The following is a 56,830-nucleotide window of genomic DNA, read 5'->3' as shown; positions in this document are numbered from 1 at the left end:
CACACCGTCAGAGCCGCGACCTTTTCGTTCGCTTCCCTGTCCGGGGCAGTTCCTCTAGCTTACCAGATTCTTTCGGCCGATCAAATTCGCTTCCGTTTCTCAGAACTGGAAGGAATTGCAACCTGCTTGCCGAATATGGCGACCCACTCGATTCCGGGGAACACAAAGTTCCTCGATCCTGCGATGTGGGTTTCAACCCCGGCGCGGCCACTCGGTTCGTTTCCTACCCGGTGTCCGTCTGCCCGTCGGGCTGACCTGGAGAACATTACACACGATCCCGCGTACACGCCAACTCGGGCGCAGTGGCCTGCGGCACACCATGTTTCCGCAGGTCAGGACGTATTTGAATAGCCCATGAGCAAACATCGGACAGCGCTTGTGACCGGGGCCACGCACCTGAGGCACAAGCCCCTGGCCCGCACACCTCGACGTGCCGTCCGTTGCCGCTCCCGCACGATCATTTTCCGCTCCCCGTGCCTCGTCCGCACGTCGAGGCCGCGTACCGAGGCCGCGTACTACGTTCGTGTCGTGACACCTGAGCACTCACCGGCGCCGTCCGCCGGGAACCTGACCGACCGGCGCACCGCCCCGGGAGCGCGCCCCGGCGGCGTCCGCCGGGCGGGCATCGACGACGCGGCCGAGACCGCCTGGCTCGCCGCCCTCACCTTTCCCCTGGCCTGCCCGCCCGGCACGCCGCCGTCCGACATGGCCACACACATCGCGCACAAGCTGACGCCCGGCCACTTCCGGGAGTGGGCCACCAGCGCGGAGCACGCACTGCTCGTCCACGACGACGGAACGCGCCTGCTCGGCTACGCGCTCCTCGTCCTGGGCCGGCCCGAGGGCGCGGCCGAGGCCGAGGCCGTCCTGGCGGCCACCGGGCGCGAGGCGCCCTACGTCGAGCTGTCCAAGATCTACGTGCACCCCGACGTCCTGGGCGGCGGGGTGGCCGGCGCGCTCATGCGGAGCGCCGTCGACGCCGCGGCCCAGCTCGGTCCCGGGCTGCCGTTCTGGCTCGGCACCAACGCGCGCAACGAGCGCGCCCAGGCCTTCTACGGCAAGAGCGGCTTCGAGGTGGTCGGCAGGCGCACCAAGCGGGTGGGCGACCTGGATCACGACGACCTCGTGCTGCTGCGCGCGCAGGCGTAGTCCGCCGGCAGAAAGGTGTGGCCGGCGCCCTCCGGCGTCGGCCACACCTCACTCACCCTGCTGCGAGCCCTGCTGCGAGCCCTCTTGCGCGCGCCGGATCAGCAGCGCTCGGCCCGCAGCGAGCGGATCTCGACGTACGACCGCTCGGCGTTGCCGAACGAGTCGACCGGGTAGCCGGGTGCGGCCACCGAGGCGGCGTTGTCCTGCTCCCAGATGCCGTGCCGCCGGCCCGAGCCCGCGAGCGCCGACAGGAACTCGGTGTACGGCAGGTCGCCGGCCCCGAACTCCACGATGTCGTAGCCACCGGTGTTCGCCGGGTTCGCGTCGCCGTCCTTGAGGTGCAGGAGCGGGTAGCGGTGCGGGTTGCGCTTGACGTAGTCCACCGGCTCGAAGCCCGGGTAGCGGTGCTGCCCCACGAACGCCCAGTAGACGTCCATCTCGAGGAAGACCTTCCGGGGGTCGGTGTTGTCGTAGAAGACGTCGTAGAGCCGCACGTCGGGGTTGTCGGTGGCGAAGCCGAACTCCCCGTCGTGGTTGTGCTGGTAGAACTTCAGGCCGCGGGCGCGCGCCGCCGCGCCGAAGCCGTTGAACTGCTCGGCGGCGGCGAGGTAGCCGGCCACCGTGCGGTTGCTGGTGGGCGCCTGCGCGGTGCCCACGTGCTCCATGCCGAGGGTCTCGGCGATGTCGAGCTCCTGCTCCATGTTGTTGGCGAAGTCCGAGATCCCGCGGTGGGAGCCCACGGCCCTCAGGCCGTTGTCGTCGAGCAGCTGCCGGATCTCCTGGGGCGTGATCGCCCCGACCTGGCCCTGCGTGTACCCGGCGAACTCGACCTCGGCGTAGCCCATGTCGGCCAGCCGCTCGAAGACGGTGCGGAAGCCGAGCGAGGAGACCTTGTCCCTGATCGAGTACAGCTGGATGCCGATGTGGCCGGCGGGCACGAGCACGCGGCCCCCGCCCCGGCCGGCGGCCGCTGCCCCGGTCGCCGCCGTCGCCGGGGCGAGCGTCGCCGCGGCGGCGCTGCCCGCGAGACCGGCACCGGCCAGCGTCGCCGCACCCACGGCCACGGTGCCGCCGGCCAGCCTCAGAAAGTTCCTGCGGTTGACGTCAGTGCGTGATTCCATCACTGCTCTCCTTCGGTCCGAGCGGCCCCGGACGGGCCGGTCGAGTTCTGTTCGGCAGCGGGGGGCGTACCGACGCCCTCGCCGACCATCGTCAGGGCGTCCACGTCGAGGGTGCCCGTCGCCGTGACGTAGAGCGTCCCCGTCTGGTCGCGGTCGCGGAACGACAGGTCGACGTCCTTCCACGTGCGCGCGTTCACCTTCGCGCTCGCGAACGGCCTGGCCGTGGGCGAGCCCCAGCGGAGCTGGAGCTGCCCCTTGCCGCGCACCGTCGCGGTCACGCTGTCGATCCCGGACAGGCTCACCCGCTCCAGGGCGAGCGAGTCCTTCTTGCCGAGGCCGGTCACGTACGCGCCGGCCGAGGCCGTCTCGTCCTGGACCACCTCGACGCCCTTCAGGGTCGCGTGCTCCGCCTGCTGCAGCTTGGGGTTCAGGCGCAGCGTCGCCTCGCCGGCGGCGGGCGGCAGGCCGTTGGCCCCGTTGTCGGTGTAGGTGATGACGACGGCGCCGTACAGGTGCGCGCCGGCGCCGTGCTCCGGGGAGTTGGGGTCGGTCGGGAAGACGCCGGTGCAGCCGGTGCCCGACACCTCGGGGTGCGCGTGCTCGTCGTGGCCGAGGCCGTACGACCAGGCGACCCGCTCGCAGACGGTCTCGGTGCCGTCCTCGGCGTCGTTCGTGGTCACCTGGAAGGCGACCTCGTCGCCCCAGTCGAAGAAACCGCCGTCGGCCGGGAAGTCGACGGTGATCTCGGGCGCCTCGTTGCCGACGCTGATCGACGTCGAGGTGAGCGTGCGCTTGCCGCTGCCGTCGGTGACGCGCAGGCGGGCCGTGTAGACGCCGAGCTCGGTATAGGTGTGCGTGACCTCCGGGCCGGTCAGGTCGAAGGTGCCGTCACCGTCGACGTCCCACTCGTAGGTGAGCGTGTCGCCGTCCGGGTCGCTGGAGCCCGACGCGTCGAACGCGACCTCCACCGGCGCGGACGGGGACGACTCCGGCGTGGCCGTGAACTGCGCCTGCGGCGCCTTGTTGCCCTCGGCGTGATCGATGCGGTAGAGCCCGGAGTCCGGGTTCTGCCGGAAGAACCCGTCGCCGTACTCCAGGACGTACAGCGAGCCGTCCGGGCCGAACTCGAGGTCGATCGGGTTGTCGTTGATCGGCATGCCGGCGGCGGTGAGCGCCGAGTTGGGGAAGAAGTCCTCGATCTCGCCGACCTCGAACGTGGACCAGTCCACGCTGAACGCGGCGTAGTAGTCCTGGGAGAACTCGCCGAAGAACGCCTTGCCGTCCCAGTACTCGGGGAACTTCCCCGGGGCCGTGCTGTCGGCGTCGTAGTGGTAGACCGGGCCGCCCATCGGCGCCTGGCCGCTGCCCGAGCCGAAGCTCACGAGCTCGTCCCGGGGCTGCTGGCCCGCCTGGTCGCCGTAGTACAGGGTGGCCGCCCGCGACGGGGGCAGGTTGGTCAGGCCCGTGTTCCAGCGGGAGTTGTTGACCGGCGCCGCGCAGTCGAAGAACTCGCGCGGCGTGGCGGTCTCGAAGTTCCACTCGTTGTAGGCCGCGTTCGGGCCGTGGCAGTACGGCCAGCCGGAGTTGTGCGGGTCGTCGAGGCCCACGGCGTTCCACTCCACGTAGCCCATCGGCCCGCGGTCCGCGTTCGCGGCGCCGGCGTCGGGCCCGTAGTCGCCCCAGGTCAGGGAGTTGGTCTGGGGGTCCACCTCGATGCGGAACGGGTTGCGCACGCCCATCACGAAGATCTCGGGGCGCGTACCCTCCGTGCCGGGGGCGAACAGGTTGCCCGCGGGGACGTCGTAGGTGCTGCCCTCGCCCGGCGCCGTGCCGGCGGGGATCTCGTCCTTCACGTCGATCCGCAGGATCTTGCCCCGCAGGTCGTTGGTGTTTCCCGCCCCGCGCCGCGAGTCGAAGCCCGGGTTCATGTTCGGGGCGTCGTTGTTCGGGGCGTAGCCGTTGGCGCCCGGCGTGCCGGCCGGGGTGTTGTCGCCGGTCGAGAGGTAGAGGTTCCCCTCGCCGTCGAAGTCGATGTCGGCGCCGACGTGGCAGCACTGGCCGCGCTGCACCTCGATGTCGAGGATCGCCTGCTCCGAGTCGAGGTCGAGCCCGTCGCCGGTCCAGGTGTAGCGGGCCAGGCGGTTCACGCCCACCCACTGGTCCCAGTAGCTCTCGTCCTCGCCCGCGGGCAGCGTGTTGGGCGCGTTGCCCGCCGGTGTGTCCGTCACGCCGTCGCCGTCCGCGTCCCGCGGCGCGTACACGAGGTAGACCTGGTTGCTCTCCGCGAAGTCGGGCGCCAGGGCGATGCCCTGCAGGCCGTCCTCCGAGTTGGCGTACACGTCCAGGGTGTTGACGACGCGGGTGACGCCCGTGGCCGGGTCGGTCAGCCGGACGTCGCCGTTGCGGGCGGTGTGGAGCACCCGCTGGTCGGGCAGGACCGCCATGTCGATCGGTTCGCCCACGTCCTTGGTGAGCAGAATCTTCTCGTAGTTGCCCCAGTCGGTGTCCGCGGCGGCCGCCGCGTCCGCGGGGCCGGCGGCGTCGTGGCCGTCGTGCGCGAACGCCGTCGGCGCGGCCACGAGTGCCGTCCCGACCAGCGCGGCGGCCGCGAGCGCCGCCAGCGTTCTCTTCTGGCGCGCGTGAACGCGCGTCTCGATAGTCTTCATCTCGTGATGCAGCTCCTCGTCGAGTTGGTCACGCCGGCCGGGCCTCGTGCGCATCCCATTCGTCCGGGGCCCGGTCTTCCTGCGGGTCCGGTGCCGTACGGCGACACCGGTGTGGTGCGGGTGGCTCGGTGACGTACCTCCTGGTCAGCGGGTGCGGGTCAGCGGGTCGAGAACGCGGCGTCGAACGCGGAGTCCGGCGCGTCGTACGCGTGGGAACGCACGAACTGGAGGGCTTCCGGCGCGCCCACGAGGCGGTCCATGCCGGCGTCCTCCCACTCCACGGAGATCGGGCCGTCGTAGCCGATCGTGTTGAGCATCCGGAACGCGTCCTCCCAGGGGACGTCGCCGTGCCCGGTCGACACGAAGTCCCAGCCGCGACGCGGGTCGGCCCACGGCAGGTGCGACGACAGGCGGCCGTTCCGGCCGTTCGTCATGCGCTTCTTCGTGTCCTTGCAGTCCACGTGGTAGATCCGGTCCTTGAAGTCCCAGAGGAAGCTGACCGGGTCCAGGTCCTGCCACACCATGTGGCTGGGGTCCCAGTTGAGGCCGAACGCCTCGCGGTGGCCGATCGCCTCGAGCGTGCGGACGGTGGTCCAGTAGTCGTAGGCGATCTCGCTGGGGTGCACCTCGTGGGCGAACTTGACCCCCACCTCGTCGAACACGTCGAGGATGGGGTTCCAGCGGTCGGCGAAGTCCTGGTAGCCGGCCTCGATCGCCGCGTCGGAGACCGGCGGGAACATCGCCACGTACTTCCAGATCGCGGAACCGGTGAACCCGATCACGGTCTTGACGCCGAGCTTCGCGGCCAGCCGCGCGGTGTTCTTCATCTCCTCCGCTGCGCGCTGCCGCACGCCCTCGGGGTCACCGTCGCCCCACACCCGGTCGGAGACGATGTCGCGGTGGCGCTGGTCGATCGGGTCGTCGCAGACGGCCTGGCCCTTGAGGTGGTTGGAGATCGCCCACACCTTGAGGCCGTACCGCTCCAGCAGCTCGAGGCGTCCGGCGACGTACTCGTCGTCGTCCCAGCGCCACGGGTCCAGGTGGTCGCCCCAGCAGGCGAGCTCCAGCCCGTCGTAGCCCCACTCCGACGCGAGGCGTGCCACCTCCTCGAGCGGCAGATCGGCCCACTGGCCGGTGAAGAGGGTGATCGGTCGTGCCATGGTTTCCTCCTGTGCGTGACGATCCGGCTTCGCCGGTCGTGCCCATCGGTGTTCGGTCAGGGAGTACGCCTGCGCCGGAGAACGGCCGTCGCCGCTCCCGCGACGACGAGCGCGCCCAGCACCCAGCCGGTCCAGCCCGGCAGACCGCTCGACGCCGATGCGACGTCGTCCGTCCGTGCTGCCGTGCCTGCCCCGTCCGCCCCGGTGGTGGTCTCGGCCGGCTGCGAGCTGCTCGCCCCGGCCTCTGCCTGCTCGGGCTCTGCCTGCTCGGCGGCGGGCGGTGCCACCACGTCGACCTCGGTCTCGACCTTCGCCTTGGCCGGCTCCTTGACCCGCGCGGTCACCGTCCAGTGCCCCTCGTCGAGCACCGCGGGTTCCGAGCGGTACCAGCCGACGCCCTCGGACGCCGAGACAAGCGTGATCGGGCCCACCTCGTCACCGGCGTCGGAGACCGCCCGGACCTCCACCACGGCCGATTCCTCGACGGGGTGCTGGTCGCCTGCCCAGACCAGTGCGGCGGAGATGCCGCCGGCGCCGTCCGTGCCGAGCTCGATGTCGATCTTCCCGCCGTGCGCCGACGCCGGCGCCGCGGCGAGCGGCCCGACGGCGAGTCCGAGCCCCAGTGCCAGCGCCGCACCGAGGCGCGTGAACCTCTGCATGTCCGTCCCTCTCGATTCAGGGGCCGCCGGCCCGGGAGGACCCTCGGCACGGGGCGGGAGCGACTCCCTCCCGTGCCGAGGGTGGTGGCCGGTGGTCACCGGCCCTGCCGTCGAGGCCTCACACGGCCCCCTGGTTCGTCGCGCACCCGTCCTCGACGGTCACGACGACGAACGCCTTGCCGGAGGGGCTGAGCTGCCAGTCCCCCGCCACCGTCAGCTTCGTGCGGGGTTCCGGCGTGGCGATGACGCGGTAGTCACCGGCCGCGAGGTTCCCCAGGTCACGCGGCTTGCCGTCGGCCTTGCCGTCGACCCAGCGGTGCACGACGTAGCTGCGCACGCCCGGCAGCTCGACCGGATCGATCGAGCCCCCGGCATCGCAGGTCGCCGCCGTGACGACGACGTCCGGCGTGTTCGGGTCGGGGCACTCGGGCTCCTCGAGCGTCACGAAGAGCACGGCGAGCCCGTTGTCGCGTACCTTCCAGTCTCCCTCGGCGACGAGGACGTACCCGTCGGCAGGCCGGGCCGCGACCCGGTACCTACCGGGAGCGAGGTCGTCCAGGTCGGTCACGACGTCACCGGCCGCGCCGTCGACCCACTCCCGCACGACGTAGGACCGCACGCCCTCCACCTCGGCGGTGACCAGTGCACCGCCGGTGACGACCTCGTCTCCCGACCGGTCGTAGGAGCACGTCGGCTGGACGATCTCGACCGCCGGCGTCGCCTCGCTGACCTCGGGCTCCGCGATCGTGAACCGAAGGGTCTCGCCGACGACCGTGTCGCCGTCCGCCGACGCCCGCACCTGGACGGTGTGGGCGCCGGACGCCGAGATCTCCACCGGTGCCGTGTACTCGGTCCAGCCGCCGTCGTCGACGTTGACCTCCCGGTACACCGTGGCGCCGTCCGGACCGCCCGTGGCCTCCACGGTGACCGTGACCGGCCCGAGCCACTGCCCGTCCGGGCCGTCCGGCTCGGCCGGTGACACGGTGCCGCTCACCGCGAGCGGCTCGGCGGCACCGACCACCCGGAAGTGGTCGAACGACGCCGTGGCGACCGACTGCTGGGAGGCACCCAGCGCGTACAGGCCCACCCGGGCGTCCTGCAGCCCGTCATGGGTCACGGACTCGTCGAACGCGGTCCATTCCTCACCGTCGGCGCTGTAGGCCGCGGTGAAGGTCGAACCTTCCTTCGAGAGCCGCAGGTGCCACGTGCCCGAGGTGAGGCCGTTCACGTTCGGCTGCGGTTCCTGCACCACCGCGTCGACCTCGCTGCGCAGCTCGAGGCGCTGCGCGACGGGGCTGCCCACCGCGTTGTCGGTCACGAGGTCGAGCTTGACGTAGTTGTCGTCGTCGCCGTAGGCGATGAGCCCGCCCTGCTGGTACTGCTGGTCGAAGTCCGAGCCGTCCACCAGCGTCTCGACCGTCCAGTCATCCTCCGGCAGGTCCTGCACGACGATGTTCGGCGTGCCGGTGTTGGAGCCGGTGTAGATGTCCGTGGCGGTCGTGTCGATCTCCAGCGCGCCCCCGGTCACCCGGTATCCCGTCGGGTCGTCGCGGACGACGTCCCAGCGACAGGCGTCGAGCCCGTCCCCGTCGAACTCGTCGTCCGGGCCGGGGGCCGTGGCTGTGTCGTCCGGGGTGATGTGGAACCAGTCGAACCGCGCGTCCACGACCTCGGCCGCCGAACCGCTGCCGGCGAGCGCGAAGAGCCCGATCTGCGGGTCGTCGATGCCCGACAGCGACTTGGTCTGCGGCATGGCCGTGAAGTCCACCCCGTCGTCCGAGTACGCCGCCGTCAGGTCCTCGCCGTCGCTGCTGGACAGACGCACGTACACCGTGTCCGGGTACGCCTGGCCGAGGGCGGCGGTGTTGGAGTCACCGACCTCGTTCGGCACGCCGGCCTCCTCACGGATGTACTGGAAGATGCGCGTGGCCGGGTCGGCAGGTGCCGAACGCCCCTCGATCACCATCTTGGCGTAGTTGTCCGCGTCGCCGTAGATCAGCAGTCCGGCCTGCTGGTACTGCGCGTAGGCAGGGATCGTGACCTTGGCCGTGGCGGTGAAGGGGCCGTCCGGCAGGTCCTGCAGCACGAGGTTCGGCACGGTGGAGTTCCCCGTCCCGTAGAAGTCCGTGACGCTCGCCGGGATGGTGAGCACCCCGTCGGCGACCCGCAGGTCCTGGTTGCGGTCCAGCACGGTCCAGCGGTCCGGGTCGAGCTCGTCACCGAGGAAGTCGTCCGACCGCCCCGACAGGCACAGCGCGGGCTCCGTGACGATCCCGGTGACCTCCACCATGACGTACTCGACGGCGTAGGCGCCGCCCTCGTCGGTGACACGCACCTGGAGCCGGTAGGTCCCCGGCGTCTCGTAGGTGTGCTCGAACGCCGGCGTCCCGTCGACGAACCCGTCGCCGAGACCGGCGTCCCAGGCGTAGGTCAGGTCTCCGGTCCCGTCGGGGTCCGTGGCGGCGGCGGACGCGGTCACGGTGAGCGGGGCGTCACCCGCGACCGGGTCGACCGTCAGCTCGACCTCCGGCCGCTGGTTGTCGGTGACACCGCGGCCGTCGATCTCCATCCAGTTGGCGTTGATGCCTCCCGACAGCAGGACGAAGTGCAGCGAGCCCGAACCCGAGGGCACGTCGTGCAGCTCGGTCCCGACGTCGACGTACTGCTGCCAGCCGCCCGTGCCGGGCACCGTGATGCGGCCGATCTCCGGACCGTCCGGCGCGTCCCAGCGCAGCGACACCTCTCCGCCGCCGCCCTGCGAGGCGGCGCGCAACGAGATCGAGTCGACCTGGGCCAGGCTCACCGGCTCGTGCGCCCAGTAGTCACCGGGCTCGATGAAGCCGATGTTCTGGCCGCCACCGGCGGAGTCGCCCGTCTGCTCGATCTGGACGCCGGGGTCGCCCGCGCCGTCACCGATACCGCCCACGCGGCCCGTGCCGGTGAAGAACTCCGACTGGACCAGCTTGGGCTGCAGCACCTGCAGGTCGGTCGCCGTCAGGGGTGCGCCGGCGGCGCCTCCGTCGTCCGTGTAGAAGCCCTCGATCACCCAGAAGATGTTCGACTCGATGCCGTGGCCCTCGTCCCGGGCGGTCTGGATGACACCCGAGCAGCCGGTCAGCTCCTCGAACGGGTGCGCGTGGGAGTCGTGGCCGAGCGAGGTGAACAGCGTGACGTCGTCACAGCTCACCTCGCCGTCGGGATCGTCGACCTCGATCTCGTAGCGCACCTGGTCGCCCCACTCGAAGAACCCGCCGTTCTCCGGGAACGTGATCGACACCTCGGGAGCGATGTTGCCCACCACGATCGTCACGTTCGCCACGCCGGTCTGCCCGGCCGGGTCGGTGGCGACCAGCTGGGCGGTGTAGCGGCCGTTCTCGGTGTAGGTGTGGGTCGGGTTGGCCTCGGTGCTCGGCGCCGAGCCGTCGCCGAAGGTCCACTGCAGGCTGAGCGGCTCACCGGCAGGGTGCCGGGTGCCCTCCGAGGAGAACTGCACGGTCAGCGGTGCCAGGCCGTCGGTCACGTCGGCGGCCGCCCGGGCGATGGGTGCCGGATCGCCTTCCACGTAGTCGACCCGGTACACACCCGAGGTGTCGTTGTTGCCGCCGAAACCAGAACCCCAGTCCACGACGTACAGCGCACCGTCGGGGCCGAAGTCGAAGTCCATCGGCCGGTCGAACCCTGCGCTCGGGTCGAAGATCCCCGGCAGGGCCCGGTTGATGTCCACGAGGTCGTCCCGCTGTTCCCCCGCGAGCTGGAAGGAGTACATCCGCCCCTGGTTCCACTCGCCGAACAGCGCCTTGCCGTCCCAGTAGGCCGGCCACTTGGTGTCGGACTCCAGCTCGGGGTCATAGGTGTAGACCGGGCCGCCCATCGGCGCACCACCGCCCCCGATCTCCGGGAACAGCGGGTTGGTCCCGTAGCCGTACCAGACCTCGGCCTCCGCCGCGGGCGGCAGCTGGGTGATGCCGGTGTTGTTCGGCGAGTCGTTCACGGCGCCGCCGGCGCAGTCGTACGCCGCGCCCGACTGGCCCGTGGCGAAGTCGTAGGAACGGTAGGCGTTGTTGGCGCCCGTGCAGTACGGCCAGCCGTAGAACCCCGGCTCGCTCACGACGTTCCACTCGACGGTTCCGGCCGGGCCGCGGTCCGGGTTCGCCGCTCCGGCGTCGGGGCCGTAGTCGGCCACGAGCACGTTGTCGGTCGCCGGGTCGACGCCGATCCGGAACGGGTTGCGGAACCCCATCGCGTAGATCTCGGGCAGCGTGTCCGCCGTGCCCGGGGCGAACATGTTGCCCTCGGGGATCGTGTACGAACCGTCGTCCTGCGGCGTGATCCGCAGGACCTTGCCGCGCAGGTCGTTGCTGTTGGCCGACGTGCGCTGGGAGTCGAAGTTCGCCCGCCCCGCCCGCTCGTCCAACGGTGCGTACCCCTGCGACTCGAACGGGTTCGTGTTGTCGCCGGTGGCCACGTACAGGTTGCCGTCGCCGTCGAAGACCATGTCGCCGCCCGCGTGGCAGCACGTCTGGCGCTGCGTCGGGATGATCAGCACGGTCTCCTCGGAGGCCTGGTCGATCGTGCCGGAGGCGGCGTCGTAGTCGAAGCGGGAGACGCGGTTGTGCGGGCCGTCGTCACCGACGTCCTGCGGGGACCAGAACAGGTAGACCCACCCGTTGGCCGCGAAGTCCGGGTCGAGCACGACGCCGGTCAGGCCGTCCTCGTTGGACTGAGTGACCGGCAGCGTCATCGCGGTGCTCGTGGTGTTCGAGTCCGGGTCGATCAGCTGGACGCGGCCGTCCCGCTCGACGTAGAAGACGGTGCCGTCATCGGCCACGTCCAGCATCATCGGGTTGGCGGTGTCCTCGTCGAGGGGCACCATCTCGTAGCTGTCGCTCTGGGTCGCGGCACAGTCGGAGTCGACGACGCCGGCCGCGGTCTGCAACCCGCCCAGCAGGTGCTCGAGGAACTCCGGTTCGCCGTACGAGGCGTCGGTGTGACCGCCGCCCGTGTACCAGGACCGGCCGCCGTCGTAGACCTGGCACCAGGCGATCGGGTGCTCGGCTCCCATCGCACCCGTCCCGGCGTCGTACGTGGTCTCGTCGAGGGAGGCGAGGACGTGCACCTGGTCGCGTGGGTTCGTGCGGTAGTTGTACCACTCGTCGTGCCGCTCCCACCGCTGCGGCAGGTGGGCCGTCGAGGCGTGGACGTCGTCCTCGACCTTGACGGTGGCGTCCTGGTTGGCCGGGTGGGAGTTGAAGTAGGCCCCCACGAGCTCGCCGTACCACGGCCAGTCGTACTCCGTGTCGGACGCCGCGTGGATGCCGGCGTAGCCGCCACCGCCCTGGATGTAGCGCTCGAACGCGGCCTGCTGCTGCTCGTCCAGGACGTCACCGGTGGTGGACAGGAAGACGACCACCTCGTAGTCGGCCAGCCCCTCGTCGGAGAAGACGCTCGCGTCCTCGGTGGCGGTGACCGTGAAGTCGTTCGCCGCGCCGAGCTGGGTGATCGCCTCGATCCCCGCGGGGATGGAGCCGTGCCGGAAGCCGGCCGTCCTGGAGAACACCAGGGCGTCGAAGGGTTCGGCCGCGGCTTTGGCGGCCGATGCCACGGCGGCCTCGGCCGGCACGCGCTGGGATGCGACCGATGGCGCGGCGGCCGCCACCATGGCTGGGACGCCGAGCGCGGTCACGGCTGCTGCCGCGACCACAGACCGCAGCACGCGGCCGGTTCGTAGCACGTTTCTCACCTGGAGCTCCTCATTGAGTCGGGTCAGTACTAGTGCGTTGCGGGACTGCTCGTGCACAGGTCTTGGGGAAGGACCGGCCCGAGCCCCTCGCTCAAGCCGGTCCGCGTCGCCGGTCCGATCCCGCCGGTCAGACCAGCGAGACCCACCCCCCTCCGCCGGCGGCGCTCCGCTCGACGGCGTCCAGCACCCGCTGGACACGCAGGCCGTCGCCGAACGACGGCGTCGGCTGCCGGCCGGCGGCCAGGTCACCCATCAGGTCCACGACCTGGTGCGTGAACGCGTGCTCGTAGCCGAGGCCGTGCCCCGGCGGCCACCACGCGGCCACATAGGGGTGCTCCGGCTCCGTGACGACGATCCGGCGGAAGCCCGCGATCGCCGACTCGTCCGTCGCGTCGTAGTAGTGCAGCAGGTTCATGTCCTCGAAGTCGAAGGCCAAGGAGCCCTTCGACCCGTTGACCTCCAGCCGGATCGCGTTCTTGCGGCCCCAGGCGAAGCGCGTCGCCTCGAAGGTCGCAAGCCCGCCGCCCGACAGCCGGCCGAGGAACACCGCGGCGTCGTCCACCGTGACCTGGCCCGTGCGGCCGGCGTCGGCCACCCCCGAAAGACCCGAGGACGACACCGCCTCCGGGCGCTCGTGGACGAAGGTCTCGAGCAGGCCGCTCACCCCGGTGAGCGACTCGCCCGTGACGAACTGCGCCATGTCGACCACGTGGGCGCCGATGTCGCCCAGGGCGCCCGAGCCCGCCTTCTGCTTGTCGAGGCGCCAGGACATGGGCGCCTGCGGGTCCGCCAGCCAGTCCTGGAGGTACTGCGCGCGCACGTGCCGCACCTGGCCGATGCGCCCCTCCTGCACGAGCTGCCGGGCGAGCGCCACGGCGGGCACGCGACGGTAGGTGAACCCCACCATCGCGCGCACGCCGTGCTCGGCCGCGGCCTCGGCGGCGGCGGCCATCACCTCCGCCTCGGCCACGGTGTTCGCCAGCGGCTTCTCGCACAGGACGTGCTTGCCCGCCTCCAGGGCGGCGACCGCGATCTCCACGTGCGTGTCGCCCGGCGTGCAGACGTCGACCAGCCCGACGTCGTCCCGGGTCAGCAGGTCCTGCCACCCGACGACGGCCTCGTCCCAGCCCAGCCGGTCGGCCGCCGCCCGGACCGCGGCCCCGTCCCGCCCCGCGACCGCGCGCATGCGCGGCACGATGGGCAGGTCGAAGAACCGCGGCGCCGTGCGCCAGGCCTGCGAGTGCGCCGCACCCATGAACGCGTAGCCGACCATGCCGACGCCGAGCTCGCTCGTTCCCGTACTCATACCGCGCCTCCCCCCACTGTCGTCTCCCCGCCTTGTCGCACGCCCGAGCGGGCGTCGTCCCGATGCGTCACAGCGTCAGGAGTCGAAGCCGATGGGCAGGTACTCCTCCACGTTGTCCGCCGTGACGACGGGCGCGTAGAGCTGCACGGTGCGGGGGACGCCGATCGAGGCGAGGTCGCTCACCGTCTTGTTCTGGGCGATGAGTCGAGCCATCTTGACGCCGTCCGCGGCCTGGGTGGACGGGTAGATGACCGTCGCCTTGACGACGCTCTCCGGGTCCTGGATCTCCTCCATCATGTTGCTGGAGCCCGCACCGCCGACCAGGAAGAACTCGTCGCGGCCCGCGTTCTCGATGGCGGCCAGGACACCGATGCCCTGGTCGTCGTCGTGGTTCCAGATGGCGTCGATCTGCGGCTCGGCCGACAGCAGGTTCGCCGTCTGCTCCTCACCCGACTCGACGGTGAACTCTGCGGCGACACGCGCGTCGACGTCGAGCCCGCAGTCGTCGAGGGCGTCCTTGAAGCCCTCGCTGCGGTCCTGGGTCAGGGGCAGCGAGTCGATGCCGGCGATCTCGGCGACCACGGCGTCCGGGTTGTCGCCGAGCTGCTCGCAGATGTAGGTGCCGGCGCTCACGCCCATGCCGTAGTTGTCGCCCAGCACCGTGGCGCGGGCGGCGAACGGGCTGGTGAACTCGCGGTCCACGTTGATCACCGGGATGCCGGCCTCCATGGCCTCCAGGGCCACGTCGGTCAGGGCGGCGCCGTCGAACGGCAGGAGCACGATCGCGTCGACGCCCTGGTCGATGAAGCCCTCGATCTGGCTGATCTGCACGTTGACGTCGTTCGTACCCTCGGCGACCTGGAGGTCGACGTCCTCGTACTTGTCCGCCTCGGCGCGGGCGGCGCTGGTGATGGCACCCATCCAGCCGTGGTCGGCGGCAGGGGCGGAGAACCCGATGACGACCTCGTCGCCGGGCGCGTCGTTCTCGGTCACCGTGACGGGACCGGTGGCGGTCTCCTCGCTCTCGCGGGGCTCGTTGCTGGTGCAGCCGGCGACGACGAGCGCCGCGCAGGCCGCGGCGACGACGGCGCCGGAGACCCGGCGTGTGCGAACAATGGACGAGGTCATCGTGATCTCCCTTGATCCGGGGTGGAAATGCTGGGTTGGCTTGTGGAGGTGCTAGGTGGCCGAGACGCGCTCGCGCGAGGCGAACCACTGCTGCAGCAGCACGGCGAACACGATGATCGCGCCCTTGGCGATCGCCTGGACCGAGCTGTCGATGTTGTTGATGACGAAGACGTTGGTGAGCGTCGCGAAGATGAGGACGCCCAGCACTGTGCCCGTGATGGTGCCGCGGCCGCCCACCAGCAGCGTGCCGCCGACCACGACCGCCGCGATGGCGTCCAGCTCGTAGAACAGTCCGTTCGTGGAGGAACCGGCGGTGGTCCGGGCCAGGATCATCACGCCGCCGATGCCCGCCGCCAGGCCGGAGAGCGCGTACAGGTACAGGGTGTGCCGCTTGATCTTGATGCCCGCCAGGCGCGACGCCTCGGGGTTGCCGCCGACCGCGACGGTGCGGCGGCCGAACGTGGTGCGGTTCAGCAGGAACCAGCCGGCGGCGGCGACCACGACGAAGATCCAGACGATCACCGGGAGGCCCAGCGGCTTGGCCTGGAAGACGTCGAAGAACGCGTCCACCTGGACGACCTGGGTACGCCGTCCGGCGATGATCTCGGCGAGGCCGCGGGCCGCGGCCAGCATGGCCAGCGTCGCGATGAACGCCGGGACCTTGCCGTACGCGATGAGCGCGCCGTTGACGAGGCCCGCACCCAGGCCGACGGCCATCGCCGTGACCACGATGACCCACCAGCCGTAGTCCTCGGCCGCGTACTGGGTCGCCAGGGTCGACGCCCAGATGGACGCGAGGCCGAGCACGGAGCCGACCGAGAGGTCGATGCCGCCGGACGTGATGACGAACGTCATGCCGATGCTCACGACGCCGATCACGGCCGCGAGGCTGAGGATGGTGGTGAAGTTGCCGAAGCTCCAGAACCGCTCACCGCCGGTCGCCACACCCACGACGACCAGCAGGACAAGGGCGAGCACGAGGCCACCCATACGCAGGGCCGGGCCCATGAGGGCCGATCGTTGGCTCACGCCACACTTCCTTCCATGACCAGGTCGAGCACGGCGTGCTCGTCGATTTCGCGGGCGGGACCCTCGTGGACCGCCTTGCCGTCGGAGATGACCAGCACGCGGTCCGCGAGTCCGAGCACCTCCGGGATCTCGCTGGACACGACGACCACGGCGGCGCCGTCGTCCGCCAGGCGGCGGATCAGGTTGTAGATCTCGGCGCGGGCGCCGACGTCGACGCCCCGAGTGGGTTCGTCGAGCAGCAGGACGCGGCAGCCGTGCACGAGCCAGCGCGCCAGCAGCGCCTTCTGCTGGTTGCCGCCGGACAGGGTGCGGGCGCTCCGCTCCACGCCGGCGGGCCGCAGGTCGAGGGCCTCGACCTGCTCGCGGGCCGCGGCACGCTCGGCGCGCTCGTCGAGCAGCCCGGCGCGCGCCATGCGCGAGAAGGTGGACAAGGTGATGTTGCGGTAGACGGGCTCGTCCAGGATCAGGCCCTGGCTCTTGCGCTCCTCGGGGCACAGGCCGATGCCCGCGCTCACGGCGGCGTCCACGCCGGAGCGCAGGCGCTTGCCGCCCACGCGTACCGTGCCCGAGGTCGCCTTCCGGGCACCGTAGATCGTCTCCAGGATCTCGGAGCGGCCCGAGCCGACCAGGCCCGCCAGGCCGACGATCTCGCCGGCGCGGACCGTGAGGGAGACGTCGGCGAAGACGTCGCCGAGCCCGAGGCCCTCGACCTGGAGGACCGGTGCCGCGTCCTCGGCCACGCCGGGGCGGTCGGGGAACGCGTACTCGACCGACCGGCCGGTCATGAGCTGGATCAGCTCCTTGGTCGGAGTGTCCGCCACGGTGAGGCTCTCCGCGACGGTGCGGCCGTCCTTGAGCACGGTGATCCGGTCGCCGAGCTGCCGGATCTCCTCCAGGCGGTGCGAGATGTAGACGACGGCGACGCCGTCGGCGGTGAGCTCACGCACGATGCGGTGGAGGTTGCCGACCTCCTCGGAGTCCAGCACGGCGGACGGCTCGTCCATGATGACCACGCGCGCGTCGCGCGACAGCGCCCGGGCGAGCTGCACGATCTGCTTGCCCGCGGCGGGCAGCGAGCCCACCTCACGGTGCGGGGAGATCTCCTTGTGCCCGAGCCGGTCGAGGATCTTGCGGGTGTTCCGGGCCGCCTCGGACCGGCGGGTGACGCCGCCGGTCGCGAGCTCGTGCCCCAGGTAGATGTTCTCGGCGACGGTCAGGCCGTCGACGACGTCGAGCTCCTGGTAGATCGTCGCGATGCCGAGCCGCAGGGCGGCGACGGGGTTCGCGATGACCACCGGTTCCTCGTCGATCAGGATCTCGCCCGCCGTGGGCTGGTGGGCACCGGCCAGGGTCTTGATCAGGGTGGACTTTCCCGCCCCGTTCTGGCCCAGCAGGCAGTGCACCTCGCCGGGACGGACCTCGAGGTCCACGCCGTCGAGCGCACGCGCGCCAGGGAATTCCTTCACGATGCCGCGCATCCGCAGCAGGGGCTGCTGCGCCGGCTGCTCTGTCGGTTGGGGGTCCGCGTCGACCATGTATCGAACGTAGTTGGACTTTTGGCGACGGTCAAGCAAAAGTCGCGACTTCGCCCACCATGATTGACTAGGGACATGGTGGAAGTGGCACGGGAAGTATTCCAGCAGGTACCCAAGGTGTCCGGAGCGGGCGACATGTTCCAGCTCCTGCGCGACGGCCGACCCCGGACCCGGGCGGATCTCGCGGCCGTCACGGGGCAGGCACGGTCGACCGTCGCGGCGCGGATCGACCTGCTGATGACGGCGGGCCTCATCGCGCCCGCGGGCGAGGCGACGTCGACCGGCGGACGCCCGCCCGCGACCTTCGCGTTCGCCCCGTCCGCCCGGGTCGTCCTGGGGGTGGACCTCGGCGCGACGCACGCGCGGCTCGCCCTGACCGACCTCGCCTCGACGGTGCTGGCGCAGCGCGACCTGCCGCTGCTCATCACGGACGGTCCGGACCTCGTGCTCGACCGCGTGGCCGAGACCGGCGCCGAGCTGCTGCGCGAGGCGGGCCGGACCACCGGCGAGCTCGCCGGCGTCGGCGTGGGCCTGCCCGGCCCCGTGGAGCACGCGACCGGCAAGCCGAACAACCCGCCGATCATGCCGGGCTGGGACAACGCGGACGTGCCGGCGATCCTCGGCGCCCGGTTCCACGCGCCGGTGCTCGTGGACAACGACGTGAACATCATGGCGCTGGGCGAGCACCGCGCGGCCTGGCCCGACGTGGCCGACCTGCTGTTCGTCAAGGTCGCCACCGGTATCGGCGCCGGCATCATCGCGGACGGCGCGCTGCGGCGCGGTGCCCAGGGCTCGGCGGGCGACATCGGGCACGTCGCCGTGCCCGGCGTCACCGACATCGCGTGCCGCTGCGGCAACATCGGCTGCCTGGAGGCCATCGCCAGCGGACAGGCCGTGGCGAGCCGCCTGGAGGGCGCGACCACGCCCGCCGACGTCGTCGCCCTGGTCCGGGCGGGCGACGTGGCCGCGAGCCAGGCCGTGCGCCAGGCCGGCCGGGACATCGGCGCCGTGCTCGCCACCAGCGTGAGCCTGCTCAACCCGTCGATGATCGTGATCGGCGGCATCCTGGCAGACGCCGGCGAGCACATCGTGGCGGGCATCCGCGAGGTGGTCTACCAGCGGTCCCTGCCCCTGGCGACCCAGCACCTGCGGATCGTCACGGCCCGCACCGGCACGCAGGCGGGCGTGCTCGGTGCGAGCGCCATGGCGGTGGACCAGGCGCTGTCCTCCGACGCCGTGGACCGCCTCGTGGCGTGACCCCGCTCCCCCACGTGTCAGACGCTCAGGTCCCCCGGGGGACCTGAGCGTCTGACACGTTCGGGCCGGTCAGCCCAGGGTCTTCACCCGGACGTCCCGGTAGTAGATCGTCTCCCCGCCCCCGTGGTTCTGGAGGCCCACGTACCCCTGGGCGAGGTCACGTGCGGGGTCGGTGCTGACGAAGTCGTTCACCAGCACGCCGTTGAGCAGCACCTTGATGGTCTGCCCGACGACCCGGATCTCGTAGGAGTTCCACGAGCCCACGGGCTTGAGCGCCCGCTCGACGGCCGCCGGGTCCGCACCCTGGAAGGTGTAGATCGCCCCGGTGGTGCGGTCGGGCTCGTCGCTCGCGTCGACCTGGATCTCGTAGCCCTGGTTGACGGCGACCCACGGGTCGTTGCCCGGGTTCGGGAAGCCGACGAAGATGCCACCGTTGTCGTCCTTCACGAGCTTCCAGTCCAGCTTGAGGCTGTACTCCTCCAGCTCCTGGCCCGTGTACCAGAGCAGACCCATGCCCCCGGTGCTGCGGATCGAGCAGTCGGCCTGGCGGCCGAACGAGCCGGCACCGGCCAGGCGCCACCCGTCCAGGGAGTCCAGGGTGCCGTCGAACAGGGCCTGGTAGCCCCGCTCGTAGCGCTCCGGGGTGCAGATGTCCGCCGCGCCGGCCCCGACCTTGAGGGCGTCGAGGTTGACGTTGCCGTCGTCGTCCTCGTCGTAGCGCAGGGTGATCGTGTTGACGCCCTTCTTCAGCGGCAGGTCGCGTGTGGCCGTGGCCCACGTCTTCCAGTCACCCGTGGACTCCAGCGCCCACGGCTCGACCTCCTGGCCGTTGACCAGCACCGACACCTCCTTGGTGCCCTGGAACGGGTTGGGACCGTTCGAGTAGCGCAGGCTCACGGGCTGGGTGCCCGCGCGCTTGACGGTGGTGGTGAAGGTCGCGGACGCGCCGACCTGGCCGAAGCCGGCCGCGAAGCCGGAGCCGGAGTAGCCGCTGTGCTCGGTCGCGACGTTCGCGCTGCCGCGCAGCGTCGCCTCCTCGGCCTCGTGGTAGCCACGCTCGGCGGGCGTCTTGTAGCCGGGGATCGAGTTGAGCGTGTACCAGGCCTCGGTGTTCCACAGCTCGCGGCCCTCGGCGTCCGCGAACGGGCGCGGGCTGCGCAGGTGCACCACGCGGCCGGGCTCGAGCCCGTCCACGGTAAGCGTGACCTTGGTGCGGTCGCGGGAGACCTTGGCACCCGCCACGAACAGCGGCCGCTCGTCGACCTTCGGCCCGCCGTAGGCGCGGGTGGGAACGTAGCGCCAGTGGTCCATGCGGAACGCCGCGTTCGGGTCCTCCGCGATCTTGGCCACCGTCTCCGCCGACAGCGGCTGGGTGTACTCGATCTCGAAGCCCTTCTTGGTCACCCGCATCTCGGTCATGTCGAAGGCGTCCTCGCCGTTCGGCGTGAGCTTCTGCAGGCCGTAGCGCAGCTTGCCCGGCTCGCTCCAGTTGCCACCCTCGCCGATGCCGCCCACGTACAGGGCGCCGTCGGGCCCGACGACGGTGCGGTTGACGCCCGCCTCCAGACCCGCCGAGTGCCGGAAGACGGCGCCCTGGTACTCGCCGTCGACCTTCTCCAGGAAGCCGCGCTGCAGCCCGCCGTAGGTGACGTCGCCGAACACGAGCTGTCCCGCGTACGGGCCCTCGCTGAGCTGCACCGGGGCGCTCGGCGAGTTGCCGATCTCGTTCTGCGGTACCCACAGCGCCGGGGCGGAGACGGGCTGGGCGTCGTACGGCCCGGACGGGTTGGTGAAGTGGTTGAAGAACTTGCCCTGCTCGACGTGCACCAGCTTGGAGCTGGGCAGCCAGGCGCCCTGGTTGTCCATCACGAACAGCTCGCCGTCCGGACCCTTGACCATGCCGTTCGGCGTGCGCAGGCCGCCCGCCACGTACTCGACCTCACCGGTCTCGCGGTCCACCTTGATGGCGGTGCCGCGGTTCTCGGCGGGCTGCGGGTCCGTGGTGGCGCCGCCGTTGTTGATGGCCACCGAGAGGTTCACGTAGAAGCTCTCGTCGTCGTACAGCAGGCCGAAGGCGAACTCGTGGAAGTTGCCGCCGAACGGCCACTCGGCCACGGTGCGGTGGTCGTCGTAGAAGCCGTCGCCGTCCGGGTCGGTGAGCTCGGTGAGCTTGTCCCGCTCCGAGACGTAGATCGACTCCCCGATCACGGCCACGCCCATCGGGTTGAACAGGTCGGTGGCGACCTTCTCGTACGTGACCTGGTCCCTCGAGGTCGCGCCGGTCACGTTGTCGAGCAGGAAGACCTCGCCCGGCTCCGGGTCCTCGACCCAGCCGCCGGGGCTCACGGAGCCGGAGGTGACCACCGCGAGGCGGTCGTCGTCGGTCCAGTCGAGCCCCGAGACCATGGGCTCGAAGCCCTCGGGGCGCAGGTCGGTCAGCGTGTAGCCCGGGTACACGGAGTCGAGGCGCATGCCGTCGCCCGCCGAGTCGTCCTGGCCCTCGCAGTACTTGGTGCCGGGGGCCGTCACGCGCACGACGCCGGCCTCGGTGCTCAGCACGCTGGACGGCACGACGACGAAGTCGCTGGTGCCCGGCGTGCGCCACTCCAGCCTGAGGATGTTGTCGTTCGTGTTGTCGAAGTACTCCACGCGCAGGTCGTGGTACCCGGCGCCGAGCGCGACGGTGCTCTCCTTCGAGGACTCCCCGTGCAGGCCGTCGTGGTCGACGACGACGGCGTCGTCGATCACCAGGCGCGACCCGTCGTCGCTCGTGAGGCGGAACTCGTAGTTGCCCTCCGCCGGCACGTTCAGGTTGGCCAGCGCGTGCGCGATGAAGCGCTCGCCCATCCCGAAGTCGGCCTCGGTCGAGTAGTCGATGGTGGGCTTGAGCTGGTCGACGTTCGGCGTCTGGCCCGAGCGGAGCGTGCACAGCTCGCTGAGGTCGCGGGCCAGGTCGTAGGTCCTCAGGGTGACGCCCGGCTCCTGGGGCGGGAGGTCGTCGACCGCCGCCGTCGCGGCGGGGACCGTCCCCGCGAGCGTTACCGCTGTCAGTGCCACGGCAGTCGCGGCCGCGGCTGCCTGTCTCGTGCGGGTTCTGGTTCCACGTTGACGCATGAGTTCTCCTCGGTCGGCGTTGACCTTGCGGCTAGAACCTACGAGGACTTCTGTCGGGCGTCAAGCAAAAGTTGTCAGATGCTCAGCGTTACCGGGATGTCGCCTTCTCCCGGGTATGTGCACGGGCACGGGTAGGTGCACGACATGGGGGCGTCTGCGGGCATGGCTGCCGGCCTCCGCGCCGGCCGGGGCGTCGTCGACCCGGCCGGTGTGGAGGTCAGGAGGCCACCGACCTACAGCGCCTCAGGGCCGCCCTCCAGCAGGGCCTTGAACCCGTCCTCGTCCAGGGTCGGGATCTCCAGGGCCTCGGCCTTGGCCGCCTTGGAGCCGGCGTTCTCCCCCAGCACCACGTAGTCGGTCTTCTTCGAGACCGACCCGGAGGCCTTGCCACCCGCGGCGATGATGGCCTCCTTGGCGCCGTCGCGTGTGAAGTCCACCAGCGAGCCGGTCACCACGACCGTGAGGCCCGCCAGCGGGCCGGTGGGCTCGGTGTCGGCCTCGGCCATCGCCGCCGGGCCCGGGTGGCCCGGGGTGGCGAGCTGGACCCCGGCCGCGCGCCAGGCCGCGAGGATCCCCTGGTGCCAGTCCACCGCGAGCCACGCCTTGATCTCGGCGGCGATGACGGGGCCCACGCCCTCGACGGCCGCGAGCTCCTCCTCCGAGGCCGCCTCGATCGCGTCCACGGAACCGAACCAGCCCGCGAGGGCCCGGGCCGCGACCGGCCCGACGTGCCGGATGTTCAGCGAGACGAGCATGCGCCACAGGTCCTTGGTCTTGGCGCGCTCGAGCTCGTCGAGGAGCTTGGTGGCGTTCGCCGACGGCGCCCACTCCGGCAGGGTCTCGCCCGCCTCCTCGGCCGCGGCGCGCTGTGCCTTGCCGTAGGACAGGCGGCGGCGGAACGGCGCACGACGGCGCACCACGCCGTCGTCGTCCATCTTGGGCAGGCCCGTCTCGGCGTCCCGCACCACGGCCTCGATCGGCAGGAGCTGGTCGAGCGTGAGCGAGAACAGCTCGGCCTCGGTGACCAGCGGCGGCGTCTCGGGCACGTCGGGGTGGGTGAGCGCCGCGGCGGTCACCTCGCCGAGGGCCTCGATGTCGAGGCCGCCGCGTGACCCGATGTGCTCGACCCGTCCGCGCACCTGTGCGGGGCAGGACTCCGCGTTGGGGCAGCGCAGGTCGACGTCGGCCTCCTTCATGGGGCGCAGGGGCGTGCCGCACTCGGGGCAGTTCGCCGGCATGACGAAGTCCTCGCGCGGGTAGCCGTCGCCCGCCAGCGCCGTCACGGGCCCGAGGATCTCGGGGATGACGTCGCCGGCCTTGCGCAGCACCACGACGTCGCCGATGCGTACGCCCTTGGCCTTCACCACGTCCTGGTTGTGCAGCGTGGCCTGGCGCACCGTGGAACCGGCGACCTTGACCGGCTCCATCACGGCGTACGGGGTGGCGCGGCCGGTGCGGCCCACGCCGATCTGGATGGCGAGCAGCCGGGTGTTGACCTCCTCCGGCGGGTACTTGAAGGCGATCGCCCAGCGCGGCGCGCGGCTGGTCGAGCCCAGCTTGCGCTGCTGCTCCAGGGCGTCGACCTTGAGGACGATGCCGTCGAGCTCGTGCTCGATGTCGTGCCGGTGCTCGCGGAAGTACTCGATCATCTCGAGCGCGCCGTCCAGGCCGGGGATCACCCGGTTGTGCGGGGACACGGCGATGCCCCACCGGTCGAACAGCGTGTACGCGTCGGACTGCCGCTCCAGCTCCGTGTGCTCGCCGGCCTGCCACTGCAGGGCGCCCACCCCGTGCGCGTACATGCGCAGGTTGCGGCTCGCGGTGACCGACGGGTCCTTCTGGCGCAGCGAGCCGGCGGCCGTGTTGCGCGGGTTGGCGTACGGGTCCAGGCCCGCCGCGACGAGCTTCTCGTTGAGCACCGCGAAGTCGGCGGTGGCCATGAAGACCTCGCCGCGCACCTCGATGAGGTCCGGGTGGCCGCCCGGGTCGCCCGCGAGCTGCTGCGGGATCGACGCGATGGTGCGCACGTTCGCGGTGACGTCCTCGCCCGCGCGGCCGTCACCGCGGGTCACGCCGCGGATCAGCCGCCCCTTCTCGTACACCAGGGAGATGGCCAGCCCGTCGATCTTGACCTCGCACAGCAGGCCGGGGGTGTCCGTGCCGAGGTCACGGTGCACCTTGTCGGCCCACACCCCGAGCTCCTCGGTGCTGAAGGCGTTGTCGAGCGACAGCATGCGCTCGATGTGCTCCACGGTGGCGAACCCTGCCGTCGCGGCGCCGCCGACGCTCTGCGTGGGTGACTCCGGCGTCACCAGCGCGGGGTGCGCGGCCTCGAGGGCCTGCAGCTCGCGCATCCGCACGTCGTACTCGGCGTCCGACGACACGGGCGCGTCGTCCTCGAAGTATGCCCGCCGGTCCTCCTCGATCTGGGCGACCAGCTCCGCCCATCGGCGCTGCGCCGCCGCCTCGTCGCCTGCGTCGGCCGGTCCCGGGATGCCTGTCGTCTCGCTCACGGACACAATCATGGCTTGAACCACTGACATCCGAGCGGTGACCCGTGGGCGCCTGCGCCGAAGAGGCTGCCGACCTGGCCATTCGCCAGGATCCGCCCCCTATCGCACAGGAGCGGGTCCCGCTACCATTCGAGCAAAATGCCGCAAATCTACTGAGAGCAGGGGTCCCTTGAAGATCGCCGTCGTCGGTGCCGGGTTCGCAGGTCTCGCCACCGCGAAAACCCTCCGCGAGTTCGACCACGAGGTCACCGTCTTCGAAAAGGCGCCGGACGTCGGCGGGGTGTGGAGCGCGACCCGCCGGTACTCCGGTCTCCGGACGCAGAACAACAAGGATTCGTACGCGTTCTCGGACCTGCCGATGCCGCGCGACTACCCGGAGTGGCCCACCGGCGAGCAGGTCCAGGCCTACCTGGAGCGGTACGTCGCGAAGTTCGAGCTGCGCCCCTACCTCCGGCTCGCGACCGAGGTCGTGCGCGCCGAGCTCACCGACGCCGAGGACGGCTGGATGGTGACGGCGCGCCGCATCGGCGCCCCCGTCTCGGCGCCCGAGCGGTTCGACCACCTGGTCGTGGCCAACGGCATCTTCTCCGACCCGGTCTTCCCGCAGTACGAGGGCTACGCCGACCTGGTCCGCGCCGGCGGCAAGCTCGTGGCGTCCAGCCAGCTCAACAACCTGGAGGACGCCCGCGGCAAGAACGTCGTGGTGGTCGGCTACGGCAAGTCGGCGTGCGACGTCGCCGCCGAGATCGGCGTGGTCGCCGAGTCCACCACCGTCGTCGCCCGGCGCCTGCTGTGGAAGATGCCCAAGCGCATCGCCAACTCCCTGAACATGAAGTACCTGCTGCTGTCCCGCCTCGGCGAGGCCCTGTTCAAGTACCAGGAGCTGGACAACGGCATGGAGCGGTTCCTGCACGGCCCCGGCGACAAGGTGCGCGCGAGCATGCTCTCCAGCATCGGGTCGGTCGCGACCTGGCAGTTCAAGCTCAAGAAGCTCGGGCTCGTGCCCAAGGGCGAGTTCGCCGACATCGCCAACAGCACCGTGTCGCTGTCCACGGACGGGTTCTACGAGCAGGTCGCGAGCGGCGCGATCAAGGTGCACCGCGACACCGAGATCCAGCGCTTCGAGGCGGACGGCGACAAGCCGGTCGCGGTCCTCAGCGACGGCTCCCGGATCCCCGCCGACCTCGTCGTCTGCGGCACGGGCTTCCACCAGCGCGTGCCGTTCCTGGACGACAGCGTGGCCGCCCGTCTGCTGGACGAGGACGGCAACTACAAGCTCTACCGCCAGATCCTGCCCGACGGCGTGCCGAACCTGACCTTCGCCGGCTACAACTCGTCGCTGTTCTCGCCCCTGTCCGCCGAGGCGGGCGCGATCTGGATCGCCGCGTACCTGGGCGGCGTCGTGAACCTGCCCCCGATCGAGGAGCGGCGCAAGCACGTCGCCGAGCGCGTGGCGTGGATGGAGCAGCGCACGGGCGGCAAGCACGCCCGCGGCACCAACGTCATCCCGTTCTCGATGCACCAGATCGACGAGACCCTGGACGAGGCCGGCGTGAACATCAGCCCGCGCGCCCAGGCGATCCAGTGGCTCCTGCCGATCGACCCGTCCGTCTACAAGAACGTGGTGCCGCGCCTGAAGGAGCGGATCCGCGCCCAGGCACCCAAGGACCGCGTCGGCTCGGACTCGTCCGTGAGCTGACGACCACCTCCACCCTCAGGCCGTCCTTCTGCGACACAGTCAGGACGCACCTCGGGCCCGGCCGGGAGATCCGGCCGGGCCCGAGGTGTGTCCGGCAGTGGTCAGGCGGCGTCGGACGCCCGGCCCGGCGCCGTCAGACGGTCAGCGGGGACGTGAACCGCACCGGCAGGCTGCGCGGGTAGCGCGACCACGGTGAGACCGACATCTTGATCGAGTCGTACGCCACCGTCAGCTCCATGTCGAGGATGCGGCGCAGCAGGGTGTCCACGGCGATCCGGCCGATGAGCGGGCCGATGCGGTGGGCCGGGCAGGAGTGCGCGCCCGCACCCCACGTGAGGTGGAACCGGCTGCCCAGCTCCTCCCACGGGTCGTCCGTGCGGATGGCCCGGTCGGCGTTCGCCGCCGCCACTGCGGGGACGAGGGCGTCGCCGAGCGCGATCCGGCGTCCGCCCAGCTCGCAGTCCTGCCGGGCGAACCGGGGCAGCACGTGCGGCGCCGGCGGATGACGCCGGGACACCTCGTCCAGCGCGTCGTCGAGGTCGAGCCGGCCGCGGCGCACGCGGGCCGCGAACGCCGGGTCGGTCAGGATCATGTGCAGTGTGCTCGCGATCCAGGCGATCTCGGCGTCGTGGCCCAGGCTGAACATCACGCCGATCGAGGCCATGACCTCGACGTCGTTCGCGTGGTTCGGGTGGTTCACCAGGGCCGTGGTGAGGTCCTCGCCGGGCTCGGCCCGGTGCGTCGCCACGAGCACCGCGAGCAGCGACTCCTGCTCCATCGCCGCGGCCCGCGCCTTCTCCTTGCCGGCGTAGAGGGCCTCGGTGAGCTCGTGCATCTTGTTCCCGTCGGACAGGCTCATGCCGAACATCTCGGTCATGACCATGACGGGGACCGCCACCGCGTAGTCCTTCACCAGGTCCGCCTCGCCGCGCGGCATGAGGCGGTCGATGATCGCCTCGCACGTCACAGCGACCGTACGGGCCAGGCGCTTCTCGTCGACGCCGCCGAGGGCGTCGTCGAGCGGGGCGCGCAGCCGGCGCTGCTGCATCCCGTCCAGGAAGTACGCGTTCTCGCGGGGGGCGAGCGCGGCGAACACGCCCGAGTCCGCGGGCAGGGAGCGCTCCTGGACGTACCGCCAGTTGCGCGAGTTGCGCGAGAACAGCAGCTCGTTGCGCATCACGCTGCTCGCCTCGTCGTACCCGAGGACGAGCCAGGCGGGCACACCCGGCTCCAGGTCCATGGGGGCCACCGGGCCCCATTCGTCCCGCAGCCGCTCGTAGAGCTTGTGCGGGTCGCGCGCGGTCGTGATGTCCGACAGCTGCATCCGGTCCGGAATGTCTTCCAGCCGCCGATGCAGTCTGTTGGCCAACGTCACGCGTTGACCTTCTGGAAGACCGGGAAGGTCATCGCGTGCTCGACCAGGGTGATGAGGGTCAGCACGGCCGACTGCCGGTCCCGCGCGTCGCACTCGACGATGGGCGTCTCCGGCAGCAGGTCCAGCGCCGCGCGGACCCGCTCCAGCGGGTAGTCCGGCGAGTCCGGGAACTGGTTGACGACCACCGCGAACGGGATCTTTGTGCGCAGCTCCAGCTGGTCCAGGACCTCGAAGCTGTCCTCGAGGTGCCGGGTGTCGATCATGACGAGGGCGCCGACGGCGCCGTCCGCCAGACCGGACCACAGGTCCCAGAAGCGGCGCTGGCCCGGGGTGCCGAACAGGTAGAGCGCGATGTCCTCGGTCACGGTGATGCGACCGAAGTCCATCGCGACCGTCGTCGTCTCCTTGTTCGGCTGCCCCGGGTCGATACCCACGCTCGCCGTCGTGATGCGTTCCTCGGTACGCAGCGGTTCGATCTCGCTGACCGCACCGATCAGCGTCGTCTTGCCCACCCCGAAGGCACCCACGACAAGGATCTTGACCGACCGTGCCACGGTCGGCGCAAGGTGCTGTCCGGGCACGGTGCGGTCAGAGCTTGCGGAGTCCATCGAGAATCTTCTCCAGGATGTCCTTGCCGGGCAGGACGTGCGCTTGATGGTTGGAACGAATCGTCAGGTTCCCCGCGTCGACCAGGTCGGAGACCATGACCGCCACGAGGCTCACCGGTAGCTGCAGGTACGCCGCCACCTCGGCCAGCGCGAGCGTGCCGTGGCACAGCTGCACCAGCTCACGCTCCAGCCGGCCCGCCGTCGAGAGCACAGGCCGGCTCTCGACGGCGCGCACGAGCGTCTCCGGTCGCAGCGTGTTGCGCGACGGGTGTGCACGTCCCGAGGTGAGCACGTACGAGCGCACCGGGTGATCGCGGTACTCCTCGGAGTCCATCCCCTCGCCCCCTGTTGGTCGATCAGGTATCGGTCGAGCTGGTGGTGCTTGGAACGACCGGGCCGCGGTGGGCCCGGGTACTGCTTTCCATGACGACGCCGGAGGCGGGATCAGCTGTTGATCCGCTCCGTGCCCAGCGTGCGCTCCCCGATCATGAGCACCTGGGCCTGCATCTGCTGGGCAATCAGCGCCGGGTCGATCACCGTGTCCGTGACGACCGCCAGGCGGGAGCCGTCGCCAGCCCCCCGGACGAACAGGAAGCCGCCGTCGTACTCCACCATCACCTGGCGAATGGTGTCGCTGTTCCCGAACTCCCTCGCCATCCCGATACCCAGCGCCGCCAGTCCGGCGCAAGCCGCCGAGACCTTGTCGGCCACGTCGAGCGGGGTCTGGTCGGTCCGAACCTTCATCAGCCCGTCGGAGGTGAGCACCACTACATGCTTGACCCCCCGTACACCACTGATGAGCTCGAGCATCCAGCTGTTGCCGTCGGTGCTCGTCATGCCGTCGGCCTGCGTAGTCATCGGTCCTCCGAAGTTCCGCCGGCACCAGCCGGCGGTTCGCTGCTGTCTGGTGAGTCCCCGAACCGCGCCTCGCTCGAGCTGAAGAAGGCGCCCATCCACTCACCGGCCTCCTCGGCCGTCTGGGCGGGACCGGCGTCCTCGGTACGAGGCTCCGGCCTGGGCTCGGCCCGGTCGGTGGGCACGTCAGCCTCTCCACGGCGTGACCGCCGCTGCGGGAGCGCAGCCGGCTCGGGGAACTCGTCATCCTCAGGGCGGGCTCGCCCAGGGCGTAGGGGAAGCTCACCGGGGGCCTTCACGTGAGCACCGGCCACGGGCGTCTCCTCCTCGTCCTCGACCACGTCGCCGGGCACGCTCAGCGGCTCGACGGGTAGCACGGTCGCGGCGTCGGGCGCCGCAGGGGCTGGCCACTCGTCGTCCTCGGCGGGCTTCGCCGTGGGCAGCTCGCGCGGGAGCGGTGCCTCCACGACGGCGGTGGCAGCTCGGCTCGACGCGAGCGCCGCGACGCCGGTGGACGGGACGTTGGCGCTCGGCAGCGTGGCGGCGGGTGTGAGCATGCCCGACGGCACCACGGCCTCGGTGAGCTCGGCCGGGATCATGACGATCGCGCGGAGGCCGCCGTAGACGGACTCGGTGACGTCCACGCGGAAGCCGTGACGGCGGGCGTAGGTGCCGACCACCGCGAGGCCCGTCTGCGGGATCTCGCCCAGCTCGGTGATGCTGATCTCGCGCTTGCCGGAGGCGATGTCGCGCGCCTGCTCGAGCTGCTTGAGGTCGAGGCCCACACCGCAGTCGTCGATCTCGACGACCGCGCCGCGCTGCACCTGGCGCAGGGCGACGAGCACCTGCGTGGTGGGCGGCGAGGACTGCGTGGCGTTGGACAGCAGCTCGGCCACGAGGTGGATGAGCGGTTCGACGATGCGCGCCGAGACGGCGACGCCGGGGTCGCCCGACACCTCGACCCGGTGGAACGCGGTGATGCGGCTGGCAGCACCCTTGACGACGTCGGGCAGCGGGAGCGGCTCGCTCCACTGCTGGCCCGGCCACTCGCCGCACAGGGCCGCGAGGCTCTGGGCCTGGCGGGCCTGCTGGGCCGCCGCGTGGTCGACGCGCATGGAGGTCTGCAGGATGTCCGCGTCGGTGGGGTGGCGCTGCACCATGCGCGCCGCCTCCTCCTGGATGCGGTGCGCGGCGGCCTGGACCTTGCGGCTCAGTGCCACGACGGCGACCTGGACCGCGTCGCGGCGGGCGACCCGCTCCTCCTGGACGCGGGCGAGCATGCCGGCCGCCTCGTCCAGGCGCGCCTGGGCCCGGGCGTCGCCCGGGAGGTGCGGGAGCGGCGGAGCGGGCTCGCTGTCGAGGAACGCGGGCAGCTGCTCCTTCGCCAGGGCGTCGAGGGCCGCGGAGGCGGCGTCGGCGCGCTCCTCGGCCCGGCGGTACGCGAGGAGCAGGTCCTCGTGCGAGGCGAGGTCGTCACGGGAGGACCGCGCGGCGATCAGCGCGGCGGCCACGGCGAGCCCGACGGCAGCGATGCCGACGAGCCAGGCGGGCCACGTGGAGCTGGCGCCGGTGGCGGTGAACAGGACGGGTGCCACGAGGACGTAGGCGAGCACACCGGCGACGCACACCCAGGGCGCGACCTGGCGCAGCCTGCTGGGCGGAGGAGAAGAAGACATCGAGCTCACCGAGCCGATCCCCCTAGTAGTTGTGTCGTCAGAGTTCGGGTGGTCCGGACAGGGCGGATACCGCGACCTGGACCTCGAACTCGGCTGAAGGGGGCGAACAACCCCCTGGAGTGCAGTTTCTACCACAGGGCGTCCCACCCGTGGAAGGGCACGGCCGTGGTGCGAAGTGCGAAAATATGTGCCAGTGAGGAATGGGGAGAGCCCGTGGCCGGGTAGCCCCCCAAATCAGCAAAAAACGGGCGCGGAGGGTTCAGGCGGACGGCAAGCGGGCCCGACGTCGGCGGCGGCCGCGACCGGCCGCGTAGGGTGCTCACCATGAGCGCCGAGCCCACCCAGACCGCCCCCCGAACCGCTCTCCCGACGACCCCCCTCGACCCCGCGACCGACCCGTTCGCCTGGCTCGAGGACGTCGAGGGCGACACCGCCCTGGACTGGGTCCGCGAGCGCAACGCGCACAGCGCCGCCGTGCTCGGCGGCGACCTGTTCACGACGGTCGAGGGCGAGGTCCGCGAGGTCCTCGACTCGGACGACAAGATCCCGCACGTCTCGAAGGTGGGCGAGCACTACTACAACTTCTGGCAGGACGCCGAGCACCAGCGCGGCCTGTGGCGCCGCACCACCCTCGACTCCTACCGCACCGACGACCCGGAGTGGGAGGTCGTGCTCGACCTCGACGCGCTCGGCGAGCAGGAGGGCGAGAGCTGGGTCTGGCACGGCGCGAGCGTCCTGCGGCCGACGCCGGAGCAGCTCGCGGCGGGCGAGCCCCGCCGGCACGCGCTCGTCGATCTGTCGCCCGGCGGCTCCGACTCGGACGTCACGCGCGAGTTCGACCTGGTCGACAAGCGGTTCGTGCCGCAGGACGAGGGCGGGTTCGTGCGCGACCAGGCCAAGGGCGGGCTGTCCTGGGTCGACGCGGACACGGTCTACGTGTTCACCGACTTCGGCGCCGGCACCATGACGCCGTCGGGCTACCCGCGGCAGGTGAAGCGGTGGCGGCGCGGCACGCCGCTGGCCGAGGCGACCCTCGTCTACGAGGGCACCGAGCAGGACATGTACATCAGCGCGTCCCGATCGCACACGCCGGGCTTCGAGCGCGACCTGGTGCACCGCGCGCTGCGCTTCTACGCCAACGAGACGTACCTGGCCACCGGCGTCGGCACGGACGAGCAGACCCTCACGAAGATCGACGTCCCGGACTCGGCGAACGTGGGCCTGCACCGTGAGTGGATGCTGGTGCGGCTGCGCGACGACTGGACGCCGGCCGGCACGACGTACCGCGCCGGCTCCCTGCTGGCCGCGCCGTTCGACGCCTTCATGGCCGGTTCCCGCGACCTGACGGTCCTCTTCGAGCCGACGCCGACGACGTCGCTCGCCGGGACCACCTGGACGCGCCACCACCTCGTGGTCAACGTGCTCGACGACGTGAAGAACCTGCTGCACGTGCTGACGCCGCCCGAGGACCCGGCCGCCGGGACCGCCTGGGTGCGCTCCGACCTGCCCGTGGGCGGCGAGCTGCTCACGGTGGGCGTCGGCGCGGTGGACGTCGTCGACTCCGACGACGTCTGGGTGGTGACCACGGGCTACCTGACGCCGTCGACGCTGGGCCTGACCACCGTGGGCGCGGCGCAGGACGTGCCGGAGGTGCTGAAGTCCGCGCCGTCGTACTTCGAGGCGGCGGGCCTGGAGGTGCGCCAGGAGTTCACGGTGTCGGACGACGGCACGCGCGTCCCGTACTTCGTCGTCGGCCGGGCGGACCTCGTGTCCGGGCAGGCCGGTCCCGCGCCCACGCTGCTGTGGGGCTACGGCGGGTTCGAGCACGCGATCCTGCCGGGGTACTCGGGCACGATCGGGCGGGCGTGGCTGGACCGCGGCGGGGTGTACGCCGTGGCGAACATCCGCGGCGGCGGCGAGTACGGCCCGGCCTGGCACCAGGCGGCGTTGAAGGCCGACCGGCACCGGGCCTACGAGGACTTCGCGGCCGTGGCGCGCGACCTCGTCGCGCGGGGCGTCACCGTGCCGGGGCGACTGGGCATGGAGGGCCGCTCCAACGGCGGGCTGCTGGCGGGCAACATGCTCACGCAGTACCCGGAGCTGTTCGGCGCGATCATCGTGGGCGTCCCGCTGCTGGACATGAAGCGGTACTCGCACCTGCTGGCGGGCGCCTCCTGGATGGCCGAGTACGGCGACCCGGACACAGCCGACTGGGAGTTCGTGCGGACGTTCTCGCCGTACCACCTGTTCGACGCCGCGCGGGAGTACCCGCCGGTGCTGTTCACGACGTCGACCAAGGACGACCGGGTGCACCCGGGCCACGCCCGCAAGATGGCGGCACTCATGCTGGCCGCGGGCAAGGACGTGACGTACTACGAGAACATCGAGGGCGGCCACGGCGGCGCGGCGAACAACGCGCAGGCGGCGTACATGGCGGCGACGCACTGGACGTTCCTGTGGAACCGCCTGGCCGGCTGACTCACCCGTCGGCCTTCGCCGAGTCAGCGTGGTGGTCGGTCCACCCCGCTGACTCGGCAGACCGGCCATGTCGAGTCAGCGGGGTGGTCCGGCTGGGTGTCGTCGTCGGTCGACCAGCGACTGACGCAGGGTGACATCGAGTGCCTCCTGGTCGAGCACGTCGGTCCACGAGAGGTCGACGATCCACCATCCGGCCTCCGTGAGCGACTGTGTTCGCGCCGACTGCTCCGTCCTGCGGGTATCCGGGTCGCCGAACTCCCCGCCGGAGAACTTCACCGCACCACTGAACTCGAAGCCGATCCTGAGATCGGTCCAGCCGGCGTCCACCCAGCAGACGCCGCGCCGCGTCGTGACGGGGATCTGTGTCGCCAACCCCTGGGGCCGGAGGCGCCGCGCCGCCTGGTGGACCAGCACCTCACCGGGCGAGGCGCACCCGGGGTCGACGGCCTCGACGACGGCTCGCGCCGTCACGATGCCCCGCGCTCCGCCCGACGTGCGGAGGATCTCGCCGACCACGACCGGGTCGGCCCCGAGGCGGAACGCGGAGGTCACCAGCACGACCCCGCTGTCGAACCGCAGCAGGCGGGCGCAGTCCACGGCCGTCCGCTCCAGCGTGGTCACGGGTACCTGCCCGACGGCGGTCCGGTAGCGGCGATCCAGCCTGGACCAGTGCTTGCGCACGTCGTCGGCCTTCGCACGAGCGATATGAGGCTTGCCGGCGTAGGTGACGTGAACCGTGTCGGGGACGTCGAAGAGCCAGCACCCGTGCAGCAGCGCAGCCGTCGTGTGGCTGAAGCACAGGTTCGTGCCCGAGGCCTCGACCACCCCGCGCACCCGGCGCAGGGCCCTGGTCTCGCGGTCAGGGGCGGTCAGCCCGGTCGGGGCGTGCGGGAGCATGTAGACGCCACGTCGGAGCCGCTCGATCCGCCCCGCCCGGGCGTCCTCGGCCAGCACCCTGCGCTCCTCGCGCCGGTAGAGCAGCGCGTCAGGTACCGCCGGGGCCTTCTCGCGATCCGCCGAGAACAACCGCGAGGTCGGATCGGTCCCGTCCCGCTGGGCTCGCTGCCAGTCGGCGATGCGCTCCAGGGCGCGGGTCAGGTCAGCAGAAAGCTTCACCGGCCCATCATCGCCAGCTTTCACCAGCAATGCTGATCATCGATCATCAACCTGTGGACAGTCACTCGACCACGTCGGCGAACAGGTCTACCCCACTACTGACTCGGCATCCGCGGGGTGTCGAGTCAGCGGGGTGGTCCGACCAACTGGCTGACTCGGCATCCGCGGGGTGTCGAGTCAGCGGGTTGGTCCGACCAACTGGCTGACTCGGCGAACCGGGATGCCGAGTCAGTCGGCCGGGGTCGACAGCCGGTGGTCAGGCCTCCGCCTTCTCCGCCAGGGCCTCCGCTACCCGGCCCAGGTTGGCCAGCTCCGTGCGGTGCGCGTCCGTCGAGCCGAGCTGACGACGCGGCGCGGCCAGCAGCGTGACGTCGGCGAGCTGCGCGGCGGGCAACCCGATCCGGCGCCACGGCACCCCCACCACGTCGGCGAGCTCGCCGAGCGCCGGCCCTGCGCACTGCGAGACCTGCGCGGGCGGCAGCCCCGCCCACAGCCCGGTGCCGCGCTCCACGGCGCGGGCGATCAGCTCCCAGGCCTTCTCGTTCCAGCCGCCCGGACCCACCTCGGCCAGGTCGAGCCCCAGCGCGTCCGCCCCGGCGAGCACCACGGGCGGCACCCCCACCCAGGTGCTGCCGAGGTGCACCACGGAGCGCGCGCCGGCGTCGCGCACGGCCGCGAGCACCGGCTCCAGCCCGCCGACGATCCCCGGGCCGTCCACCGCCCGCAGCCGGGAGAACCCGGAGAACGTGGGCAGCACGCCCGCATGCACCTGGCCGAGCAGCGGTTCCGCGACCTGCACGGTCACCTCGGCGCCGGGCACCTGGGCCACGACGTCGGCCACCAGCGTACGCACGCCGTCCGCGAGGGCGAGAGCCAGGTCGGCGCGGGCCCCGCTGTCCGCCAGGACGCGGTCCCCGCGGGCCGACCAGAGCTGGGCCGCCAGGGTCCACGGCCCCAGCACCTCGACCGTGAGCGCGCCCGTGTGGCCGTGCGCCGCGATCGCGAGCGCGCCGAGGTCCTCGCGCCAGAACGCCTCCGACCGCCGGGCGTCCGCGCCGGGGCGCTCCGTGAGCTTCCACCCGTGCGGGCCGACCTCGACGGGCATCTCGGTCAGCAGCGCCGACGTGCGCCCCAGGGAGTCCGCGCCCGGTCCGCGCTGCGTCAGCTGTGTCAGGAACAGCACCGCGTCGACGCCCGTCGGGAGCTCCGCGAGCTCGCCCAGTGCCGTCTGCTGCGCCTCGAGCACATCGCGCTCGCCGCCGGGCCAGGGCCCGTGCCCGCTCACCGCAGTCATCGGCTCTCCTCGTTCAGGGGTGGTCCCCGCGTCGTCCGACGCCGGGCCGCGGCCGGGGGCGCGTCGCCGCGCCGCCGTCCCGCCGTGGTTCTGATTCTCCCGGACGAGGCGACGTGGGCGGTACCACCAGGGCGCGGCCCCCGGGCGGAGACCCGGCTGCTACCTCGCCGCGGCCGCGCGCCAGGCGCGCGAGACGGTCGCCTGACCCAGCACCCGCGAGCCGCGGTACACCACCACCGACTGCCCCGCCGCGACCCCGCGCAGCGGGGCGCCGGTCAGCTCGATCTCCAGCGCCGGGCCGGGCATGTCCGGCAGGTCCCCGGCCGCGCGCACCCGCGCCGGTACCGGCGCCCCGTGGGCGCGGACCTGCACCTCGGCGTCGAACCACCCGTCCGGCTCGTGCTCCAGCACGCCGTCGAACCACAGGGCCTTCTCCCCCGCGATGCGGTCCACGCTCAACAGCTCCGCCGGACCCACGACCACGGTGTTCGTCGCGGGCTGCACGTCCACGACGTACCGCGCCTTGCCGTCGGCCGCCGGACGGCCCAGCCCGAGACCCTTGCGCTGGCCCACCGTGAACGCGTAGGCGCCGTCGTGCTCGCCCACCACCTCGCCGTCGACGTCCACCACCTCGCCCGGGCGCGACCCCAGGCGGGACTGCAGGAAGCCGCGGGTGTCGCCGTCGGCCACGAAGCAGATGTCGTAGGAGTCGGGCTTGGCGGAGACCGACAGGCCGCGCCGGGCGGCCTCGGCCCGCACCTCGTCCTTGGACGCGAAGCCGCCGAGCGGGAACATGGCCCGCGCCAGCCGCTCGGGGCCGGCAACGGCCAGCACGTACGACTGGTCCTTGGCGTCGTTCGGCGAGCGGTGCAGCTCGCGCACGGTGCGCGGGCCGTGCGCGCCCGGGACCTCCCGGGTGACGATCTGCGCGTAGTGGCCCGTGGCGACGGCGTCGAACCCGAGGGCCGTCGCCTTGTCCAGGAGGGCCTCGAACTTGATGTGCTCGTTGCAGCGCACGCACGGGTTGGGGGTGCGGCCCGCCTCGTACTCCGAGAGGAAGTCGGCCACGACCGTGTCCTCGAACCGCTCGGACAGGTCCCACACGTAGTACGGGATGCCGAGCACGTCGGCGGCGCGACGGGCGTCGCCCGCGTCCTCGATGGAGCAGCAGCCGCGCGAGCCCGTGCGGAACTGGTCCCGGTTGCGGGACAGCGCCATGTGCACGCCCACGACGTCGTGCCCCGCCTCGACGGCGAGCGCGGCAGCGACCGCGGAGTCCACGCCGCCCGACATGGCGGCCAGCACCCTCACGACGCGCCGCCCAGCGCGCGGCCCGACACCAGGCCCGCGGCCTGCGCCCGGGCGACGACCTGCGGCAGCGCGGTCACGAGCCGGTCGACGTCGGCCTCGGTGGACGTCGCCCCGAGCGTGAAGCGCAGCGCGCCGCGGGCCTCGGCCTCGGGCACGCCCATCGCGAGCAGCACGTGGGACGGCTGCGGCACGCCCGCCTGGCAGGCCGAGCCGGTGGACGCCTGCACGCCCGCGGAGTCCAGCAGGTAGAGCAGTGAGTCGCCCTCCGCGCCGGGGAACGTGAAGTGCGCGTTCCCGGGCAGCCGGTCGCCCGACGCCGGTTCCGGGCCGCGCAGCACCGCGGACGGCGCGGCGACGCTCACCCGGGCGACGAGCGCGTCCCGCAGCGCACGCAGGCGCGCGGCACGCTGGGGCAGGCACTCGACGGCGTGGCGCGCGGCGACGCCGAAGGCCGCGATCGAGGCGGCGTCGAGCGTGCCGGAGCGCACGCCGCGCTCCTGGCCGCCGCCGTGCAGCACGGCGTCGAGCGCGAGGTCACGCCGCGCCAGCAGGGCGCCCACGCCGACGGGGCCGCCCAGCTTGTGGGCCGAGACCGTCATGGCGTCCACGCCGGACTCCGCGAAGTCCACCTCCGTCTGGCCGACCGCCTGTACCGCGTCGGTGTGCACCGGGATGCCGTAGGGGCGCGCGGCGCGCACCACGTCGCGGACCGGCTGGAGCGTGCCCACCTCGTTGTTGGCCCACATGACGCTGATCAGCGCCGTCTCGGCGGCGTGGGCGGCGAGCTCGGCGCGCAGGGCGTCGAGGTCGAGCCGGCCCTCGGCGTCGACGGGCAGCAGCACGATCTCCGCGCCCGCGTGGCCCGCCAGCCAGAACGCGGGGTCGAGCACGGCGTGGTGCTCGACTGCGGAGACCAGCACGCGGGTGCGGCGCGTGTCCTGCGCGCGGCGCCCCCAGAAGATGCCCTTGATCGCCAGGTTGTCCGACTCGGTGCCGCCCGACGTGAAGATGACCTCGCTGGGCCGCGCGCCCAGGGCCTTCGCCAGCGTCTCCCGCGCCTCCTCGACCGCGCGCCGGGACGTGCGGCCCGCCGAGTGCAGCGACGACGCGTTGCCCGTGCGCTGCGCCTCGGCGACGTACGCCGCGAGCGCCGCGGCCGACATCGGCGTGGTCGCGGCATGGTCGAGGTACGCCGCGTCGGGCTCGCGGGTGGGCTCACCGTGCGCGCCGCTCGCCGTCAGGGGCGTGCGCACCGGGCCAGGGGGCGGAGTGGTCACGATCATCAAGTCTACGAACGCATCCGGGCCGGGAACGCTTCCCGGGGTGTGAGCCGCGCGATGCTCACGCCGGGCCTGATCCCCGCAGGACCGGGCTCACGCGGGTCCCACGCCGGCCTCATTCCCTGGGGAACACGTGCGAGAGGTCCGTCTCCCAGCGCTCCAGGGCACCGGCGGGGAGCTGCCAGACGTACTCGTTCTTGAGCTTGCCGCTGTCCGTGGCGAACGGTCCGGCGCGGTGGGCGTAGAACGCGATGGTGGGCAGCGTGCCCTCCGGGGCGGTGCGGACGCCGTTGTGGAAGTCCCCGTTGCGGCGCCGCAGCTCGTCGACGACGAAGACCCGCAGCCGGTCCTGGTCCAGGGCGGCCGCCTCGGTCGCGCTCGCGGTGAGCTGGAGCGCGATGTGGAGCTGCCGGTCGCCGCGGGCGTCCTCGTAGCTGATCAGGCGGTGGTTCTCGACCGCCTCCAGGAGCTCGGGGTCGCTGTGCACCACGTCGCGCAGCGCGTCCGGCCCGATCACGGCGCCGTTGTAGTCGACGGACAGGTCGGAGCGCCCGTAGTGGAACAGCAGCGGCAGGTCCAGGAACTTCTCGGCCACGACCTCGTGGTGGCCGAGCTCCTTGAGCACCGGCAGCACGTCGCGCACGCGCATGACGTGGCCGCGGTCGTGGATGTTGTACCGGACGCGGGGGTTGATGTTGCGGTCGCGCGCGATGGTGACGACGAGCTCGCCGTCGTCGTTGGTCTCCAGGAGGTAGTCGAACGGGTTGAACTGGAAGATCATCGGGAGCACGCCGTACTCGCCGGTCCTGGTCAGCCGCGCGGACAGACGGGGGTCCGCGCTGATGGCGCGGCGCAGGGCGACGGTGAAGTCGGTCTCGATGCTGAGGTTGATCTCCAGGTCGCTCGCCCCGTAGGAGCCGAAGACGCTGTGGGCGTACCTCAGGATGTGCGAGCGCATGTTCTCGCTGATGCCCTCGCCGCCGAACGCGGCCACGATGTCGTACTCGGCCCAGTCCAGCCGGTCGTCCTCGAACAGGGACTTCAGGAACGGCGGGTAGCTGGTGATGATGTACGTGTAGTCGGTCCCGAACTCCTGCATCGTGGCGATGATCTTGTCCTTGTCGGGGCCGCAGGACTTGATCATCGTGACCTCGGTGAGCGAGGCCGTGACGTTCATGCCCGTGGCCCAGGCCCCGAGCGAGAACGCGTTCAGCACGAACGGCTTCTTGCGCAGGGTCGACGCCGTCCGCGCGAAGCCGACCTGGAGGAGCTGGCGGGTTGCCGCGCGCTCCTCGCTGCCGCGCACCCAGCTCGTGGGCGTCCCGGAGCTCCCGGACGACTCGTCGACCACGACGCCGCGGCGCGGCAGCGCTCCCCCGATGCACCGCTCGGGGATGCTCCACCGCTTGACGTAGGACTCCTTATCCATCTCCGGGATGCCCCGGAACGTCTCGGCCAGCGAGCCCGTGAAGCGCAGGCGGCCGTCGCGGCCGTGCTCCGCGAGGAACGCGCGGTAGGCGGGCACCTGCCGCGCCGCCAGGTCGAACGTGCGCCAGGCGCGCAGCCGGCCGAGCCACCAGCGCAGCGGCTCGATGCCGGGCCCGAGCAGCAGCTTGTGCGTGTGCACGCTGTAGGTGAGCGGGCGCACGACGGCGTCCACCAGGCCGACGAGCGAGAACGCGAGCAGGCGCCTCATGCGGTGGCTCCGATCAGCATCGAGGTGGCCGGACGGCGGTGCGCCACCGGCGGGGTCTTGCTGTAGCCGAACCGGAACAGCATCCAGGCCATCCGGTCGCCGCTCTCGTCGGCGGCCACCTCCCGCGCGAAGGCCTCGTGCGAGCCGGGGTTGGTGATCACCGTGCCGAACGGGTGGAGCCGCACGCCGTGCGCGGTGAGCTCCAGCCAGAGGCGCATGAAGGTGCGGCCCGCCTCGATGTGGTCGGCCGGCCGCGCGAACGGGCCCTCCAGCCAGCCGAGCTGCCGCACCCCCCGCATGGTGTTCAGGTACATCGCGCGGATCGCCCCGCCGACGACCGGCGCGTCCCACAGGCCGCGGTGGCCCATGGCGAACCGCAGCAGGCCGCCGGGCATGAGCATGGCCTCGGCGCTCAGGCCGTCGGCCCGGTCGCGGGCGTCGTCCTTGCTGAAGCGCAGCCAGGTCATGATCTCCTCGTAGACGGCGTCGTTGCGCAGGTCGGAGAACAGTGTGGCCTGGTTGATGTGCACCAGCCGCCGCACGACGGCGCGGTCGGCGGTCGTGCGGAACGTGTGGCCGGCGGCGCTCGCCACCTCGGTCGCGGCGGCCACGACGTCGTCGGGCACCAGCCGGGCGTCGTACGGGCGGCGCGACGTCTGGCGGGACCGGAACAGGTCGAGCCGGGCGCGGGCGTCGTCCGACACGGGGCGCGGGACCAGCCGCACCGTGCCCAGGTGGTGCAGGCGGTCGGTGCCGCCGAAGTCCATCTCGCCATGGTCGAGGGTCTCCTCGACCCCGTACCCGAGCCCCTCGGCCACCGTGCGGAGCGACTCCAGGAACACGCCGGCGCAGACGTGCCCGAAGGGGATGCCGAACGACTCGGCGGGCAGCCCGAGGTCGAGGTCGTAGTAGAGCTCGGCGGTGGCCTCGTCGACGGGCCGCAGCTTGATGGGCTGCGAGTTGTGCGGGGACGGGTAGTGGCGGGCGTCCTGGACGATGCTCAGCCACGGCTCGGTGTGCGACACGACCGCAACCTAGCGCGAGCAGGGGACATACCGACCGGCAAGATGTCGAACCGTTATGCGCCCCCGACCGCTGAGTGCGGGATGTTCGCCCTTTCCGACGGTCCGGAAGGGCGAACATCCCGCACTCAGCGGTCGTGGTCAGCGGATGGTCAGCGGATGGTCAGTGGCGGTCGCGGTAGACCTGGACCACCGTGGGGCGCGGGCCGCGGAAGTCGCCGGCCTCCGGGGTGGCGCCCGCGGCGACATAGTCCGGGAAGAACGAGTCCGGCGCCTCGAAGCTGCCGTTCTCGCCCGGGTGCTGCACGTTCACGTAGACCATGCCGTCGCGGGAGTCGACGAGCGGCCCGCAGGTCTCCGCGCCCGCGGGCACCGAGAGGAACTGTTGGACGTGTCCGCGCTCGCGACCGGCGACCGGCACCTTGAACAGGCCGTCGCACTTCGCGATCGCCGACGAGCTGGGCTGCCCGTCCGTCGAGATCCAGAGGTTGCCCTCGGCGTCGAACGCCAGGTTGTCGGGGCACGAGATGGGCGAGACCCGGTCCTTCGGGTAGCCCGAGAAGTACGTGCCCTCGACGGCGGGGTCGCCGGCCACGAGCAGCAGGTTCCAGGTGAACCGGGTCGAGGTCTGGTCGCCCGACGGGATGATCTCGACCACGTGGCCGTCGCGGTTGCCGTTGGTGGTCACACCGTTCACGACCTTGCGGTCGCGCGGGTTGGCCTCGGTGGCACCCTCGGTCGCGTTGCCCGGGGTGCGGCCCGAGTTGTTGGTGCAGGCCACGTAGATGCGGCCCGTGACCGGGCTGATCTCGACGTCCTCCGGGCGGTCCATCTTGGTGGCGCCCACCTTGTCGGCGGCCAGGCGCGTGTAGATCAGCACCTCCTCGACCGACATGCCGGGAACCTTGCTGCGGCCGTCCTGGACGAGCGGGAGCCACTCGCCGGTGCCGTCGAACGCGCCGTCGGCCGGGACCGCGCCCGAGCCGTCGATCTGGGCGGCCGGCGAGTCGCCGGTGAACTTGGCGACGAACAGGTCGCCCTCCGACAGGAGCGTCTTGTTGTGGGTGCGCGCCCAGCGGGAGTCGCCCTTGGCCACGCGCTCCTTGGAGACGAACTTGTAGACGTAGTCGAACGCCTGGTCGTCGCCCATGTACGCGACGGCGTGGCCCTTGCGGGACAGCGTGACGTTGGCGCCCTCGTGCTTGAACCGGCCCATCGCGGTGTGCTTGACGGGCTTGGCGGTCGGGTCGTACGGGTCGAGCTCGACGATCCAGCCGAAGCGGTTGGACTCGTTCTCGTAGCCCGCGGACTGCGCGAAGCGCGGCTCGTCGGCCTCCCAGCCGTAGCTGGTGGAGGCACCGATGCCGTAGCGGGCGTCGGCGGTCGGGTTGACCCCCGCGGCCACGAAGTAGCCGTTGAAGTTCTCCTCGCCCGACAGGACGGTGCCCCACGGCGTGGTGCCGCCGGCGCAGTTGTTCATGGTGCCCAGCACGCGCCGGCCCGTGCGGTCCGCGGCGGTCTTGAGCAGGTCCGAGCCGGCGGCCGGGCCGTCGAGCACGAACTCGGTGTCCAGGTGGATGCGGCGGTTGAGCACGCTGATGCGCTGGTAGTCCCACGGCTTGCCCGTGCCGCGGCGGCGCACCTCGACGACGGCCATGCCGTGCGCCGCCCGCTCGATCGCGCGCGAGTAGGCGTTCTTGGTGCGGCTCCCGTCCGCGGCGATGTCCCAGTACTTCTCGGTGGGCGGGAACATGATCTCGGGGTTGGTGTACTCCAGGTTGGAGACCAGGATCCCGCGCGTCCCGCGGTGCTTCTCGCCGGGACGGATCGGCAGGATGTCGAGGTAGTCGCAGTTGTAGCCGAACTGCTTGGCCTGCTGCTCCGGCGACTGGTTGTTCGGGTCGAACGTGCGGCCGCCCGGCAGGATCGGGTCGCCCCAGCGGATGATCGGGTTCCAGGTGTAGCCCTCGGGAACCACCAGCGCGTCGACGTCGACGGGCTGCGGGTCGATGGCGCCGAAGGAGAGACCCTGGCTGTGTCCGGCTCCGGGGAACCGGCCCTCGGGCAGCGTGGCGGCGGCGGCCGACGGCGCGGCCGCGCCCTGCGCGCCGATCACCACGGCGCCGGCGGCGACGGCCAGCGTGCCGAGCATCGCGCGGCGCGACAGCACCGAGCTCACGACGTCCTTGAAGTACTCGTTGGCGCTCTCGTTCGGAGCGGGGTGAAGGCACGCGTCATTGCACTTGAGGCGACAGGTGACGGGGCTGCGCTTGCCACGCGCATGCGTGTGCACCGTCAGCAGCGGGCGGTTCTCAGGGGCGATCGTCATCGGAGGCTCTCCGGTCCGAAAAGGGGGGTAGGACGTCGTCAACCTAGGAGCAGGCGATGTCTGCGCCACCAAAGGTCCGGTACGCCCAGGTGAACGGGACGTGTCCAGCAGGTGGGCCCGGCCCTAGCCGACGAGCGCGCGGCTGGTGACGTCCCGCCAGCCCTCCGCGCGCAGCAGCTGCTCCGCGCCGCGCGACCGCAGTCCCCGCTCGCACACCACGACCACCGGACGGTCGACCGGGTGGTCCAGCAGCTCGGCCGGGAAGACCCCGGCGGCCAGGTCCTCCAGCCGCGCGAACACGGCGCCGGGGACGCCGCCGGGCCGCAGCCCGACGTCGAGCAGCAGCACGCCGGGCGCGTCGGGGACGCTCCGCGCGTCGGGCTCGCTCGGCAGGCCGGACGACGGCGGCACCTCCACCGCGCCGGGCGTCACCGACGGGGACGGCGCCGGCACGGGAACCGTCACGCCGTCGACGGTGCTCCCGACGTCCGCCGCGCCCGCGACGCCCGCCGCGTCCGCGCCGTCGGCCTCGCCCGTCACCGGCGCGGCCAGCTCGATCGTGTCCCACCCGGAGGTGCGCGCGTCGTAGGCGAGCAGGCGGCCCAGCGCCGGGTCGCCCGTACCGGTCAGGACCTTGACCGCCTCGACCGCCATGGTCGAGCCCACCACGCCGCACGCCGGGCTGAGCACGCCCACCGTCGCGCACGACTCCCCCTCGGGCGGCTGCGGGCCGAACACGTGCGGGTAGGTGATCGCGCGCCCGTCCGGCGCCGCCGACCAGAAGACGCTGACCTGGCCGTCCCAGCCCAGGACCGTGCCCCAGACGACCGGCAGCCCCAGGCGCGCCGCGGCGTCGGACACGGCGTAGCGCGTCTCGAACGTGTCGGAGCCGTCGACCACCAGGTGGTACCCGGCCAGGATCGAGGCGGCGTTGGCCCGCGTCAGCCGCTCGCGGTGCGCGATCACCTCGACCTCGGGGGCCAGCCCGCGCAGCGCGTCGGCCGCCGAGTCCGGCTTGGCGCGTCCGACGTCCGCCGCCGAGTGCAGCACCTGGCGCTGCAGGTTGGAGGCCTCCACGACGTCGTCGTCGATGATGCCAAGCGTGCCCACACCCGCCGCCGCCAGGTACTGGAGCACCGGCGACCCGAGGCCGCCCGCGCCCACCACGACGACCCGCGACGCGGCGAGCCGCTCCTGCGCGGCCAGGCCGAAGCCGTCGAGCAGGAGGTGCCGCGCGGCCCGACGGCGCTCGGCGGGCCCGAGCCCGCCTGCGGGGTTCACGAACGGCTCCATCACGTCATTCCACCACCTCGGGCGGGTTCGGCGCACACTCTTCGAGACGTCAGTTTCTTCGCCTTGCGACGCTCGAGAGCGGAGAGGTTCGGGCCCCGAAGAGGAGCAGGCCGAGCGTCAGCTCTTGCGCTTGCGGATCTCCGCCGCGGCCTGCGGGAGCACGTCGGCGAGCCGGCCCACCACGGCGAAGTCGCAGATCTCGAAGATCGGCGCCTCCGGGTCGCTGTTCACGGCGACGATCACCTGGGACGCCTGCATGCCGCCCCGGTGGTGCGGCGCGCCCGAGATGCCGGCGCCGATGTAGACGCGCGGGGCGATCGTCACGCCGGTCTGCCCCACGTAGGAGTCCCACCAGCCCTCGAACGCGGCGTCGCGGGACGCGCCCACGGCCGCGCCGAGCGCGTCCGCGAGGTCCTCCACCGGGCCGAAGTCGCCGTCGGTGCCGCGTCCTCCGGCGACCACCACGGCCGCCTGGTCCAGCGGCGGCCGGCCGCTGGTGTCGGCCTTGACCTCGCGGGACAGCAGCGCCACCGGCGACGTCGGCACCTCGACGGCGTAGCCCTCGGTCACGGGCTCGACGGCGGTCTCGACGGGCTGCGCGACGGCGGAGTTGGCCCGGACCGTCACCACGGCGACGTCGGCGGTCACCGCGCACTCGGTGTCCCACGATCCCGCGAAGACCCGCTTGCCGGCCACGACGCGGCCGTGCACGTCGCGCAGCGAGGAGGCGTCGATGACCAGGCCCGCGCCCAGGTCGTGCGCGGCCAGGGCAGCGGCCTCCTTGGCGGCGAACGACGTGGGCAGCAGCACCGCGTCGGCGTCGGTCAGGCGCACGGCGGCGGCCAGCGCGGCCGCGACGACGGCGGGCAGGTGCCGCTCGTCGCCGCTCACGCAGGCGCCGTCACGGGCGGGCTCTGCCTGGTGCACGGTCTCGACGCCGTACGCGCCGAGCTGCGCCAGCACCTCGACGGTGGGCGCCTCCAGGGCGACTGCCTCGACCCGGCCGAGGCCGCGGGCGATGGTGAGCAGCTCCAGCGTGCTGGTGCGGACCTCGGTCGCGGGGTCGAGCAGGACCTGGACGGTGCGGTTGGTCATCATTTCTCCTCGGAGCGCTCACGCTCTGTCTTTGCTGGCCTGCGCCTGCGGTTCGGCTGCGGGCGCGTGCCTCGTCCGTCGGCCCCCACCCTTCGCCTCACCTCCGGCTCAGACTCCGTGGTTGTTGGTCCGAGCCTGCGGTTCGGCTGCGGGCGCGTGCCTCGTCCCTCGGCCCCCACCCTTCGCCTCACCTCCGGCTCAGACTCCGTGGTTGTTGGTCCGAGCCTGCGGTTCGGCTGCGGGCGCGTGCCTCGTCCCTCGGCCCCCACCCTTCGCCTCACCTCCGGCTCAGACCAGGTCGTTGCGGATCAGGAAGTCGGCCAGCGCCACGCCGCCCTCGCCCTTGTCGGTGACGAGCTCTACCTCCGGGCGTGCGGGGCGGGGCGCCGCCGTCAGCGTCTCGGTGCGGGCGCCCGCGCTGCCCGCCACGGCGGGGTCGAGGCCGAGGTCGGCCGGGGACCACACCTCGATCTCCTTACTGCGGGCCGCCATGATCAGCTTGAAGCCCGGGAACCGCGGCTGGTTGGCGCCGTCCGTCACGGACAGGACGGCGGGCAGCGGCGCGGTCAGGGACTCGGTGACGTCGTCGATCTCGCGGGTGATCGTCAGCACGCGCTGCCCCGGGTCCGCCGGCTCGGCCAGCTCGACCTTCTTGGCGAGGTTCAGCGTGGGCAGGCCGAGCTCGGCGCCGAGCAGCGTCGGGACCACGGAGCCCAGGCCGTCCAGGGCGGCCATGCCGGTCACCACGAGGTCCACGGGCGCCTCGTCGCCGAGCCGGCGGACGGCGGCCGCGAGCACCGCGGCGGTGCCGAAGTAGTCGGAGCCGGCCAGGGCGTCGTCGGACACGCGGATGCCGCGGTCCACGCCGAGCTGGAACGCCTTGCGCAGGGCGACGTCGCCGTCGGGCCCGGCCATGGTGACCACGACCACCTCGCCCTCGTCCGGCCCGATGCGGCCGGCGGCGCGCTCGGCCTCGACGATCCGCAGGGCCGCCTCGATCGCGTTCTCGTCCAGCTCGTTGAGGGTGCCCTCCCCGGCGGTGCGCACGACCCGGCCCTCGGAGAAGCCGCGCTCCGTGTTGATGTCCGGGACGTACTTGGCGGTGACCACGATGCGCATGGGGTAACCGTACGACGTCGGGCGGCGTGGGACGGATCGGGTCCACGAGCGAGCCTGAGACGATGGGGCATATGGCGCAGTCACGACGAGCAGAACCGCAGCGGGCACCGGGCGACCCGGTGCCCCGCCCGGTAGTCCGGCCGCTCATCCGGCCGTCGGCCCGCCGCAGCCACGTGCCGCCGCTGGGCGTGTACGTGACGCCCGACGGCGGGATCGACGCGGCCGTGCTGGCGTCCCACGCGACGGCGGTGGACCTGTGCCTCATCGACGTCACGGACCCGGCCCTGGACGAGCACGACCCGGGCCGGTACACCGAGCGCCGGTTCGAGATGGTGGGGCCGGTGTACGGCGTGTGGCACACGCACGTCCCGGACGTCGCGCCCGGTCAGCGCTACGGGTTCCGCGTGTACGGCCCGTGGGACCCGCGCGCGGGGCTGCGGCACAACCCTGCCAAGCTGCTGGTCGACCCGTACGCCCGCGGGTTCGCGGGCCGGCTGCGCTACGGGCCCGAGGTGGTCGGCGCGGTGAGCACGGAGCGCGAGGACGGCTGGTGGCTCAGCGACCCGTACGGCCCGCCGGACGCGACCGACTCCCTGGCGTACGTGCCGCACTCCGTCGTCGTCGGGCCGCTGCCGCCGCCCCCGCCGCTGACCCGGCCCCGGGTGCCGTGGGCCGACACGGTGGTCTACGAGGCGCACGTGCGCGGGCTGACGATGCTGCGCGAGGACATCCCGCAGGAGCTGCGGGGCACGTACGCGGGGGCGGCGCACCCGGCCGTCGTCGAGCACCTGAAGAGCCTGGGCGTCACGACGCTGGAGCTCCTGCCGATCCACAAGAGCGTGGCCGAGCCGCGGCTGGCGGCGCACGGGCTGTCGAACTACTGGGGCTACAACACGCTCGGCTTCTTCGCGCCCAACGCCGCCTACGCGACCCGGGCGGCGCAGGAGCAGGGCGCGGAAGCGGTGCTCGACGAGGTGCGCGGCATGGTGCACCTGCTGCACGAGGCGGGCATCGAGGTGCTGCTCGACGTGGTCTACAACCACACGGGCGAGGGCGGCGACGACAGCCTGCACCTGGCCTGGCGCGGCCTCGACAACCCGGTCTACTACCTGCACGACGGCGCCTCGCCGGCCGCGCTGGCGGACGTCACGGGCACGGGCAACTCGCTGGACTTCCGGCGGCCGCGCGTGATCCAGCTCGCCCTGGACTCGCTGCGCTACTGGGCCGAGACGGTGGGTGTGGACGGCTACCGGTTCGACCTCGCGGTGACGCTGGGCCGTGGCGCCGTGGGGTTCGACCCCGACCACCCGTTCCTGGTGGCGCTGCAGACGGACCCCGTGCTGTCGGGGCTCAAGCTCGTGGCGGAGCCCTGGGACGTGGGGCCGGGCGGCTGGCAGACGGGCTCGTTCCCGCCGCCCATGGCGGAGTGGAACGACCGCTTCCGGGACGCGGCGCGCGGGTTCTGGCTGGACGCGCCCAAGCAGGGCGTGCGCGGGCAGGAGATGCGCGGCCTGCGGGAGCTGGCCACGCGACTGGCCGGGAGCGCCGACCTGTTCGGGCCGGGCGACCCGCCGCTGGTGCGCGGCCCGGTGGCGTCGGTCAACTACGTGACGGCGCACGACGGCTTCACGCTCGCCGACCTGGTCGCCTACGACCACAAGCACAACGAGGCCAACGGCGAGGACAACCGCGACGGGTCGGACAACAACCTGTCGTGGAACCACGGGCTGGAGGGACACACCGCCTCGGGCGACGACGCGACGACGGAACCGTGGCAGGCGATCGTGCCGCCGCGCCGCAAGTCGCAGCGCAACCTGCTGGGCACCCTGCTCCTGGCCGCCGGCACGCCCATGCTCACCGCGGGCGACGAGCTGGGCCGCACCCAGGGCGGCAACAACAACGCGTACGTCCAGGACAACGAGACGTCGTGGCTGCGCTGGGCCCTGGACGACGCCGCGACCGACCTCCTGGAGACCACCCGCTACCTGTTGCGCCTGCGGCGCGAGCACCCGGCCCTGCGGGCCGACTCGTTCTTCCTGGGCTCGCCCCGGCCGCACGAGACCGACACGGACCTGCTGTGGTTCTCCGAGACCGGCGCGGTCATGGAGGTCGACACGTGGAACCAGCCCGGCCGGCGCGTGCTGCAGATGCTGCGGCCCGGCCCGGCTGGGGGCGACGCGGACGTGCTGCTGGTGATCAACGGCGGCCTGGACGACGTCGAGGTGACCCTGCCGCCCCGCGACGGCGCCGCGCCGTGGGAGCTGGTCTGGGACTCCGCGTGGGACGCACCCGTGGTGCCCGACGACGAGACCGGCCCCCGGACGTCGGTCACGCTGGACGCGCTGAACATCAACGTGCTGCTGTCGCGGGGCACCTGACCGACCGGCCGTTTCACCCGGGTTGTGCGCGGTCGACGACACCGCGGGGGGACTGTCCTGGCTAAGGTGCGCACATGACTGACTCCGTCCACAACAACGGCGTTGCCACCACGGGGAACACCGACGTCATCGTCATCGGTGCGGGCCTGTCCGGGCTCGTCACCGCCACCGAGCTGACCGCCGCGGGCAAGCGGGTGGTCCTGCTCGACCAGGAGCCGGCCGCGTCGCTGGGCGGACAGGCCTGGTGGTCGTTCGGCGGGCTGTTCCTGGTCGACTCCCCCGAGCAGCGCCGCCTCAAGGTGAAGGACTCCTTCGACCTCGCGTTCGCGGACTGGCTGGGCTCCGCCCAGTTCTCGCCGGGCGCCGACCGCGGCGAGGGCCCGGACCGGTTCGGCTACCGCTGGGCCAAGGGGTTCGTCGAGTTCGCCGCGGGCGACCTGCGACCCTGGCTGCACGCCAAGGGGGTGCGCTGGTTCCCGCTGGTGCAGTGGGCGGAGCGCGGCGGGTACCCCGCCGGCGGGCACGGCAACTCGGTGCCGAGGTTCCACGTCACGTGGGGCACCGGCCCTGCCGTCGTCGAGCCCTTCGTCGCCGCGGCGCACGAGGCCAACCGGGCCGGGCTGCTCGACCTGCGCTTCCGGCACCGGGTCACGTCCCTGGTCGTCACCGACGGCCGGGTCACCGGGGTGCGCGCGGAGATCCTGGCCGACGACGACGCCGGCCGCGGCGAGCCGTCCGGCCGCACGGTGACCGGCGAGGTGGAGCTGTCCGCCCAGGCCGTCGTGGTCGCGAGCGGCGGCATCGGCGCCAACCACGACCTGGCGCGCGCCCGCTGGTCCGCCGACGCCGGACGCCTCCCGGAGCGCATGCTCTCGGGCGTGCCGGACTCCACGGACGGCCTCATGCTCGGGGTCGCCGCCGACTCCGGCGCGGCGCTGGTGCACGAGGACCGCATGTGGCACTACCCGGAGGGCATCGCGAACCACTCGCCGGTCTGGACCCGGCACGGCATCCGCATCCTGCCCGGCCCGTCGTCGCTGTGGCTCGACGCCGACGGCAACCGGCTGCCCGGTCCGCTCTTCCCCGGGTTCGACGCGCTCGGGGCGCTGCAGCACGTGACCACCCGCGGCGACGACCACTCCTGGTTCGTGCTGAACAAGACGATCATGGAGAAGGAGTTCGCGCTGTCGGGCTCCGAGCAGAACCCCGACCTGACCGGCAAGTCCGTGCCGCTGCTCCTGGAGCGGGTGCGCGGCCGGTCGGTGCCGGTGCGCACCTTCGCGGAGCAGTCGGAGGAGTTCCTCTGGGCCGACACCCCGGCCGAGCTCGCCGCGCAGATGAACGCGCTGACGGCGGCCACCGACGGGTCGCACGGGCACGTCGACGGGGAGTCCCTGGCCGCGCTGATCGCTGCCCGCGACGCCCAGGTCGCCACCGGTCTCGGGAAGGACCCGCAGGTCGTGGCGACGGCGGCCGCGCGGCACTTCATCGTGGACAAGGCCATCCGGGTGTCGCCGCCGCGCGCGCTCACCGACCCGCAGGACGGGCCGCTGCTCGCCGTCCGGCTGTCGGTGCTGACCCGCAAGACCCTCGGCGGCCTGTGGTGCGACGAGACCGGCCGGGCGCTGACCCCGGACGGCGACGTGCTGGAGGGCCTGTGGGCCGTGGGCGAGGCCGCGGGCTTCGGCGGCGGCGGCGCCCACGGGCACCGCGCGCTGGAGGGGACGTTCCTGGGCGGCTGCCTCTTCACGGGCCGCACGACGGGCCGCGCCCTGGCGGCGGCGTTGTGACCGGCTGGCTGACTCGGCGGCTCATGCCTGCCGAGTCAGCCGGCTGGTCCGACCACACTCCTGACTCGGCAGATTCAGACGGCCGAGTCAGCGGGTTGGTGACATACCCCCCAGCCGGCTAACGCAGCAGGGCCGTCCCGTCCTCCAGGGCGACGACGACGGCGCCCCGCGTGCAGCGCGACAGCAGCTCCGCGGGCCAGTCGCCCGTCAGCGGCACCGCCTCGACGTCCAGGCCGGTCCCGGCGGCCCCAACCCCGGCGGCCCCGGTCGCGTCGCCCGGGCGCAGGCCCGTCACGCGCGCCGTCCCGGCCCGGCCGATCCGGTCCCGCACGGGTTCGGGCCGGTCGAAGAACCAGTGCGTCGGCGCGTTGGAGTCCAGCTCGTCCGCGAGCCGCTCCAGGTCCCGGGCCGCCAGCCGCAGCACGGGGGCCACCCACGCGGCGTTCTCGGTCACCATCGCCTCGGTGCGCCGCGGGTCGGTGAACCCGACCCGGGTCCCGTCGCGGAACGAGCCCGCGGCCAGCCGCAGCGCCACGTCGCGCACGGGCGCGCCGGCCACGGCGCCGAGGAGCTGGTTGGCCAGCACGTGCGGCACGTGGGACACGAGCGCGACGGCCTCGTCGTGCAGCTCGTCGGTCAGCACCGCCGCCGTCCCGCCCAGCGGTCCCGTGACCAGGCGCAGCACCTGCAGCAGCCGGTCCGGGTCGGTCGCCGGGGTCACGGTCACCGCCCACGGGACGCCCTGCATCAGCTCCGCCGACGACGCCGCGAACCCGCTGTGCTCGGTCCCCGACATCGGGTGGGCACCGACGTACCGCTCCCCCAGCCCCGCCTCGGCGACCGCATCACGGACCGGGCCCTTGACCGACCCCACGTCGGTCACCGTCGGGTCCCAGCCCGGCTCGTCCGCCAGCGCCTCGGCGAGCTCCGCCGCCACCGACCGCATGGCGCGCAGGGGCGCGGCGAGCACCACGACGTCCGGCCGGTTGGCGGCCAGGTGCGCGACGTCGTCCGCGATCGTGAGGCCGGCCGCGCGCGCCTCGCCGCCCGAGACGGGATCCGTCGCGACCACGGGCACGCCCGCCGCCTGCAGGGCGCGGGCGAGCGAGCCCCCGACCAGACCCAGGCCGACGACGCCGACGCCGACGCTCACCACAGCAGGCCCCGCTCGCGGTCCTCTGCGGAGTCCTTCGCCGACACGGAGCCGACCGGCACGTGGTCCGGGTCGAGCACGCCGTCGAGCGCCCGGAACCCCGCGCCCGCCGGGAACAGGCCGAGCGTCTTGAGGGAGTCGCCGGCGGCCAGCAGGTCGCTCAGCATCTCCCGCGCGCCCCGGTCCCACGGCGCCTCGTCGAAGGTCACCACGAACGCATACTTGCTCTCCTGGGCCTTGACCGGCCGGGTGATCAGGCTCGACATGTTCACGCCCCGGTCGCCGAACGCCGCGGTGATCCGCGCCAGCACGCCCGGACCGGTCACCGAGGGCGTGATCGCCAGCATCGTCTTCCAGTCCGTGGCGCCCGCGGCGCGGGACCGGGCCAGGTGCGCGGCGGCCGCGCTGCGCCGGGTCAGGACGAGGAACCGGGTGCGGCCGCCCCGGAAGTCCTCGACCGCCTTCGCGTACGTCTGAAGCCCGTACAGCTCGCCGCAGATCGTGGGCCCCAGGGCGATCGTCCCCGGTCCGGCGTCGCGGCAGGCCGCCGCGTTGGACGACGCCGGGGCGGTCGCCAGCCCCGTGCCGTTCACGAAACCCGAGCACTGCGCCAGGCCGTGCGGGTGGGCCGACACCTCGGTCAGGTCGCCGTGGCCGGGCCGCACGAACGCGTCGAACGACACGTCGAGCGCCACCTCGTCGACGGCCACGACGTCCGCGCTGGACAGCAGCGCGTCCAGCGACGGCACCACGTAGCCCTCGACGGAGGACTCGATCGCGACCACGCCGACGTCCGCACCGCCCGCCGCCACGACGTCGTGCACGTCCTTGACGGTGTCCAGCGGCTCGGCGGTAGACACGGCGTCGTCGGGCGCGCCGTCGTCGGGACGCCCCGCCGGGCCGCCCGAGGGCGCGGGCCGGCGGGCCCACTCCAGGGCCGCCTGGTGCGTGAAGGTGCCCTCCGGGCCCAGGTACGCCACCCGGGTGCCGCCCGCCAGGCGACCACCCGGCGCCGTCATGCCCATCGGGGGGTCAGCGCGTCCGGCCCGGGCACGAACGCCTCGCCCGGCAGCACGGCCAGCGTGCGGTGCGCGACGCCGCGCTCGGTCAGCGAGTCGACCAGCACGCTCAGCGTCCGCGACGTGGGGCAGGAGAACGACGCGAAGAACACGTGCGGCCCGCCCGACGACGGCTGGCTGCGCAGGTGGTCCAGGTCGAGCCCGGCGTCCGCGATGACCGCGAGGGTGGGCTGGAGCGAGCCGAGGTGGTCGTCGGCCGGGCCGAACGCGAGCCACACCTGGGCCGGCTCGGTGAACGGAGGCCAGTCGTCGCGGGACTCCAGCAGCCCGTACCAGACGGGACCGCCCTCGGCGAGTGCCGGGCTGTCCGGGAGCTCCGCGAAGCCGGAGGGCACCCGGGAGCGCTCGATCACCAGGGACCCGCCCTCCCCGGCGAGGGCGATTCGCTCCTCGACGCTCGTGCGGGTCGGTACCAGCCGCGGGCTCACGCCGAGGCCGCGCAGCACGCCCGCGCAGTCCCGCATGCCCGCCTCGTCGATGACGACCTGACCGACCGTGGCGTTCGCCCCGACCCAGACCCACTGGCCGGGCACGGCCACCGCCGACGTCACGATGAGCGACGACGCGCCCTCCAGGAGGGCGCGCTCGAGGCCCGGCGCCGGGTGCTCCGGGTGTCCCAGGTGCACCACGGCCGCCAGGGCCTCGATGCTCGCGACCGTGGCGAGGGTGTCCGCCGTGGTCCCGAGGTCGAGCAGCTCGACCGGGTCGTTCCATCCCGCCATCCGCGCGGCAAGCACCGCGTGTGCGGGAGACTCCCGCTCGCTACGTCCAAGCATGTGCCGAACCTACCGCCGCGGAGGCCTCAGAGCCGCACCGTCAGTCGCACACGACGGGGTTGTCGGGGTTGTAGGAGTGGTTGAACGAGTTCTCCTTGACGACCTTGCCGTCGTGGAGCACCTTGCGCGAGATGGTCACGGAGAAACCGTCCTCGCCGCCCGGGTAGGGCTGGCAGTCGGCCGACGAGTCGTGGATCGTCGTCTTGGGGACGATGTTCCGCTTCGCGCTCGTGTTCTCCTGCACCGTGTAGTACTTGGTGCTCCAGATCCGGACCGTCAGCTGGTTGCCCGAGACGAAGGCCTGCATGACCGCGCCGTACGGGGTGTCGTTCGTGAACTTCATGTCCTTGGCGCCCACGTAGATCGTGGCCTCGCGGCCCGCGGGGTAACGCGGGAACCAGTAGGAGTGCGCGTGGTGCTCGACGTCCTCGAACCCGGCGAAGAAGCCCGCGTTGAACGACGTCGTGGCCATCTGCGAGAGACCACCGCCCACCGCCTCGACGTGCTCGCCGTTCTCGACGACGCCCGCGTCGAAGTACCCGTTCTCCAGCGTGATCGGGGCCAGCGCCTCCAGCAGGGAGAACGTCTCGCCCGGCTTGATGAGGTTGCCCGTGACCATCTGCGCGCCGCGCACCAGGTTCTGGGTGCGCACCGGCTCGTTCGTCAGCGGCGTGCTGAACTCGGAGACGACCTCCTTGACACCCAGGGCCTCCAGCGACTCGACGGTGTCCTTGGGGTCCTGCTCGACCAGCTCGACCGACGTCTCGCGGTCGTCGCCCGTCGCGGCGATCCGCACCGCCTTGCCCGCCTCGGCCGGGTCGAGCGTGGTGCCGGTCTTGCCCGCGACCACGGTCGGCTTGCCGCCCGCGAACTCGAAGTGGGCGTCGGACGGGACCTCCAGCAGGTTCGTGGTGGCATCGACGATCGCCGCGACGGTCGCCTCCCGGTCCACGATGGTGACGAGCTGGTCGTCCTTCTGCTCGAAGCGGATGAGCCCGGACAGCACCTGCGGGGACAGCTGCGGCTGCTGGCCGCCCACCGAGACCGTGACCGGCGCCGAGACGATCTTCTGCGCGACCGAGAACTGCTTGTCGGTCTGCGCCTGGGTGATCACCGGGTCGACGGGCTCGACCGGCAGGTCGAACGGCCCGTCCTGGTGCAGCCAGCGCTCCTTGATGATGCGCGAGGTCTCGCTCGCGACGATGCGCGAGCCGTCCTTCGCGTCCGTCTTGACCGCCTGCCCGTCGACGAACCCGACGGTGCCGTCCACGGGCTCCACGGCGAGCGACTCCTCCAGGCCCGCGACCGCGGCGTCGAACTTCTCCGAGTCGATGGCCAGGACCAGCTCCTGCTCGGAGCCGCCGAACATGTGCGCCCACATGCGCGCCAGGCTCAGCGAGAAGCCCGTGAGCTCCGCCGTCGTCGCCTCGGCGTCGATCGCCAGGCCGCTGGGCTCCGGGGAGAGCTGGGCCTTGCCCTCGCCCGCCGTGAGGTCGATCGGCTCCTTGAGCCGCGGGCCGAGCTGCTCCGTGAGCGCGGACGCCGCCGCCGCCTGCGTCATGCCGCCGACGTTCACGCCGGCCACCGTGGTCTCCTTCGGCACCGTGTCGCTCACGCCCCAGGCCGCGAAGGCGTAGCTCGCGAACAGCACGACGGCGCCGAGCACCGAGAACAGGGCGATCTTGGGGCCACGGCTCGGCGCGCCGTCCCCGGCGAGGCCGAAGAAGCCGTCCTGGCCCGCGGCACCCGGACCGTTCGGACCACCGGGGCCACCCGGTGCTCCCGGACCGCCGGGGCCCGCGGGGCCGGACGCCGCGAGCGGCGTCGCCTCGGGGCGCACGGGCGCCCAGGGGCGCGCCACGCGCTGGATCGCGCCGGTCAGCGGCTTGAGGAACGGGATCTGGCCGCCGTCGGACGTGGGCACGGCACCCGGGCCCGACGGCGCCGCGCCGGGGCGCGGGGCGAACGGCGGGACCGACGGCGGCGCGGGCGCCGGCGTGGTGGCCGACTCGGTGCTGGTCGTGGCGTCCGTCCTTGCGTCGGGTGCGGCGGCCGGCGTGCCCGCTGCTGCTGTACCTGCCGCCGCCGTGCCCGCCGCCGCGGCGGCCGCAGCAGCGGCGCCGGTCTTGGGCGGGCGGTCGAACGCGAAGACGCGCGGGGTGTACCCGCTCCGCGGCTTGGCGGCCTTGGTCGGCGGCGTCGCGAGCTCCGCGACGACGGTCTGCAGCACGGCGACCTGGTCGGCGCCGTCGACGGTCGGCTCGGTCTGTGCGTCGCGCTTGGTCGGGGCGTCGGGCTTCGTGGCGCCAGCCTTCGCGGCGTCGGGCTTCGAGGCCGCAGTCGCGTTGGCCGCGGCGACACCGGCCGCCGTGGCAGGGTTGCCGGGAGCTGCGGGCTTGGCCGCAGCATCCGGTGCGGGCTTGGCCGTGGCGTCCGGCGCGCCTTGAGCGGCGGGCCTGGCCGCGGCGTCGGACGTGGCCGGCGTCGCGGGCTTGGCGGAAGCGTCCGGCGCATCCTGAGCGGCTGGCTGAGCCTGAGCGGCGGGCTGGGCCGGAGCAGCGGTCCGGGCCTGAGCGGCAGGCTGCGTCGGGGCAGCCGGCCGTGCCTGAGCAGGCGGCTGCGTCGGAGCGGCGGCCGGGCCTGCTGCGGCAGAGCCCGCCGGAGCGGCGGACTTGGTCGCGGCGTCCGAGGCGCCCGGGGTGGAGGGCTTGTCCTCGGTGACGGACTGGCGCGCGGCGGCGGACCGGCCCGCCGCGGAGGCGGGCGAGGCCTCAGGCGTGCGCCCCGCTTCCGGGGTACTGGCAGGTGCGGGCGCCACGCCGTCGGGCGTACCCGCGGCGGACGCGCTCGGGACCGCTGCTGCCGGGGCGGCAGGCCGGTTCGCAGCGTCGGACACGGGCGGGGCCGCGGCGGGCTTCTCGACCGCGGGCGCGCTCGGGGCGGCCGCCGGGGACGCGGTGTCACCCGCGGCCTCTGCCGGGCGACCGGCCGCGGTTGCCTCAGGGCTCGGCGTGCTCGCCGGGGCCTGCGC

36 protein-coding genes are annotated in these 56,830 nt (G+C 72.5%); 6 read left to right on the top strand and 30 right to left on the bottom strand.

All coding sequences use genetic code 11. The annotated features are described in order from the left end of the window. Positions 1–528: 528 nt before the first annotated feature. Positions 529–1,149, top strand: coding sequence for a GNAT family N-acetyltransferase (locus tag QRN56_RS24665; protein ID WP_285107764.1), 621 nt, complete (start codon positions 529–531; stop codon positions 1,147–1,149). Positions 1,150–1,247: 98 nt separating this feature from the next. Here QRN56_RS24665 and QRN56_RS24660 read toward each other — a convergent pair whose 3' ends face one another. The 9 genes from QRN56_RS24660 to QRN56_RS24620 form a co-directional block, all read right to left on the bottom strand. Next, positions 1,248–2,270, bottom strand: a complete 1,023-nt coding sequence (locus QRN56_RS24660; RefSeq protein WP_285107762.1) for a sugar phosphate isomerase/epimerase family protein — start codon at positions 2,268–2,270, stop codon at positions 1,248–1,250. Next, a complete protein-coding gene (locus QRN56_RS24655; RefSeq protein ID WP_285107760.1) occupies positions 2,270–4,936 on the bottom strand; it encodes a PQQ-dependent sugar dehydrogenase in 2,667 nt (888 codons plus the stop codon). The genes QRN56_RS24660 and QRN56_RS24655 overlap by 1 nt, the downstream gene beginning before the upstream one ends. Before the next feature lie 158 nt (positions 4,937–5,094). Next, positions 5,095–6,096 (bottom strand): sugar phosphate isomerase/epimerase family protein, encoded by a 1,002-nt coding sequence (locus QRN56_RS24650; RefSeq protein ID WP_285107758.1) that lies wholly within the window; start codon positions 6,094–6,096, stop codon positions 5,095–5,097. A gap of 56 nt (positions 6,097–6,152) precedes the next feature. After that, positions 6,153–6,755, bottom strand: a complete 603-nt coding sequence (locus tag QRN56_RS24645; protein ID WP_285107756.1) for a hypothetical protein — start codon at positions 6,753–6,755, stop codon at positions 6,153–6,155. A gap of 118 nt (positions 6,756–6,873) precedes the next feature. After that, positions 6,874–12,495 (bottom strand): ThuA domain-containing protein, encoded by a 5,622-nt coding sequence (locus tag QRN56_RS24640; protein WP_285107754.1) that lies wholly within the window; start codon positions 12,493–12,495, stop codon positions 6,874–6,876. A gap of 127 nt (positions 12,496–12,622) precedes the next feature. Then, positions 12,623–13,801: a Gfo/Idh/MocA family protein gene (locus QRN56_RS24635; protein ID WP_285107752.1), complete on the bottom strand. Its 1,179-nt coding sequence runs from the start codon at positions 13,799–13,801 to the stop codon at positions 12,623–12,625. 75 nt (positions 13,802–13,876) lie between these two features. After that, positions 13,877–14,929: a substrate-binding domain-containing protein gene (locus QRN56_RS24630; RefSeq protein ID WP_285107750.1), complete on the bottom strand. Its 1,053-nt coding sequence runs from the start codon at positions 14,927–14,929 to the stop codon at positions 13,877–13,879. 51 nt (positions 14,930–14,980) lie between these two features. Beyond that, the gene (locus tag QRN56_RS24625; RefSeq protein ID WP_285107767.1) at positions 14,981–15,937 is read right to left on the bottom strand and encodes an ABC transporter permease; all 957 of its coding nucleotides are present in this window, start codon (positions 15,935–15,937) and stop codon (positions 14,981–14,983) included. A 17-nt stretch (positions 15,938–15,954) separates the two neighbouring features. After that, the gene (locus QRN56_RS24620; protein ID WP_285107749.1) at positions 15,955–17,493 is read right to left on the bottom strand and encodes a sugar ABC transporter ATP-binding protein; all 1,539 of its coding nucleotides are present in this window, start codon (positions 17,491–17,493) and stop codon (positions 15,955–15,957) included. 75 nt (positions 17,494–17,568) lie between these two features. Between QRN56_RS24620 and QRN56_RS24615 the strand changes: the two genes are divergently transcribed. Beyond that, a complete protein-coding gene (locus QRN56_RS24615) occupies positions 17,569–18,750 on the top strand; it encodes an ROK family protein (protein ID WP_285107747.1) in 1,182 nt (393 codons plus the stop codon). Between the two features lie 69 nt (positions 18,751–18,819). On the opposite strand, the gene QRN56_RS24610 is transcribed toward QRN56_RS24615, so the two are convergent. Next, the gene (locus QRN56_RS24610; protein ID WP_285107745.1) at positions 18,820–21,807 is read right to left on the bottom strand and encodes a 3-keto-alpha-glucoside-1,2-lyase-like domain-containing protein; all 2,988 of its coding nucleotides are present in this window, start codon (positions 21,805–21,807) and stop codon (positions 18,820–18,822) included. A gap of 290 nt (positions 21,808–22,097) precedes the next feature. Further along, positions 22,098–24,389, bottom strand: coding sequence for an NAD-dependent DNA ligase LigA (gene ligA, locus QRN56_RS24605; protein ID WP_285107744.1), 2,292 nt, complete (start codon positions 24,387–24,389; stop codon positions 22,098–22,100). Between the two features lie 157 nt (positions 24,390–24,546). Here ligA and QRN56_RS24600 point away from each other — a divergent pair, with 157 nt between their 5' ends. After that, on the top strand, positions 24,547–26,076 hold the full coding sequence (locus tag QRN56_RS24600; RefSeq protein ID WP_285107742.1) for a flavin-containing monooxygenase: 1,530 nt from the start codon (positions 24,547–24,549) through the stop codon (positions 26,074–26,076). Positions 26,077–26,209: 133 nt separating this feature from the next. On the opposite strand, the gene QRN56_RS24595 is transcribed toward QRN56_RS24600, so the two are convergent. The 5 genes from QRN56_RS24595 to QRN56_RS24575 form a co-directional block, all read right to left on the bottom strand. Then, the gene (locus QRN56_RS24595) at positions 26,210–27,400 is read right to left on the bottom strand and encodes a cytochrome P450 family protein (RefSeq protein WP_285107740.1); all 1,191 of its coding nucleotides are present in this window, start codon (positions 27,398–27,400) and stop codon (positions 26,210–26,212) included. A gap of 47 nt (positions 27,401–27,447) precedes the next feature. Beyond that, on the bottom strand, positions 27,448–28,059 hold the full coding sequence (locus QRN56_RS24590) for a GTP-binding protein (protein WP_350224608.1): 612 nt from the start codon (positions 28,057–28,059) through the stop codon (positions 27,448–27,450). Next, positions 28,040–28,393, bottom strand: a complete 354-nt coding sequence (locus tag QRN56_RS24585; protein ID WP_285107739.1) for a DUF742 domain-containing protein — start codon at positions 28,391–28,393, stop codon at positions 28,040–28,042. Before QRN56_RS24585 ends, QRN56_RS24590 begins: the two co-directional genes overlap by 20 nt. 110 nt (positions 28,394–28,503) lie before the next feature. Beyond that, positions 28,504–28,917: a roadblock/LC7 domain-containing protein gene (locus tag QRN56_RS24580; RefSeq protein ID WP_285107737.1), complete on the bottom strand. Its 414-nt coding sequence runs from the start codon at positions 28,915–28,917 to the stop codon at positions 28,504–28,506. Further along, positions 28,914–30,590: an ATP-binding protein gene (locus QRN56_RS24575; RefSeq protein ID WP_285107735.1), complete on the bottom strand. Its 1,677-nt coding sequence runs from the start codon at positions 30,588–30,590 to the stop codon at positions 28,914–28,916. The genes QRN56_RS24580 and QRN56_RS24575 overlap by 4 nt, the downstream gene beginning before the upstream one ends. 324 nt (positions 30,591–30,914) lie before the next feature. On the opposite strand from QRN56_RS24575, the gene QRN56_RS24570 reads away from it, so the two are divergent. Beyond that, a complete protein-coding gene (locus QRN56_RS24570) occupies positions 30,915–33,068 on the top strand; it encodes a prolyl oligopeptidase family serine peptidase (RefSeq protein ID WP_285107733.1) in 2,154 nt (717 codons plus the stop codon). Positions 33,069–33,143: 75 nt separating this feature from the next. On the opposite strand, the gene QRN56_RS24565 is transcribed toward QRN56_RS24570, so the two are convergent. The 10 genes from QRN56_RS24565 to QRN56_RS24520 all read right to left on the bottom strand — a co-directional run bounded on the left by QRN56_RS24565 (position 33,144) and on the right by QRN56_RS24520 (position 46,623). Next, on the bottom strand, positions 33,144–34,184 hold the full coding sequence (locus QRN56_RS24565) for a type IV toxin-antitoxin system AbiEi family antitoxin domain-containing protein (protein WP_285107732.1): 1,041 nt from the start codon (positions 34,182–34,184) through the stop codon (positions 33,144–33,146). A gap of 256 nt (positions 34,185–34,440) precedes the next feature. Next, positions 34,441–35,478 carry a uroporphyrinogen decarboxylase/cobalamine-independent methonine synthase family protein gene (locus QRN56_RS24560; RefSeq protein ID WP_285107731.1) on the bottom strand — a complete coding sequence of 346 codons (1,038 nt, stop codon included), beginning with the start codon at positions 35,476–35,478 and terminating at the stop codon, positions 34,441–34,443. Positions 35,479–35,637: 159 nt separating this feature from the next. Further along, positions 35,638–36,789: a tRNA 2-thiouridine(34) synthase MnmA gene (gene mnmA / locus QRN56_RS24555; RefSeq protein WP_285107729.1), complete on the bottom strand. Its 1,152-nt coding sequence runs from the start codon at positions 36,787–36,789 to the stop codon at positions 35,638–35,640. Further along, positions 36,786–38,072: a cysteine desulfurase family protein gene (locus QRN56_RS24550; RefSeq protein WP_285107728.1), complete on the bottom strand. Its 1,287-nt coding sequence runs from the start codon at positions 38,070–38,072 to the stop codon at positions 36,786–36,788. Before QRN56_RS24550 ends, mnmA begins: the two co-directional genes overlap by 4 nt. Positions 38,073–38,184: 112 nt before the next feature. After that, positions 38,185–39,765: a phenylacetate--CoA ligase family protein gene (locus QRN56_RS24545; protein ID WP_285107726.1), complete on the bottom strand. Its 1,581-nt coding sequence runs from the start codon at positions 39,763–39,765 to the stop codon at positions 38,185–38,187. Continuing rightward, positions 39,762–40,790, bottom strand: coding sequence for a hypothetical protein (locus QRN56_RS24540; RefSeq protein ID WP_285107725.1), 1,029 nt, complete (start codon positions 40,788–40,790; stop codon positions 39,762–39,764). The genes QRN56_RS24545 and QRN56_RS24540 overlap by 4 nt, the downstream gene beginning before the upstream one ends. A 160-nt stretch (positions 40,791–40,950) precedes the next feature. Continuing rightward, positions 40,951–43,116: a PhoX family protein gene (locus tag QRN56_RS24535; RefSeq protein WP_285107724.1), complete on the bottom strand. Its 2,166-nt coding sequence runs from the start codon at positions 43,114–43,116 to the stop codon at positions 40,951–40,953. A gap of 123 nt (positions 43,117–43,239) precedes the next feature. Next, a complete protein-coding gene (locus QRN56_RS24530; protein WP_285107723.1) occupies positions 43,240–44,397 on the bottom strand; it encodes a HesA/MoeB/ThiF family protein in 1,158 nt (385 codons plus the stop codon). A 129-nt stretch (positions 44,398–44,526) separates the two neighbouring features. Beyond that, on the bottom strand, positions 44,527–45,504 hold the full coding sequence (locus QRN56_RS24525) for an electron transfer flavoprotein subunit alpha/FixB family protein (protein ID WP_285107722.1): 978 nt from the start codon (positions 45,502–45,504) through the stop codon (positions 44,527–44,529). A gap of 288 nt (positions 45,505–45,792) precedes the next feature. After that, the gene (locus tag QRN56_RS24520) at positions 45,793–46,623 is read right to left on the bottom strand and encodes an electron transfer flavoprotein subunit beta/FixA family protein (RefSeq protein WP_285107721.1); all 831 of its coding nucleotides are present in this window, start codon (positions 46,621–46,623) and stop codon (positions 45,793–45,795) included. Between the two features lie 71 nt (positions 46,624–46,694). Here QRN56_RS24520 and glgX point away from each other — a divergent pair, with 71 nt between their 5' ends. Both glgX and QRN56_RS24510 read left to right on the top strand, forming a co-directional pair. Further along, positions 46,695–49,001, top strand: a complete 2,307-nt coding sequence (gene glgX / locus QRN56_RS24515; protein WP_285107719.1) for a glycogen debranching protein GlgX — start codon at positions 46,695–46,697, stop codon at positions 48,999–49,001. 74 nt (positions 49,002–49,075) lie between these two features. Further along, on the top strand, positions 49,076–50,791 hold the full coding sequence (locus tag QRN56_RS24510; protein ID WP_285107717.1) for an FAD-binding dehydrogenase: 1,716 nt from the start codon (positions 49,076–49,078) through the stop codon (positions 50,789–50,791). Positions 50,792–50,909: 118 nt separating this feature from the next. On the opposite strand, the gene QRN56_RS24505 is transcribed toward QRN56_RS24510, so the two are convergent. The 4 genes from QRN56_RS24505 to QRN56_RS24490 form a co-directional block, all read right to left on the bottom strand. After that, positions 50,910–51,944, bottom strand: coding sequence for a prephenate dehydrogenase (locus QRN56_RS24505; RefSeq protein ID WP_285107715.1), 1,035 nt, complete (start codon positions 51,942–51,944; stop codon positions 50,910–50,912). Beyond that, positions 51,941–52,963, bottom strand: a complete 1,023-nt coding sequence (locus QRN56_RS24500) for a prephenate dehydratase (protein ID WP_285107713.1) — start codon at positions 52,961–52,963, stop codon at positions 51,941–51,943. The genes QRN56_RS24505 and QRN56_RS24500 overlap by 4 nt, the downstream gene beginning before the upstream one ends. Beyond that, positions 52,960–53,799, bottom strand: coding sequence for a hypothetical protein (locus QRN56_RS24495; protein WP_285107711.1), 840 nt, complete (start codon positions 53,797–53,799; stop codon positions 52,960–52,962). The genes QRN56_RS24500 and QRN56_RS24495 overlap by 4 nt, the downstream gene beginning before the upstream one ends. Before the next feature lie 40 nt (positions 53,800–53,839). Next, positions 53,840–56,830, bottom strand: a 2,991-nt coding sequence (locus QRN56_RS24490) for a VanW family protein (RefSeq protein ID WP_285107709.1), incomplete at its 5' end; no start/stop codon positions are given.

This window comes from Promicromonospora sp. MEB111 (assembly GCF_030209445.1).
Classification (GTDB): Bacteria; Actinomycetota; Actinomycetes; order Actinomycetales; family Cellulomonadaceae; genus Promicromonospora.
Note: the sequence above shows the minus strand (reverse complement) of the source record. Positions and strands in the feature narration are given on the sequence as shown.

Excerpts from the sequence above, each read along its gene's own strand:
- QRN56_RS24660 (WP_285107762.1), bottom strand. The coding sequence starts at position 2,270 with ATGGAATCACGCACTGACGTCAACCGCAGGAACTTTCTGAGGCTGGCC.
- QRN56_RS24655 (WP_285107760.1), bottom strand. The coding sequence starts at position 4,936 with ATGAAGACTATCGAGACGCGCGTTCACGCGCGCCAGAAGAGAACGCTG.
- QRN56_RS24650 (WP_285107758.1), bottom strand. The coding sequence starts at position 6,096 with ATGGCACGACCGATCACCCTCTTCACCGGCCAGTGGGCCGATCTGCCG.
- QRN56_RS24645 (WP_285107756.1), bottom strand. The coding sequence starts at position 6,755 with ATGCAGAGGTTCACGCGCCTCGGTGCGGCGCTGGCACTGGGGCTCGGA.
- QRN56_RS24635 (WP_285107752.1), bottom strand. The coding sequence starts at position 13,801 with ATGAGTACGGGAACGAGCGAGCTCGGCGTCGGCATGGTCGGCTACGCG.
- QRN56_RS24630 (WP_285107750.1), bottom strand. The coding sequence starts at position 14,929 with ATGACCTCGTCCATTGTTCGCACACGCCGGGTCTCCGGCGCCGTCGTC.
- QRN56_RS24625 (WP_285107767.1), bottom strand. The coding sequence starts at position 15,937 with ATGGGCCCGGCCCTGCGTATGGGTGGCCTCGTGCTCGCCCTTGTCCTG.
- QRN56_RS24620 (WP_285107749.1), bottom strand. The coding sequence starts at position 17,493 with ATGGTCGACGCGGACCCCCAACCGACAGAGCAGCCGGCGCAGCAGCCC.
- QRN56_RS24615 (WP_285107747.1), top strand. The coding sequence starts at position 17,569 with ATGGTGGAAGTGGCACGGGAAGTATTCCAGCAGGTACCCAAGGTGTCC.
- ligA (WP_285107744.1), bottom strand. The coding sequence starts at position 24,389 with ATGATTGTGTCCGTGAGCGAGACGACAGGCATCCCGGGACCGGCCGAC.
- QRN56_RS24595 (WP_285107740.1), bottom strand. The coding sequence starts at position 27,400 with ATGCAGCTGTCGGACATCACGACCGCGCGCGACCCGCACAAGCTCTAC.
- QRN56_RS24590 (WP_350224608.1), bottom strand. The coding sequence starts at position 28,059 with ATGGACTCCGCAAGCTCTGACCGCACCGTGCCCGGACAGCACCTTGCG.
- QRN56_RS24585 (WP_285107739.1), bottom strand. The coding sequence starts at position 28,393 with ATGGACTCCGAGGAGTACCGCGATCACCCGGTGCGCTCGTACGTGCTC.
- QRN56_RS24580 (WP_285107737.1), bottom strand. The coding sequence starts at position 28,917 with ATGACTACGCAGGCCGACGGCATGACGAGCACCGACGGCAACAGCTGG.
- QRN56_RS24575 (WP_285107735.1), bottom strand. The coding sequence starts at position 30,590 with ATGTCTTCTTCTCCTCCGCCCAGCAGGCTGCGCCAGGTCGCGCCCTGG.
- QRN56_RS24570 (WP_285107733.1), top strand. The coding sequence starts at position 30,915 with ATGAGCGCCGAGCCCACCCAGACCGCCCCCCGAACCGCTCTCCCGACG.
- QRN56_RS24560 (WP_285107731.1), bottom strand. The coding sequence starts at position 35,478 with ATGACTGCGGTGAGCGGGCACGGGCCCTGGCCCGGCGGCGAGCGCGAT.
- QRN56_RS24550 (WP_285107728.1), bottom strand. The coding sequence starts at position 38,072 with ATGATCGTGACCACTCCGCCCCCTGGCCCGGTGCGCACGCCCCTGACG.
- QRN56_RS24545 (WP_285107726.1), bottom strand. The coding sequence starts at position 39,765 with ATGAGGCGCCTGCTCGCGTTCTCGCTCGTCGGCCTGGTGGACGCCGTC.
- QRN56_RS24535 (WP_285107724.1), bottom strand. The coding sequence starts at position 43,116 with ATGACGATCGCCCCTGAGAACCGCCCGCTGCTGACGGTGCACACGCAT.
- QRN56_RS24525 (WP_285107722.1), bottom strand. The coding sequence starts at position 45,504 with ATGACCAACCGCACCGTCCAGGTCCTGCTCGACCCCGCGACCGAGGTC.
- QRN56_RS24520 (WP_285107721.1), bottom strand. The coding sequence starts at position 46,623 with ATGCGCATCGTGGTCACCGCCAAGTACGTCCCGGACATCAACACGGAG.
- glgX (WP_285107719.1), top strand. The coding sequence starts at position 46,695 with ATGGCGCAGTCACGACGAGCAGAACCGCAGCGGGCACCGGGCGACCCG.
- QRN56_RS24510 (WP_285107717.1), top strand. The coding sequence starts at position 49,076 with ATGACTGACTCCGTCCACAACAACGGCGTTGCCACCACGGGGAACACC.
- QRN56_RS24500 (WP_285107713.1), bottom strand. The coding sequence starts at position 52,963 with ATGACGGCGCCGGGTGGTCGCCTGGCGGGCGGCACCCGGGTGGCGTAC.
- QRN56_RS24495 (WP_285107711.1), bottom strand. The coding sequence starts at position 53,799 with ATGCTTGGACGTAGCGAGCGGGAGTCTCCCGCACACGCGGTGCTTGCC.